General features: G+C 66.9%; 49 protein-coding genes, 1 tRNA gene, 5 pseudogenes and 1 riboswitch (2 of these 56 running past the window's edge). Of the genes and pseudogenes, 19 read left to right on the top strand and 36 right to left on the bottom strand.

Features of this window, described 5'->3' with window-relative positions; all coding sequences use genetic code 11:
- Positions 1-682: the 5' portion of an arginase gene (gene rocF, locus DL544_RS01290; protein WP_005420594.1), read on the bottom strand. It extends 239 nt beyond the left edge of the window; only the first 682 of its 921 coding nucleotides appear in the window; the start codon lies at positions 680-682; its stop codon lies beyond the left edge, outside the window.
- A gap of 275 nt (positions 683-957) precedes the next feature.
- Between rocF and DL544_RS01285 the strand changes: the two genes are divergently transcribed.
- A complete protein-coding gene (locus DL544_RS01285) occupies positions 958-1,407 on the top strand; it encodes a hypothetical protein (RefSeq protein ID WP_139726621.1) in 450 nt (149 codons plus the stop codon).
- Positions 1,408-1,462: 55 nt separating this feature from the next.
- Here the strand turns inward: DL544_RS01285 and DL544_RS21480 are convergent, their stop codons facing one another.
- Together DL544_RS21480 and DL544_RS21475 are read right to left on the bottom strand one after the other, a co-directional pair.
- Positions 1,463-1,819, bottom strand: coding sequence for a DUF3011 domain-containing protein (locus DL544_RS21480; RefSeq protein WP_255313027.1), 357 nt, complete (start codon positions 1,817-1,819; stop codon positions 1,463-1,465).
- On the bottom strand, positions 1,804-2,232 hold the full coding sequence (locus DL544_RS21475) for a hypothetical protein (RefSeq protein WP_255313026.1): 429 nt from the start codon (positions 2,230-2,232) through the stop codon (positions 1,804-1,806). Before DL544_RS21475 ends, DL544_RS21480 begins: the two co-directional genes overlap by 16 nt.
- 596 nt (positions 2,233-2,828) lie before the next feature.
- On the opposite strand from DL544_RS21475, the gene DL544_RS01275 reads away from it, so the two are divergent.
- The 3 genes from DL544_RS01275 to DL544_RS01265 all read left to right on the top strand — a co-directional run bounded on the left by DL544_RS01275 (position 2,829) and on the right by DL544_RS01265 (position 5,266).
- Positions 2,829-3,230 carry a hypothetical protein gene (locus tag DL544_RS01275; protein ID WP_139726620.1) on the top strand — a complete coding sequence of 134 codons (402 nt, stop codon included), beginning with the start codon at positions 2,829-2,831 and terminating at the stop codon, positions 3,228-3,230.
- A gap of 291 nt (positions 3,231-3,521) precedes the next feature.
- Complete coding sequence (locus DL544_RS01270; RefSeq protein ID WP_139726619.1) at positions 3,522-4,121, top strand: hypothetical protein; 600 nt, start codon at positions 3,522-3,524, stop codon at positions 4,119-4,121.
- 302 nt (positions 4,122-4,423) lie between these two features.
- Positions 4,424-5,266: an XVIPCD domain-containing protein gene (locus DL544_RS01265; RefSeq protein ID WP_139726618.1), complete on the top strand. Its 843-nt coding sequence runs from the start codon at positions 4,424-4,426 to the stop codon at positions 5,264-5,266.
- Positions 5,267-5,349: 83 nt separating this feature from the next.
- On the opposite strand, the gene DL544_RS01260 is transcribed toward DL544_RS01265, so the two are convergent.
- The 4 genes and pseudogenes from DL544_RS01260 to birA all read right to left on the bottom strand — a co-directional run bounded on the left by DL544_RS01260 (position 5,350) and on the right by birA (position 8,019).
- Positions 5,350-5,425, bottom strand: a tRNA-Thr gene (locus DL544_RS01260).
- A 40-nt stretch (positions 5,426-5,465) separates the two neighbouring features.
- Positions 5,466-6,313, bottom strand: a pseudogene (locus tag DL544_RS22285) (SPOR domain-containing protein).
- 9 nt (positions 6,314-6,322) lie between these two features.
- Positions 6,323-7,054: a type III pantothenate kinase gene (locus DL544_RS01250; protein WP_053498757.1), complete on the bottom strand. Its 732-nt coding sequence runs from the start codon at positions 7,052-7,054 to the stop codon at positions 6,323-6,325.
- Complete coding sequence (gene birA / locus DL544_RS01245) at positions 7,051-8,019, bottom strand: bifunctional biotin--[acetyl-CoA-carboxylase] ligase/biotin operon repressor BirA (RefSeq protein ID WP_065179623.1); 969 nt, start codon at positions 8,017-8,019, stop codon at positions 7,051-7,053. Before birA ends, DL544_RS01250 begins: the two co-directional genes overlap by 4 nt.
- Positions 8,020-8,163: 144 nt before the next feature.
- On the opposite strand from birA, the gene DL544_RS01240 reads away from it, so the two are divergent.
- Both DL544_RS01240 and DL544_RS01235 read left to right on the top strand, forming a co-directional pair.
- Positions 8,164-8,448 (top strand): hypothetical protein, encoded by a 285-nt coding sequence (locus DL544_RS01240; RefSeq protein ID WP_049412595.1) that lies wholly within the window; start codon positions 8,164-8,166, stop codon positions 8,446-8,448.
- A complete protein-coding gene (locus DL544_RS01235; RefSeq protein WP_176556894.1) occupies positions 8,415-9,206 on the top strand; it encodes a M90 family metallopeptidase in 792 nt (263 codons plus the stop codon). Before DL544_RS01240 ends, DL544_RS01235 begins: the two co-directional genes overlap by 34 nt.
- Before the next feature lie 85 nt (positions 9,207-9,291).
- Here the strand turns inward: DL544_RS01235 and DL544_RS01230 are convergent, their stop codons facing one another.
- From DL544_RS01230 to DL544_RS01200, 8 genes are all read right to left on the bottom strand, one after another.
- Entirely contained in the window at positions 9,292-10,716 is a 1,425-nt protein-coding gene (locus DL544_RS01230; protein ID WP_014645620.1) for an ATP-binding protein, read from the bottom strand.
- 25 nt (positions 10,717-10,741) lie between these two features.
- Entirely contained in the window at positions 10,742-11,425 is a 684-nt protein-coding gene (locus DL544_RS01225; RefSeq protein ID WP_004136763.1) for a response regulator transcription factor, read from the bottom strand.
- Between the two features lie 73 nt (positions 11,426-11,498).
- Positions 11,499-11,873 carry a hypothetical protein gene (locus DL544_RS01220; protein WP_005420623.1) on the bottom strand — a complete coding sequence of 125 codons (375 nt, stop codon included), beginning with the start codon at positions 11,871-11,873 and terminating at the stop codon, positions 11,499-11,501.
- Between the two features lie 212 nt (positions 11,874-12,085).
- A complete protein-coding gene (gene dusA / locus DL544_RS01215) occupies positions 12,086-13,117 on the bottom strand; it encodes a tRNA dihydrouridine(20/20a) synthase DusA (RefSeq protein ID WP_176556893.1) in 1,032 nt (343 codons plus the stop codon).
- A gap of 94 nt (positions 13,118-13,211) precedes the next feature.
- Complete coding sequence (locus DL544_RS21460) at positions 13,212-13,604, bottom strand: XVIPCD domain-containing protein (RefSeq protein WP_255313023.1); 393 nt, start codon at positions 13,602-13,604, stop codon at positions 13,212-13,214.
- Positions 13,511-15,601, bottom strand: coding sequence for a VgrG-related protein (locus DL544_RS01210; RefSeq protein WP_255313022.1), 2,091 nt, complete (start codon positions 15,599-15,601; stop codon positions 13,511-13,513). The genes DL544_RS21460 and DL544_RS01210 overlap by 94 nt, the downstream gene beginning before the upstream one ends.
- Positions 15,602-15,626: 25 nt before the next feature.
- A complete protein-coding gene (locus DL544_RS21455) occupies positions 15,627-16,007 on the bottom strand; it encodes a lysozyme inhibitor LprI family protein (RefSeq protein ID WP_255313021.1) in 381 nt (126 codons plus the stop codon).
- Positions 16,008-16,374: 367 nt separating this feature from the next.
- Positions 16,375-17,829: a SulP family inorganic anion transporter gene (locus tag DL544_RS01200; RefSeq protein ID WP_065178425.1), complete on the bottom strand. Its 1,455-nt coding sequence runs from the start codon at positions 17,827-17,829 to the stop codon at positions 16,375-16,377.
- A gap of 208 nt (positions 17,830-18,037) precedes the next feature.
- Between DL544_RS01200 and DL544_RS01195 the strand changes: the two are divergent.
- Both DL544_RS01195 and DL544_RS01190 read left to right on the top strand, forming a co-directional pair.
- Positions 18,038-19,017 (top strand): annotated as a pseudogene (locus tag DL544_RS01195) (cation diffusion facilitator family transporter).
- Positions 19,018-19,128: 111 nt separating this feature from the next.
- Positions 19,129-19,553 (top strand): annotated as a pseudogene (locus tag DL544_RS01190) (organic hydroperoxide resistance protein).
- A 318-nt stretch (positions 19,554-19,871) separates the two neighbouring features.
- On the opposite strand, the gene mmsB reads toward DL544_RS01190, so the two are convergent.
- Genes mmsB through DL544_RS01165 form a run of 5 tightly spaced genes read right to left on the bottom strand, consistent with a single transcriptional unit; the run spans position 19,872 to position 25,411 of the window.
- Entirely contained in the window at positions 19,872-20,762 is an 891-nt protein-coding gene (gene mmsB, locus DL544_RS01185) for a 3-hydroxyisobutyrate dehydrogenase (protein WP_005420650.1), read from the bottom strand.
- Positions 20,759-21,934, bottom strand: a complete 1,176-nt coding sequence (locus DL544_RS01180) for an enoyl-CoA hydratase/isomerase family protein (protein WP_139726616.1) — start codon at positions 21,932-21,934, stop codon at positions 20,759-20,761. The genes mmsB and DL544_RS01180 overlap by 4 nt, the downstream gene beginning before the upstream one ends.
- A complete protein-coding gene (locus tag DL544_RS01175) occupies positions 21,931-22,728 on the bottom strand; it encodes an enoyl-CoA hydratase (protein WP_139726615.1) in 798 nt (265 codons plus the stop codon). The genes DL544_RS01180 and DL544_RS01175 overlap by 4 nt, the downstream gene beginning before the upstream one ends.
- A complete protein-coding gene (locus DL544_RS01170; protein WP_065185591.1) occupies positions 22,725-23,891 on the bottom strand; it encodes an acyl-CoA dehydrogenase family protein in 1,167 nt (388 codons plus the stop codon). Before DL544_RS01170 ends, DL544_RS01175 begins: the two co-directional genes overlap by 4 nt.
- Positions 23,892-23,905: 14 nt before the next feature.
- Positions 23,906-25,411 carry a CoA-acylating methylmalonate-semialdehyde dehydrogenase gene (locus DL544_RS01165; RefSeq protein ID WP_005420657.1) on the bottom strand — a complete coding sequence of 502 codons (1,506 nt, stop codon included), beginning with the start codon at positions 25,409-25,411 and terminating at the stop codon, positions 23,906-23,908.
- 115 nt (positions 25,412-25,526) lie between these two features.
- Here DL544_RS01165 and DL544_RS01160 point away from each other — a divergent pair, with 115 nt between their 5' ends.
- A complete protein-coding gene (locus tag DL544_RS01160) occupies positions 25,527-26,894 on the top strand; it encodes a helix-turn-helix domain-containing protein (protein ID WP_065196016.1) in 1,368 nt (455 codons plus the stop codon).
- 426 nt (positions 26,895-27,320) lie between these two features.
- Here DL544_RS01160 and DL544_RS01150 read toward each other — a convergent pair whose 3' ends face one another.
- Both DL544_RS01150 and DL544_RS01145 read right to left on the bottom strand, forming a co-directional pair.
- Positions 27,321-27,758 carry a hypothetical protein gene (locus DL544_RS01150; RefSeq protein WP_065185588.1) on the bottom strand — a complete coding sequence of 146 codons (438 nt, stop codon included), beginning with the start codon at positions 27,756-27,758 and terminating at the stop codon, positions 27,321-27,323.
- A gap of 43 nt (positions 27,759-27,801) precedes the next feature.
- The gene (locus DL544_RS01145; RefSeq protein WP_176556892.1) at positions 27,802-29,649 is read right to left on the bottom strand and encodes a patatin-like phospholipase family protein; all 1,848 of its coding nucleotides are present in this window, start codon (positions 29,647-29,649) and stop codon (positions 27,802-27,804) included.
- Positions 29,650-29,888: 239 nt separating this feature from the next.
- On the opposite strand from DL544_RS01145, the gene DL544_RS01140 reads away from it, so the two are divergent.
- The 4 genes from DL544_RS01140 to pncA all read left to right on the top strand — a co-directional run bounded on the left by DL544_RS01140 (position 29,889) and on the right by pncA (position 34,217).
- Positions 29,889-30,938, top strand: coding sequence for a bifunctional nicotinamide-nucleotide adenylyltransferase/Nudix hydroxylase (locus tag DL544_RS01140; protein ID WP_065178416.1), 1,050 nt, complete (start codon positions 29,889-29,891; stop codon positions 30,936-30,938).
- Between the two features lie 64 nt (positions 30,939-31,002).
- Positions 31,003-32,412 (top strand): nicotinate phosphoribosyltransferase, encoded by a 1,410-nt coding sequence (locus tag DL544_RS01135; protein ID WP_139726613.1) that lies wholly within the window; start codon positions 31,003-31,005, stop codon positions 32,410-32,412.
- A 98-nt stretch (positions 32,413-32,510) separates the two neighbouring features.
- A riboswitch (cobalamin riboswitch) is annotated at positions 32,511-32,724 on the top strand.
- A 139-nt stretch (positions 32,725-32,863) separates the two neighbouring features.
- Positions 32,864-33,535, top strand: coding sequence for an epoxyqueuosine reductase QueH (locus DL544_RS01130; RefSeq protein WP_061480745.1), 672 nt, complete (start codon positions 32,864-32,866; stop codon positions 33,533-33,535).
- Positions 33,536-33,590: 55 nt separating this feature from the next.
- A complete protein-coding gene (gene pncA, locus DL544_RS01125; RefSeq protein ID WP_139726612.1) occupies positions 33,591-34,217 on the top strand; it encodes a bifunctional nicotinamidase/pyrazinamidase in 627 nt (208 codons plus the stop codon).
- A 286-nt stretch (positions 34,218-34,503) separates the two neighbouring features.
- On the opposite strand, the pseudogene DL544_RS01120 reads toward pncA, so the two are convergent.
- Positions 34,504-34,656: pseudogene (locus DL544_RS01120) on the bottom strand (formyltetrahydrofolate deformylase); the annotation flags it as partial.
- Positions 34,657-34,908: 252 nt separating this feature from the next.
- Positions 34,909-35,760 carry a formyltetrahydrofolate deformylase gene (purU, locus tag DL544_RS01115; protein WP_065178413.1) on the bottom strand — a complete coding sequence of 284 codons (852 nt, stop codon included), beginning with the start codon at positions 35,758-35,760 and terminating at the stop codon, positions 34,909-34,911.
- Between the two features lie 114 nt (positions 35,761-35,874).
- Here purU and DL544_RS01110 point away from each other — a divergent pair, with 114 nt between their 5' ends.
- Positions 35,875-36,786 (top strand): LysR family transcriptional regulator, encoded by a 912-nt coding sequence (locus DL544_RS01110; RefSeq protein ID WP_053499298.1) that lies wholly within the window; start codon positions 35,875-35,877, stop codon positions 36,784-36,786.
- Between the two features lie 26 nt (positions 36,787-36,812).
- Here the strand turns inward: DL544_RS01110 and DL544_RS01105 are convergent, their stop codons facing one another.
- From DL544_RS01105 to DL544_RS01085, 5 genes are all read right to left on the bottom strand, one after another.
- The gene (locus tag DL544_RS01105; protein ID WP_139726611.1) at positions 36,813-37,568 is read right to left on the bottom strand and encodes a hypothetical protein; all 756 of its coding nucleotides are present in this window, start codon (positions 37,566-37,568) and stop codon (positions 36,813-36,815) included.
- A gap of 100 nt (positions 37,569-37,668) precedes the next feature.
- Complete coding sequence (locus DL544_RS01100) at positions 37,669-38,013, bottom strand: hypothetical protein (protein WP_139726610.1); 345 nt, start codon at positions 38,011-38,013, stop codon at positions 37,669-37,671.
- A gap of 348 nt (positions 38,014-38,361) precedes the next feature.
- Entirely contained in the window at positions 38,362-39,462 is a 1,101-nt protein-coding gene (locus tag DL544_RS01095; RefSeq protein WP_081280882.1) for an NADH:flavin oxidoreductase/NADH oxidase, read from the bottom strand.
- 159 nt (positions 39,463-39,621) lie between these two features.
- Positions 39,622-40,428, bottom strand: a complete 807-nt coding sequence (locus DL544_RS01090; RefSeq protein ID WP_139726609.1) for an NAD-dependent protein deacetylase — start codon at positions 40,426-40,428, stop codon at positions 39,622-39,624.
- Positions 40,429-40,471: 43 nt separating this feature from the next.
- Complete coding sequence (locus tag DL544_RS01085) at positions 40,472-40,831, bottom strand: acyl-CoA thioesterase (protein ID WP_139726608.1); 360 nt, start codon at positions 40,829-40,831, stop codon at positions 40,472-40,474.
- A gap of 130 nt (positions 40,832-40,961) precedes the next feature.
- Here DL544_RS01085 and DL544_RS01080 point away from each other — a divergent pair, with 130 nt between their 5' ends.
- The gene (locus DL544_RS01080; RefSeq protein ID WP_139726607.1) at positions 40,962-41,597 is read left to right on the top strand and encodes a LysE family translocator; all 636 of its coding nucleotides are present in this window, start codon (positions 40,962-40,964) and stop codon (positions 41,595-41,597) included.
- A gap of 102 nt (positions 41,598-41,699) precedes the next feature.
- Here the strand turns inward: DL544_RS01080 and DL544_RS01075 are convergent, their stop codons facing one another.
- The 4 genes from DL544_RS01075 to DL544_RS01060 form a co-directional block, all read right to left on the bottom strand.
- Positions 41,700-42,719, bottom strand: a complete 1,020-nt coding sequence (locus DL544_RS01075) for a ribonucleotide-diphosphate reductase subunit beta (protein ID WP_005420683.1) — start codon at positions 42,717-42,719, stop codon at positions 41,700-41,702.
- 147 nt (positions 42,720-42,866) lie between these two features.
- Entirely contained in the window at positions 42,867-45,269 is a 2,403-nt protein-coding gene (locus tag DL544_RS01070) for a ribonucleoside-diphosphate reductase subunit alpha (protein WP_061480272.1), read from the bottom strand.
- A 636-nt stretch (positions 45,270-45,905) separates the two neighbouring features.
- Positions 45,906-47,006 carry a cell division protein ZapE gene (gene zapE / locus DL544_RS01065; RefSeq protein WP_065178408.1) on the bottom strand — a complete coding sequence of 367 codons (1,101 nt, stop codon included), beginning with the start codon at positions 47,004-47,006 and terminating at the stop codon, positions 45,906-45,908.
- Positions 47,003-47,674 carry an alpha/beta hydrolase gene (locus DL544_RS01060; RefSeq protein WP_139726606.1) on the bottom strand — a complete coding sequence of 224 codons (672 nt, stop codon included), beginning with the start codon at positions 47,672-47,674 and terminating at the stop codon, positions 47,003-47,005. The genes zapE and DL544_RS01060 overlap by 4 nt, the downstream gene beginning before the upstream one ends.
- Positions 47,675-47,717: 43 nt before the next feature.
- Here DL544_RS01060 and DL544_RS01055 point away from each other — a divergent pair, with 43 nt between their 5' ends.
- Positions 47,718-48,575 carry an EamA family transporter gene (locus DL544_RS01055; protein WP_065178406.1) on the top strand — a complete coding sequence of 286 codons (858 nt, stop codon included), beginning with the start codon at positions 47,718-47,720 and terminating at the stop codon, positions 48,573-48,575.
- A 61-nt stretch (positions 48,576-48,636) separates the two neighbouring features.
- Here DL544_RS01055 and DL544_RS01050 read toward each other — a convergent pair whose 3' ends face one another.
- The 3 genes from DL544_RS01050 to DL544_RS01040 all read right to left on the bottom strand — a co-directional run bounded on the left by DL544_RS01050 (position 48,637) and on the right by DL544_RS01040 (position 51,587).
- The gene (locus DL544_RS01050) at positions 48,637-50,082 is read right to left on the bottom strand and encodes an ExeM/NucH family extracellular endonuclease (protein ID WP_139726605.1); all 1,446 of its coding nucleotides are present in this window, start codon (positions 50,080-50,082) and stop codon (positions 48,637-48,639) included.
- Positions 50,083-50,255: 173 nt separating this feature from the next.
- Positions 50,256-50,774: a c-type cytochrome gene (locus tag DL544_RS01045; protein ID WP_065178404.1), complete on the bottom strand. Its 519-nt coding sequence runs from the start codon at positions 50,772-50,774 to the stop codon at positions 50,256-50,258.
- A 195-nt stretch (positions 50,775-50,969) separates the two neighbouring features.
- Positions 50,970-51,587 carry a TetR/AcrR family transcriptional regulator gene (locus DL544_RS01040; RefSeq protein ID WP_005420712.1) on the bottom strand — a complete coding sequence of 206 codons (618 nt, stop codon included), beginning with the start codon at positions 51,585-51,587 and terminating at the stop codon, positions 50,970-50,972.
- 157 nt (positions 51,588-51,744) lie between these two features.
- Between DL544_RS01040 and DL544_RS01035 the strand changes: the two genes are divergently transcribed.
- From DL544_RS01035 to DL544_RS01025, 3 genes and pseudogenes are all read left to right on the top strand, one after another.
- On the top strand, positions 51,745-52,908 hold the full coding sequence (locus DL544_RS01035; RefSeq protein WP_053499282.1) for an isovaleryl-CoA dehydrogenase: 1,164 nt from the start codon (positions 51,745-51,747) through the stop codon (positions 52,906-52,908).
- A 10-nt stretch (positions 52,909-52,918) separates the two neighbouring features.
- Positions 52,919-54,526, top strand: a pseudogene (locus DL544_RS01030) (carboxyl transferase domain-containing protein).
- A gap of 26 nt (positions 54,527-54,552) precedes the next feature.
- Positions 54,553-56,507, top strand: partial view of an acetyl-CoA carboxylase biotin carboxylase subunit gene (locus tag DL544_RS01025; protein WP_139726604.1) — the 5' portion only. Its footprint extends 28 nt past the window's final position; the window shows 1,955 of its 1,983 coding nt (coding positions 1-1,955); the start codon lies at positions 54,553-54,555; its stop codon lies off the right edge, out of view.

Raw genomic sequence — 56,507 nt, 5'->3', positions numbered from 1 at the left:
TGACATGCAGATGGGTGTTCTCATCAATGCCGGCCAGCGCCGCTTCCACGGCACGCTTCATGCCGTTCTCGTCGATGTAGCGCATGTCATAGACATCCACCTTGTGGGTCTTGATCAGGCGCTTCTCCTCCGGGTCCACCGAGCGGATGCCGATCTGGTGCATCTGCGCCGGGGTGATCGCCGGTGCGCTGCCGCCCAGACGGGTCAGCGCGTCCGGGCCGAGGCCGCACAGGCAGGCCACCGGCATGCCGTGGATGTTGCCCGACGGCGTGACATCGCTGGTGTTGAAGTCCGAATGCGCATCCAGCCACAGCACGCGCAGATTCTTCCCCTGCTCGCGGCACCAGCGCGCGACGGCGGTGATCGAACCGATGCCCAGGCAATGGTCGCCACCGAGCATGATCGGCATGCGCCCGGCCTGCAGCTCGGCGTAGCTGGCTTCCATCAGTGCGCGATTCCAGGCCACCACCTCATCCAGGTGGCGGTAGCCCTCCACCGGCGCGGTCCACGGGTTGCGCGGGCCATCCAGGTTGCCCACGTCGCGCACGTCCACGCCGCGCGCTTCCAGCGCCTCCGGCAGGCCCGCCACGCGCAGCGCCTCCGGCCCCAGCCGTGCGCCGCGATGGCCCGCACCGACATCGGTGGGAACGCCAATCAGGGATACGGAAATGGGATGGGCCATGGGTGCCTCCTGCGGTGCGGAAAAAGAAGCACAGTCTAGCCAGAGCTGTGTGACACCACTCGCGGCGGTGCAGCAGGGCATGGGTCAGATCGTCGCGGCCTGCCAGCCGTATCCGGTCAGGCATTCCAGCGCTGGGTCGTCAGGAATTGGACCTTCCGCGATCCACCTCACATCCCGGTCGGTTTCGCCTCTTACGCAAGGCTGTTGTTGTGTCCACGCTGCGCAGGCACCCTGAAGGTGCCGCCTCACTTCCTCAATCATGGAGCACCACGCGCATGAAACATGCACTCAATGGACTTGCGGTACTGGCAATTGCCCTGGGCGGACTGTTTCCCGCCGCTGCCAGTGCACCCTCGCAACGCATCACGCATACGGTGACCTCCGATGCGTATCCCATGCAGACGGCAGGCGCACGCCAGGTACTCGACTGGGTGGCGCAGCGGGTGAAGCCGTCGTTCGCCCCGCAGGGCTACGGCAACGTACAGGTGGAACGACAGGCAGTCTCCGTAGGCCGTGCGTCTGCACGCTCGGACGAATCGATTCCCGGCAAGCTGCCGGACCAGGGCATTCCCGGTGAGATCTACCGGGTGGAAAACCTGCTTCCCGACGGCTCCATCCAGACGTGGGAATTCACCTGGGTGGAGCCCTCATCCGGCCATGGAGGCGGCTGGGATGTCACCGGGTACTCCTACAAGAAGGGAAATGACCCGGTGAACCAGCAGTAGCGGAACGGGGGCAACGCGCACCGCGCTGCCCCCTTAGACACGCCGCCGCCGCGCCTCAACCGCCGCGGCGGCGAACCGGCGTCAGGCTCTGCACCTGACCGTTGTTGCGCATCATGCACAGGAAACGGCCATCGGGATAATCGATGATCAGTTCCTGGTAATCGCTGCCCACCGGCATCTGGGTGACCAGCGCGCCCTGAGCGCCCTTGCGCATGTTGCAGGCGCCCAACGCGGTATCGCCTGCCGGCGCCGGGGTGGTCACCGAAGACACATTGCGGAACACCGCGCGGCAGCCGCCATTGACCCACACCGAGTGCCGGGACAGGCCCCAGTTCTTGCCTTCCTCGCATCGGGTGCGGCTGAGCTGGCGCACGATTTCCACATTGCCGCGGGTATTCAGATCGCACGACACCTGCTGCTGGCCGGTGGATTCGCAGGTGACTTCGCGGGTAGCGCGGCATCCCCGGCGGCAGCGTCGCGAGGGCGAACGCTGTTTGCGGCGGGCGCAGGTGCACCACTGCTACTGACCTGGCAAATGCCATTGGCGCCGCCACGGCCGGTGTAGCTGATCTGCGGCGTGCCGTCATCGCTGCGGCTGATCGACAACGTGATACCACTGTTGGCATCGCGCGCTTCGAAGTAGCGGTCGTTGAAGCGTTTCAGCGCCGCCTCGCGGCCCTGCACGTAGACGGGGCCGCCTTCGTCGGCGTGCACATCGATACCGCCCGGGCAGCTGGCGTTGAAGAACGGCACGGCGGCCATGGCCGGGGCCACGAAAGCGGTGGACACCAGTGCGACGGTGAGCGATAGGGCATGGCGACGCATGTGCGGATCCCGAAGGGGCCCAGGGTGGGCGTGTGGCGGCAGTATGCGGTGGGGCGCTGCGGCCTGTCCGTGAGGAATATCAAGAACCCGGCGGCGCGCGTGGGGATTCAGGTCTGATAGGGTGTTCCTGGAGCCCTGCCGGGGCGGTTAAGCCAGCTTTACGTCGTGGGCCGCGATGGGCCGTGCGACAGCAATGGCACAGCCGGATGTATCGTGGTTCGCGGCACTGCGCGAACTGTCGCTTCTGGCATTGCACTGCTCGAAACAGGCCAATCGCGATAATTCATTTTTCCTTTCAGATCTCCCGATGCCATCGAAACAATCGACTGGCAGACGGGGATTTCGCCTGCGCATGATGAATCGCCACCTGCAGAGGTGGCCGGGTCTTCCAAGCCCGTTTGATTGAAGCTGTATACGCTTGCCAGCCGGCGTCGTCCTTCCAGGTGCGGCGCCGGCTGGCAATCCGTTCGCCGATCGACGGCGGGCGGTGCGTGGGGGCCCTGTGCCCGCCGGCTCATCGATCTCCGGTCTTGGAAGCCACGCATCGCCCGCCACCCTATCGTGGCGGCACCTCTGTTCCTGACGAGGATGCCCGCATGTCCAGAACCAACCACCCATACCTGACCGCCACCCTGGGCGAGGCCGCCCTGCGCCTGCCGCCCGAACTGGCGCAGCCATTGGAAGCCGCTTTCGCCGCTGCGAACGAAGCGCCTGCGTCCATCAACCTACCCAGCTGCCTGCAGCGCATCCGCGTCGGTGATGCTGCCGACGGACAACCGTGGCAGGGGCCCGCCAGCACACCCGGCCAGGCCGTGGCCGCCGCACGCCGGGATCGCGCTGCGGTGGGTTTGGTGTCGCTGTTGGAGCTGTACCACGCCGCCGAGCGCGTGCGCGTGGACGGGGAAGAGAAGGACGACATCGGCGACGGCACCCGCGAAGGGCTGATGCTGGCCTGCCGAGGGCTGGCGGAGTATGTGGCGTTGCAGATGCGTAGCTGAGGCTGCTGCGGTCGCAGTGTGTGTGTGTGCGGCATTGATCGAAGGATCTGCCCGCGCCATACAGTGAGTTGACTCACCGGGTTGGGACGAGAAAACCAGCGAATGGCGGTTTCTTCATTTTCGTTCCATCGCCTTTGCGACTGGCGCCGCGCCGACGCATCATGCTCGGCGCATGCCCATGCTGCTCTGGCATGCAAGCGCACACCCAAGGCACGGATCACGGACCCAATCCGCAGTCAAAAGATGCTGTGCTAGATTCAAGAGCGTGACAGTGGCGCGAGAGATGCTTTCATGGATGCGTGGGTCGAGAAATGCGATTCTTCATCAAAACGCGGACTTCGGCGCCGCCTCTGGATCGCAGCGCGTCGTCGCCTCGCGATCGTTATTCCGGCGCTGGTGCTGACAGCATGTTCGAGCGCCGCGACGCCGCCCCCATCAGATCATGTGAATCAAAGACAGGCCATCAAATCAGGGAGTGAAGCTGGTATGGAGCGATTCAAGAACAGCATCGAGCGATTGTCCAATGTGCGTTTTGGCGATATCGATGCGTTGAACGAACAGCTTCACACGCATCTTGGAAAACCGACCCGGCAGGGCCTGAGAGACGAGCGAACCGCAGAACGTGGAATGTTGGGCGGCCTTGAAGTTCGGAACATCTCACTGAGAAGTGCTGTCGATAATCCTGCGCAGGCGAAGCTGACCTTCGATGTCGCGCCACCGAGCGTCGCGCTCAAAGAAGTCATCTGGGAGGGAACCGCGCAATATCCACCTCGGCCTGATGCCCCTGACTCACGCCCTTACTGGACCGCGCCAGTGAACGGTGCTGAGGTTGTACTCACTCTGGCCCCTGACAATGCGACATTGACCCACGTATTGATCAGTCAGCGTTGACCCCCAGGCAGGAGCTCCAACATGGAACGTACTGAAGACTCTGTACTGCCGCAGCCGCAGGGGGGCCTCGCCCAGGACCCGAACGTCGGCCGGACTCCCCGTTAGCTGACCCCTCGCTGGCGCCGCTTCTAGCGAAATCCCCAACACTTCGGGCGGGTCTCGCACAGGCCGAGCGCGACGATCTGGAGGTTGTCTGGGGACAAGCCGGTAGGGGCACCTATCTTGTTCCCGGTGAGAAGATCGTTATTGACGAGAACGCGGTTGGACAAGGCTCCAGAATCGCGCGCTCTCTTTCACACGAGGTGGGGCACCATCTCTTCACCGAACGTCCCGATCCGACGTCCAAGCAAACCTATGTAAACACCCTGCTACGCGGAGAAGCCGCTGCGACGCTCAGTAATGTCCAGGTCCAGCGTGAACTCATTGCGGCCGGTGGACCGGACATTGGCGTGTCGGGTACGGGTAATCGACCGCAACAGTATGGAGCCATTGCCGTTGAACTCCAGGCCGGGCGGATCAATCGAAACCAGGCACTTGGACAGATCGCTGAGGTGTTCAAAACGGAGGCTCCTTCTGTTGGTCCTCATGCGACATACGAGCTTTACTATGGCGCGCACTATGATCAGCACATAGCACCCACGCAGCGTCGACGTAGGCCCGAGCCAGAATTTGACGCCGAGCGCACTTCGGCTGCGGAAAGAGACGCCGTGGTCGCCGACGACTCACTCTCAGTGCAGCGAACAGCTTCCTCAGTAGCTGAACTCGGAAACGCTGACCGCTCTCTCTACATGCAGATAAGAGCGGGTGTGGAACGCTTGGACGCCGAGAGCGGGAAGCAGTGGGATGAGTCGAGTCAGCGCATATCCGCGAGTCTGTTGGTGCTCGCGAAGGAGCAGGGGTTTTCAAGAGTTGACCACGTTGCATTGAACAACCCGACAGAGTCCCTTGCACGTGGCGAGAAAGTATTCATCGTCGAGGGGGCGATGGACGATCCTGCCCAACGCCGTGGAACCATGAATATGATGGACGCGCTTCGCGTTCCTGAAGCAGAGTCCCTTCATCGCGCTGAAGCGTTGGCCGCAAATCTTGAACAGCAGCCGGCGCAGCAGGTTCATGCGCAGGACGGGCCATCGTTTTCAAGGTGAGGCTGTCGAGAAAACAGCTCTGCCGCCCTTCGAACCACCGGGCAGGTACCTAGAGCAGCGCAAAGAGGCGCTGAATCTTGGGGTGGTGCCGCTTATCCGAATCGAACGGATGACCTACTGTTTACAAGACAGTTGCTCTACCAACTGAGCTAAAGCGGCATGGGTGGTGCACCGGCGGCAGCGCCGCGGTCAGGGGATTCTAGCGCAACCGCGTGCATTCCAGCGACCGGCTCTGCGCCGCGCCGCTGCGCTGCTGGGCCTGGGCCGGCTGCGTGCCCGCCGCCAGCTGCCCTTCCAGCCACCATTGGCCGGCGTCGTCGCTGGCGACCAGGCGCGGCTGGAAGCCGGCGGCCTGCACCGCCGCCATGCGCCGTTCGGCGCCTTCGCGGTTGCGGTACTGGCCCAGCGCCACGGCGTTGGCCTCCTCACCCTGGCTGATGATGTAGTAGTCGCTCAGGCCGGCGGCGACGATGCGTTTCACGGTGGCCTGGGCTTCGTCACGGTTGGCGGCGGCCGGCAGCATCACCCGGTAGCGGGCACTGCCGCTGGCAGCGGGCTGTTCGCGCAGGCGCACCTGGCTGAGCAGCGTGCCGGCCTTGCCCTGCGCGCTGCTGGCGGCGGCGCGGTCGGCGAACGGGCCCAGCGCGACGCAGCGCGGCGGCTCGGCGGCCGCGGGCGGGCTACGGGCTTTTCCGCTGCCGGAACGGGTGCAGGCGGTGTTACCGGCTTGGCAGCGGCAGCAACCAGCGCAGCCTCAGCCACCTGCGGCTTGGCGATCTCCGGCTTTGGCGGCGCAACGGGCGCGGGTGTCGCAGCCACCGCGGTCTTCGCCGCCGGTTCGCGCTCCATCAGCGGTGCAGTCGGGGCGGCGGCGGTGGCCTCGGCTGCGGCATTGGCATCCACGCCACCGGGCACCCAGCGCAGCTCGGCGACGCCAGCCGGTTGCGGCGCAGGCGCAGGCTTCTGCGGCGCCTCGCGCAGCAGCCACCAGCAGGCGACGCCGAGATTGAGAATGGCCAGTACGACGATCAGGGCACGGGTGAGCATGCGCGGATACTAGCGCGCGGGCTGGTGCACCGCCCAGCGGGCGAGGCCATCCAGCACCAGCGAGGGGTGGTAATCGGCAGCGGGCAGCAACGGCATCAGCGCCGGTGCGCCGCCACCGTGCACGAGCAGCGACGGTGCCACGCCCAGCAGCGTGTGCGCGTGCTGTGCGCTGCGTTCAATCAGCGCCACCGCAGCGCCATCGCAGCCGGAGGCCAGCGCGTCGGCGGTGTCGTTGGCGAACTCGCTGTAGCCGCCACCGGTCGCGGGCAGCTGCACGGCACGGGCGTGCAGTGCTTCGCGCATGGTGGTGGGCGATGCGGAGATGCGGCCACCGTGGTGCTGGCCGTCGGCATCGAGCAGATCAATCGTCAGTGCGGTGCCCACGCCGACCACCAGCACCGGGCGCTGCGCCTTGGCCGCAGCCAGCAGGGCGAGGAAGCGGTCGACGCCGAACTTTTCCGGCCTGGCATAGGCAATGCGCACGCCGGCGCATTCGGCGCTGGTGCGCACCACATGCACATGCTCGAAGCGGCGCTGCAGCTGGTCCAGCATCGCGCTGGTCAGCGACGGTGCCGCCACGCTGGCCACGAACGCGGTGCGGCCGCTGGGCAGGCTGTGCGGCGGCTGCCCGGCCATGCCTTCGGCGCCATGCGCCCAGGCCTGCACGTCACCGGCACGGTCACCCTGCAACGGCGCGAACTTGAAGCGCGAGTTGCCAAGGTCGAACAACCAATCGCTCATGCCGCCCTCACGCTGACTTCGCCGGCGTGCAGCAGGCGTTCCTGGCCATCGATGCGTACGCGCAATGCGCCGTCATCGGCCAGGCCAAGCGCAGTACCGTGCTGCCACTGCCCGTCCAGTTCCACGCGCACTTCGCGGCCGGCCAGCATGTCGAAGGCAGCGTAGCGCGGCAGGAACGGAGCGAGGCCTTCGCGATCGAATTCTTCCAGCGCCGGCAGCAGACGCGCCAGCACGGCAGCAACCACCCCATTGCGGTCCACCGGCTTGCCGGCCAACGTGTCCAGGTCCACCCACGGCTGGGTGATCTGCTCGCCGAACGACGGCGGCATGTGGGTGTTGATGCCGATGCCGATCACCGCGCGCGCCGGGCCGGCGTATTCGCCACCGCCCTCGGCAAGCAGGCCGACCAGCTTGCGCTTGCCATCGACGATCAGGTCGTTCGGCCACTTCAACTGCGCCTGGGTGTAGCCCAGGTCGTGCAGCGCTTCGGCCACGGCGATGCCGGCCACCAGGCTCAACCCGGCCAGGCGGCCCAGGCCGCCGGAGTACAGGCGCATCACCGACAGGTAGATATGCGCGGCCAACGGCGAGGCCCAGGTGCGGCCACGACGGCCGCGGCCACCGGTCTGGCGTTCGGCCAGCAGCACGCTGACCCCGCGCTGGGGCGCGCTGCACCGCAGCAATTCAGCGTTGGTGGAGTCCACCGTCCAGGCCACCTGCAGGTCGTGCAGCAGGGCCTGGGCATCGGCGGGCAGGCCGGCGCGGATCGCCACCGGGTCCAGCAGGTCGACCGGGCGGGTCAGGCCATAGCCCTCGCCAGCACGGCCCTTGATGTCCACACCTGCGGCCCTAAGCCCTTGAATACGCTTCCAAACAGCCGCCCGGGTCTGGCCCAGCTCTCGGGCCAGGGCGTCGCCGGACAGGCGACCGGCAGCGAGTTTGGCCAGCAATTGGCGATCGTCCACGGCAGCTTCCACGAAGTCAGGAAGGAATTATGCGGGAAAGCCGCCAGCGACGCCTGCCACGCTGGGTTCCGCCGGGGCTTCCAACGGGGCGCCGGGTTCGGGCTAGAATCGGGAACTCACCCTCCCTTAACGTGGATGTCGTCAATGCGCCGTTATGCCCATTGCCTGATCCTGCTGATGATGCCCTTCGCGGCGTCTGCAACGGCAGCGCTGGACGACAGCCGGGGCGCCTGCGTGTCCTCCAACGGTGATGCCGCCTCGCAGCGCGCGCCGACCGCGACCGCCTCGGCTGCGACCACCAAGCCGGCACCGGTACGCCCTGCGGCCGGCAGTGCCACCAGCACCGGGGGCGGCGGCAGCGACGACGACGTGCTGCAGCGCATCCGTGCGCCGAAGTGGCACAGCTACCTGCCGGGAATGTTCCGCTGATCAAGTCGTTGCTGCAGTGGCTGCGGCCCTCGCCGCGGCCGATCGACGATGCGCTTTGGGAAGACGCCTGCCGCCGTGCGGCCTGGCTGCACGGCCTGGACGATGAACGCCGCGCGCGACTGCGCGTGCTGGCCACGCGCTTCCTGCATGAGAAGACCATTACTCCGATCGGTGAGCTGCAGTTGCAGGCCGGCGACGGCGTGCTGCTGGCCGCGCTGTGCTGCCTGCCGCTGCTGGAGTTCGGCGCGGTGGGGCTGGAGGGCTGGTCGCAACTGATCGTCTACCCGGATGCGTTCCGCGTGCACCGCAGCCACATGGATGCGGCCGGCGTGCTGCACGAGTGGGATGACGAGCTGATCGGCGAGTCGTGGGACAGCGGTCCGTTGATCCTGTCCTGGGCCGATGTGCAGGCCGACCTGGCCGCACCGCACGACGGCTACTGCGTGGCGGTGCATGAGATGGTGCACAAGCTCGATGCGCTGGATGGTGCAATGGACGGCACACCGCCGCTGCCGCGGCAATGGCAGCTTGAGTGGGCAGCCACGTTCCAGCGCGCCTACGACGCCTTCTGCGCGCAGGTGGACGCCGGCGAAGAGACCCTGATCGATCCGTATGCGGCCGAGGCGCCGGAGGAGTTCTTCGCGGTGGCCAGCGAGTACCACTTCTCGGCACCGGATCTGCTGCAGCAGGCGTTGCCGGAGGTGGCCGCGCAGCTGCGGCGGTTCTATGGCGAGCCGCCGAAGATCGAAATGCCGTAGTGCCGGCCGCTGGCCGGCAACCTCATGATCTTCGATGGCATTGCTTGGTTGCCGGCCAGCGGCCGGCACTACCGATCAACGAGGTTTACGGCCCCGGCGGCAAGCGCACTTCGAAGCGGGCGCCACCCAGTTCGGCTGAACGGCCCACGGTCAGTTCGCCGCGGTAGTCCTTGATCAGGTCCTGCACGATCGACAGGCCGATGCCGTGGCCCTGCACGCGCTCGTCGCCACGCACGCCACGCTGCAGCACCTTGCCGATGTCGTCCGGGGCGATGCCCGGGCCATCATCGTCCACCGCCAGCAGCAGGCCGGCACGGCGTGCGTTCGGCGCCGGCAGCGGCTGCGCGGTCAGCAGCACGCGGCGGTTGGCCCACTTGAAGGCGTTCTCCAGCAAGTTACCGAGCAGTTCCTGCAGGTCCCCCGGTTCGCCGTGGAAGCGCGCGGCCGGGTCGATATCGAATTCGCACAGCACGCCCTTGGAGGCGTAGACCTTTTCCAGGCCACGCACGATTTCCTCGGCGTTGGACTCGATCGGCAGCGGCGCGGAGAACAGCTTGTGGCCCGACGAGGCCGCGCGTGCCAACTGGTACGAAACCAGGTTGTTCATGCGCTGCAGCTGCACGTCCAGTTCTTCGCGCAGCGCACCGTCGCCGGCACCGCTGTCCATCTGCGTGCGCAGTACCGCGATTGGCGTTTTCAGGCTGTGCGCCAGATCGGCAAGGGTATTGCGCTGGCGCTCGAGGTTCTCGCGCTCGCTTTCGATGAAGGCGTTGATGCTGTCGGTCAGCGGTTCCAGCTCGCGCGGGTGGCGCTCGCTCATGCGCTCGGTCTCGCCGCGCTGCACCTTGGTCAGCTCGGTGATCACCCGGCGCAGCGGGCGCAGGCTCCACTGCAGGATGACGGTCTGCAGCAGCAGCAGGATCAGGCCGATGCCGCCCAGGTAGAACCAGACGCGGCCACGGAACACGCGCAGCTGCGCACCCAGCGCGCGCGAGTCTTCCATCACGTAGATGGTGTACGGGAATTCGGTGGCGGGGTCGGCGTCGGCGCCCCACACCAGGCCCAGGCCATAGCGGTACACCGAGCCCTGGCTGCCATCGATCTGGATCATCGGCAGCGGACCTTCGAACACTTCCTGGCGCGGCGCCAGCAGGCCGCCACCGACGGTGGGCAGCATCGGGCCTTCGGCGGACATCGAATTGCCCTTGCCGTGCGGCATCACCACCTGCAGGTACAGGCCACTGCCCGGTACGTCGAAGCGCGAATCCGGCGGCTGCTCGCGGATGTACAGCGAGCGGTCGCGGGTGAAGTCGATGCCGGCCGCGTAGGAGGTGGCGTAGTTCTTCAGGCGCTCACGCAGGTTCGCCTTCGCCGTATCGGCGAAGGCGGCGTCGAGCGCGTAACCGGCCAGCGCCAGGAACGCGACCAGGCCCACGGACGCGGCGAGCATCTGGCGCGCCTGCAGTGAGCGCGGCCGCCAGCGTCGGAAGAACCACAGACGGCCGGACATCGTGTTATCGCCAGGGTGAGCCGGCTCAGCCCTCGTTGCGCGGGATCGCGAAACGGTAGCCGCGACCGCGCACGGTCTCGATCGGCTTCAGTTCTCCATCCGGGTCCAGCTTCTTGCGCAGGCGGCCGATGAAGACCTCCAGCACGTTGGAGTCGCGGTCGAAGTCCTGCTGGTAGATGTGTTCGGTGAGGTCGGCCTTGGAGACCAGTTCACCGGCATGCATCATCAGGTACTCCAGCACCTTGTACTCGTAGCTGGTCAGGTCGACATTGCTGCCGGCCACGCTGACCGTCTGGGCAGCAAGGTCCAGGGCGACCGGGCCGCATTCCAGGGTCGGCTTGCTCCAGCCGGCGGCGCGGCGCAGCAGCGCGTTGACGCGGGCCAGCAGCTCTTCGACGTGGAACGGCTTGACCAGGTAATCGTCGGCGCCCTGCTTCAGGCCCTCGACCTTGTCCTGCCAGCTCGAACGCGCGGTCAGGATCAGTACCGGGAACTTCTTGCCTTCGTCACGCAGGGCCTTGATCAGCTCCATGCCCGACATCTTGGGCAGGCCGAGGTCGATGATGCCGACATCGAACGGAACTTCGCGCCCCATGTAGAGGCCTTCCTCGCCGTCCTGCGCAGCATCGACGGCAAAGCCTTCGCGCTTGAGCCGGGCTGCCAGGGTCTCACGCAGCGGGGCTTCGTCTTCGACCAGAAGGATACGCATGAACTCTCCCTAGTGTCCTGGGTGTGGCCCGGAGGCCTGTGGGGTACGGGTTGATACCGACGACTATCCCTGTTCAGGGGTTATCGCCGCGTAGTGATGACATATCCGACCGCGGCGTGCGCGGCTGTGAACGCGACGGGGCGGGGTCGTCCATGTAGCGGACCCGGCCCCGGTCGTCCATGTACTTCACCCGGTTGATATCACGACCATCGAACGGCACGCGCTCGGCGCCGAGGATGTGGCCGCCGGTGCTGCGCTGCACGCGGCGCACGGCATCGGACAGCGAACGCTCGTCGCCACGGTTGCCGCGCTCTCCCCGATCCATCATTTCCGCCCGTGCCTGCTCGCCGCGCGGCGGCTGTTGCGCCAGCGCCGACGACAGCGGCGCAGCCGACAGCACCACGCAGGTGGCCAGGGCAATGCGGCAATGGAAGGGAGCGGAAGACATCGATGCGATCCTAGCCGAGCACGGCGATTCGTTCAAAAGTCGTAAATCCGGGAGCCGGGTGCGGGACCCGGCCTTTACAATTCCTTTGCAAATTCTTGGTTTGGGGCAGTGAATCCGGTCTGAACTTTTCCGGCCGCAGCCCTGCGATGTTCAGCTAGGTGAACATTCGGGACGAATCGCCGTCCCTTGTCAAGTCAGGAATGTGACTGCGGTCACGCTGCGGCACGATCGGCATCGCGCTCGGTGACCGACAGCGCCTGCTCGACCAGGCTCCAGTCGGCGCCCGGGCGGTGCGCGCCCTCGCTCAGCACCTGGCGGAACGCGCGGCCACCGGGCTGGCCGTGGAACAGGCCGAGCAGGTGGCGGGTGATGTGCTTCAGTGCCAGACCTTCGCCCAGGCGCGCTTCCACGTAGGGACGCAGCGTGCGCAGCAGGTCACCGCGCGCCTGCAACGGCGCGCCGGTCTGCAGCGCCTCCAGCTGATGCAGCAGGTAGGGGTCGTGGTAGGCCGCGCGGCCCAGCATCACGCCATCGACGTGCGCGGCCTGCGCCTGCACCGCCTCGATGCTGGCCAGGCCGCCATTGAGCACCACCGGCAGCGCCGGGCGCTCCTGCTTCAGGCGGTAGGCCCAGTCGTACTTCAGTGGCGGAACCTCGCGGTTCTCCTTCGGCGACAGGCCCTTCAGCCACGCGTTGCGCGCATGCACCACCACCATTGCGGCACCGGCGGCGACCTGGCGGTCGACGAAGGCGGCGAACACGTCATAGTCGTTGTCCTCGTCCACGCCCAGGCGGCACTTCACCGTCACCGGGATCCCGATCGCGTCGACCATCGCCGCCACGCAGTCGGCTACCAGCGCCGGCTCGCGCATCAGGCAGGCGCCAAAACGCCCGGCCTGCACGCGGTCGGACGGACAGCCGCAGTTGAGGTTGACCTCGTCGTAGCCCCACTCCGCGGCGATGCGCGCGGCCTGCGCCAGCAGCGCCGGGTCGCTGCCGCCCAGCTGCAGCGCCAGCGGCTGTTCGCTGCGGTCGAAGCCGAGCAGGCGCTCGCGGTCGCCGTGGATGACCGCGTTGGTGTGCACCATTTCCGTGTACAGGCGCGCACCCGGCGCCAGCACGCGGTGGAACACGCGGCAATGGCGGTCGGTCCAGTCCATCATGGGGGCAACGGACAGGCGCAGGGAATCAGCGTAACGGGCGGTGGCGGACGTCATCGGGGTGTTGATCGCGGAGACTGGCATTGCCAGTGAGATCAATAGTTTACACCGGACGGCTGAACGGCGGCGGGTGGCGCCGGGACTGGCCGCTCGACCGGCCCCGGGGTCGCCGCGTGGCTTACAACCCGCGGTTGCGCACCTGTTCCTGCTGCTGCTCCTGCGCACGCTGGTTGAACTGGCTGTCCAGCGCTTCGCTTTGCCGGCTGCTGGCCTCGACCGAGTGCGATACCGCCTGCTGGCGGTCGACGAAGGTCCGCTGCGCCGCCGGGTCGCCCAGCTCGCCCTGCACCGCAAACAGACCGGTGCCGTCGGGGCGGGCCACGACGTGGTCGATCTGGCGCATCCCGGACACCTTGCTTTCGTACGCCAGCTGGCCGGCCGCCCGCTCAACCTCCTGCGGGTTGGCGAACAGTGGCTTCAGGCCGGCCTGGGCACGCTGCTGCTCCAGCGCCTGCAGCTTGCCCAGCGCCTGGCCGAAGCGCGCGTTGTCGGCGTGCCCGGGGTCGCGCATGCTGGCCGGCTCTGCGGGCTCGGCCCGGGCCGGTGCCGCCGGCGGGGTACCGGCCTTGACCGCGTTGGGGCATCGACCTGCGCCAGGGTCTTGCGGCCTGCCTTGCCATCGTCGTCCAGGCCGTTGTTGGCCTGGAACTGCTTGACCGCCGCAAAGGTGTCCTTGCCATACACACCATCGGCGTGCAGCGGCTTGCCATTGGCCCCGGCATAGCCCAGCGCCGCCAGCTTGCCCTGCAAGGCCTTGACCTCATCGCCGCGCTCGCCCTGCTTCAGCACGCCATCGGCCATCGGCGCCTGCTGTGCACTGCGTGCGGCCTGCGCGGCCTCGGGGCCCTGCGCGTGGACCTTGCCGCCCAGGGTGATGCGGTCATTGAGCATGTCACCCAGGAACCTGCGGTACTGGTCCGGCTCGAGCTCGATATGTGCGTGCACGGCACCCGGGGTGCCGGCATCGGACTGGCGGATCAACGGCGCGCCGTACTCGACGAAATCACCAGTCTTGTAGGGGGTGCTTCCACGTGCACCATGCAGCACCTGCCCGACCAGTTCACGCTGCGGATGCCCGGCCGGATGGCTCCAGATGCTGATGGAGTTCCACTTGTCGTTGTTGACCTGCACGTAGCCCGCGACCGGATTGGGAATCATCACTTCCCGGTCGCCGCGCGAAGTACTCAGGATCAGATCCTTGTGCACCAGCGGAATGCCGTTGCGATCACCACGGGTCCGCACCGTTTCCAGCTCGCCCTCGACCATTGCCGACGGGCGGTCAGCCTTGGCGGCATTGCCGGTGCGCACGGCCTCGGCGTTGGTGTTGGGGTGATGGATCTTCAGTTCGCGGTAGGCATCCTCGCCACTGGTGCCATGACGCAGTGTGCGGTTGCTGCTGCCGTTGCCAAAGGGTTCGACCACGACGATGCGCTGGCCACCGGGTGCGGCAGCGGCATCGGGTTCGCGCGCAGTCGCGGGTGCGGGTGCCGCAGCAGGCGTGGCCGGTGCCACAGGCTGCGCCGGCGTGTGCTCGCGTACCACCGTATCCAGAGCCTGCAGGGTCTGCCGGCCGGCCTTGCCATCAACGGTCAGCCCATGCGCCTGCTGGAACTCGCGCACTGCATGCTCGGTGTTGGCACCGTAGTGGCTATCGGCTGTCAGAGGTTGCCCGTTGCGGCCGGTATGGCCGGCCTGGATCAACTTGGCCTGCAGGGCCTGGACCTCGGTACCGTGCTCGCCGGGTGCCAGCACGCCGTCGGCCATCGCCGATGCGGCCGCGCGCTGCCCGCGCCGGCCCGGCTCAGGTTCACCGAACGCTTGCTGGTAATCCTTGCCCCGGTAAGCCTCGGGGTTTTGGTTGACCTGGTCGTAGCGCGCCAGCCCGACCAGCGCGTTCTTCTCGGTGAGCGCACGATCACGCAGCGAATCCCACAGGGTGGGCGAGCTCTGGAAGTGCGACTGCACGTTGGCGTGCTTGTAGTCCTGCACCGCGCGGACAATCTGCTCGTCACTCAGCTCAGCCAGCTTGAAGTCTTCGCTGTAGGCTTGCTGGAGACCCTTCTGGAACACCGAACGTGTCATGCCGCGGTACTGCACCGAGGTGCTCCACAGCGCGTCCTGCACGGCCGGACCACGGCCGGAAAGATCAATGCCTACATCCTTCAGGCGGCCCATCTGCACGTCGTAGTACTGGTGCTGGATGAAGTCGTGCTGGTCCCTGGCAAACCCTGCCGGATCGGCCGCCGCCACTTCCTTCCAGCGTTCGGTGAAGGCCGGGGTTCCTGCCTGCAGGCCGTTGAAGCGGTTGCCATAGCGCGAGGCGGCGACGTATTCGTCCACGCCGCCAACGTTGGTGGCGTACTGGTAACTGCCATACGACACGCCACCATGGTCGCCCCTGCCGGTGGAAACGTGGCCGGGGCCACGACCTCCGGTTTCGAAATGCGCCGACGTCTGGCCGCGATGCCAGCTGTCCATTGCCTGCTTTGCCTGGGTCACAACATCCATCTTCCTGCACTCCTTTGCGGGGGATTTACTTTGAGGTCAGTGCCTGCAGCACATCGGCACGGTTGGCGGTGCGATTGATCCGGCAGGACTGCGCGTCCAGCATCTGCCCCTGCCCGTCTTCGGCAGGGTTCCAGCTGCAGTAGCGATTGGTATCGGACATGTAGGCAGCCTGCTCGTCCATCAGCCTGTCCTTGTCCTTGCCATCGGGGCCGTCAACGATCTTCATGAAAGCCTGCTCGAGCCGCTGCTCCTGCCAAGCAAGCTCGTCATCACCACACGCCTGCAGTGCCGATGTCTCGCCGCCGCTGGATCTCACGCATGCAGCATACTGCGGCCGCAACGTCGCCTTGTTGTAGGAATCATCCGGGCGCTGCGGCGGCATGTCCTGGTCATCGGCATCGGCCACCGTCGTGGCAGGTGCGGCACGTGCAGGCTCTGCAGTGGCGGGCGGCGATGCAGTGGCCGGTGCGGCGGCCGCGGGGCAGCTGCCGTATCCGCCTCCGGGCTCTTGGCCTGGCATGCCGCCAGGCTGAGGCCAAAGGCCAGCGCAAGGGCGATGGCCCCAGCCTTGCCGAACGTTTCACGGGGGGCCGCTGGAAGGTGGTTTATTCCCTGCATTGCTTGCATCTCCTTGGCATCCAGGCGCGTGGCCCGTCAACGCGGGGCCGTCCATCGGCCCCATCAGGAAACGCATGCTACGCGAGCGCCGGTTTCAGATGCCTGACCGGATTCAGAATGCGTGCACCTCGTCGCAGAAGCAGGATGCGTAAGCCTCAATGCCCGCCCGCGCGCCCGCCCACCTGTTCGATCAGCGTCTGGCTAGCCACATTGAGGCTTACCACCACCACCTCCGCCCCATGCGCGGCCAGCTTTTCCTGCGCACGTTCCAGCGCGGCCACTGCGGTCAGGTCCCACAGGTGGGCGTCACGCAGGTCGATCTGCACCTTCGGCGCGACGTGCTGGTAGTCAAACGCCGCGCCCAGCTGGCCGGCAGACGCAAAGAACACCTGCCCGCGTACGCGGTAGACCTGCGTGTCTCCGGCATCCTCGCGCTGCACCTCCAGCATGCGGCCGACCTTGCGGGCGAAGAACAGCGCCGACAGCAGCACGCCACTGAGCACGCCCTTGGCCAGGTCGTGGGTGGCCACGGTGACCACCACGGTCAGCAACATCACGGCCGAGGAACTGCGCGGATGCGTGCGCAGGTCGCGCAGCGAGCGCCAGCTGAAAGTGCCGATGCTGACCATGATCATCACCGCCACCAGCGCAGCCATCGGGATCTGCCGCACCAGGTCGCTGCCGTACACCACCAGCACCAGCAGCAGCACGCCGGCCACCAGGCAGGACAGGCGGCCGCGGCCACCAGACGTCACGTTGATGACCGACTGGCCGATCATCGCGCAGCCGGCCATTCCGCCGAGGAACCCGGTGACCGTGTTGGCCACGCCCTGGCCGACGCATTCGCGGTTGCGCTCGCTGGGCGTCTCGGTGATGTCCTCGACGATCTGCAGGGTCATCATCGATTCGAGCAAGCCGACCACGGCCAGCGTGGCCGACACCGGCAGCAGGATGCGCAGCGTTTCCCAGCTGAGCGGTACATCGGGGATGAGGAACTGCGGCAGGCTGTCCGGCAGCTGGCCCATGTCACCAACACTGCGCACGTCCACGCCAAAGCCGATCACTACGGCGGTGAGCACGACGATTGCCACCAGCGGCGAAGGCACAGCGCGGGTGAGGCGCGGCAGCAGGTAGATGATCGCCAGTGCGGCGGCACACAGCACGTAGACGGTGGGACCGCGGCCGATCAGTTCCGGCATCTGCGCCAGGAAGATCAGGATCGCCAGCGCGTTGACGAAGCCGGTGATGACCGAGCGCGAGACGAATCGCATCAGCGACCCAAGCTTGAACACACCGGCCAGCACCTGCAGCAGGCCGGCCAGGATGCTGGCGGCGAACAGGTACTGCAGGCCATGGTCCTTGACCAGGTCGACCATCACCAGCGCCATTGCACCGGTGGCGGCGGAGATCATGCCCGGCCGGCCGCCAGCGATGGCGGTGACCACCGCGATGGAAAACGCGGCGTACAGGCCGACCTTGGGGTCGACGCCGGCGATGAGCGAGAAGGCGATGGCCTCGGGAATCAGGGCCAGGGCGACGACCATGCCGGACAGCAGATCACCACGGATGTTGCCGAGCCATTGCTGGCGCAGGGGGTAGGACGTTTGCATGGAAAAACTCCGCGCGCACGCGGGCGTGGCCGCATGGCGCTGCAGTGGAAAGACGCGGGTTCCTGAGCCGGGCGGGCCGGCTGCCGAGATGCGGCAAGGGTCAGGGTGGCGTGATCACTGCAGGCGGGAATCGGTACGTGGGAGGGACGCAGTCTACGGCACAGGGCTGCCAAGGGACAGCGTCGACAGTCCGCAACGGCAGCGGAGCATGGCTCCGCTCTACAATCGCGCCATGGCCACCGACCACGCACAGTTCTTCGATCCCGCCACCGAACAAGGCGTGCTGCGCCTGTCCATCGCAGGCTCACTGCTGCTGGCCGCGGCAGCGGTAGTGTTCGGCCTGCTGGCCAATTCCTCGCTGATCATCTTCGACGGCATCTACGGCCTGATCGATGTGGTGATGACCTGGCTGTCACTGCTGGTCGCGCGGCTGATCGCACTGTCCACCAGCACCGACGCGCTGCAGTCGCGGCTCAACCAGCGCTTCACCATGGGCTTCTGGCACCTGGAGCCGATCGTGCTGGGGTGAGCGGCACGCTGATGATCGGCGCTGCGCTGTATGCGCTGGTCAATGCGGTCGACGCGCTGATGTCCGGCGGCCGCCACATCGCGCTCGGTCCGGCCATCGCCTTCGCCGGGTTGTCGATCGTCGGCGAAGGTGCGCTGGCCTGGTTCGTGCTGCGCGCCAACCGCCGCATCGGCTCGGAGTTCATCGCACTGGATGCGAAAAACTGGGTGATCGCGGCCAGCATGTCGGCCTGCTACCTGCTGGCCTTCCTCGGCGGCGTGCTGGTGCAGGGCACCTCCTGGGCCTGGGTCGGGCCGTACATCGACCCGGCCATCCTCGCCTTCGTCTGCGTGCTGGTGATGATCGCCCCGCTCGGCACCGTGCGCCGGGCGCTGGCCGGCATCCTGCTGGTCACCCCGCCGGAACTGCAGGCGCATGTGGATGCGGTGGCACGCGCGATCGTGGCCAGGCACGGCTTCGTTGAGCACCGCAGCTACGTCGCGCAGGTGGGGCGTGGCGAGCAGATCGAGCTGTTCTTTGTGGTGCCGGAAGACGACCCGCCGCGGCCCTTGGTGGAATGGGACCGGCTGCGCGACGAGATCGGCGAAGCGCTGGGCGAGGCCTCGCCGGACCGCTGGCTGACCATCATGTTCACCACCGACCGCGAGTGGACGATCTAGGCCGGCAGGACGATTGATCAAGTTTTTCGTACGCGTTGCAACCCAACGTACGCGGAAAGCGGGCAAAGTAGGCTCCAACGCAACACCCACCCACTGACCAGGAGCATCCCGATGTCCATCGAAAAGGTTCTGTACACCGCCCAGGCCACCTCTACCGGCGGCCGCGAAGGCCGTTCCGTCTCCTCCGACAACGTGCTGGACATCCAGCTGTCGACCCGCGCGAGCTGGGCGGCGCCGGCGGCCCGGGCACCAACCCGGAACAACTGTTCGCCGCCGGCTACTCGGCCTGCTTCCTGGGCGCGTTGAAGTTCGTGGCCGGCCAGGCCAAGGTCGCGTTGCCGGCCGACACCACCGTCACCGGCAAGGTCGGCATCGGTCAGATCCCGACCGGTTTCGGCATCGAGGCCGAGCTGACCATCAACGTGCCGGGCGTGCCGCGCGAGCAGGTCGAAGAGCTTGTGCAGAAGGCGCACATCGTGTGCCCGTACTCGAATGCCACCCGCGGCAACATCGACGTGACGCTGATCGTTGCCTGATGCAGCGCCGGGGTCGGATCCCTTTGCCAACAGCAAAGGGCTCTGACCCCATCCCAGGCCCGGCACGGCTATATGGGGTCAGAGCCCTTTCGCGTTGCGAAAGGGATCCGACCCCAGTGATCAGCCCCCCCAAAAAAATGGGCGGATGCCGGTCGAAACCGAGCATCCGCCCATCCCACCTCGGGTGGGCCCCGGCACGTGGCCGGGGACGCATTCGCTACGGCGCGCATCCATCCTTCTGGAGGAGAGCCCCCTTGTTGTTCAAGGGGGTGCGCCAACGGCGCGGGGATAAGGTGGAATGCGCGGACCAGCGACCGGTTACCGGTCGCTGGTGATGAGCTGCACGACGCTGGAGAAATCCAGCTTGCCGCGGCCGGCCTGGTGGTTCATCGAGTACAGGTTGCGGGCCACTTCGCCCAGCGGGATCGAGGCGCCGACACTCATCGCCGCTTCCACCGCCAGGCCCATGTCCTTCAGCATCAGATCGCTGCCGAAACCGCCGCTGTAGCCGCGCGAGGCCGGCGCATTTTCCAGCACGCCCGGCCACGGGTTGCACACTTCGGTGGCCCAGCTGCGGCCGGTGCTGACCGCCATCATCTGCGACAGCACCTTCGGGTCCAGCCCGTGCGCAACACCCAGCGCGATGGCTTCACCGGTCACCGCCATGATCACGCCCAGCGCCATGTTGTTGCACAGCTTGGCGACCTGGCCGGCACCGCTGGCGCCGACATGGAAGATGTTCTTGCCCATCGCCTGCAGCACCGGGCGAGCGCGTTCCAGCGCGTCCTCTTCGCCACCGACGATGAAGGTCAGGGTGCCGGCCTGGGCGCCCGCGGTACCGCCGGAGACCGGCGCGTCGATCATCTGCAGGCCACGCGCGGCGGCCGCTTCGGAAACCTTGCGGGCACTGGCCGGTGCGATCGTGCTGCAGTCGATGACCAGTGCACCCGCTGGGATGGCGGCGAGGATGCCGTCATCGCCCAGGTACACCCCTTCGACGTGGCGGCTGGCCGGCAGCATCGAGATCACGACTTCCGCATCGGCCAGGGTGTCGCGTGCCGACGACGCCGCGCTGGCACCGGCATCGACGGCGGCCTGCACCGCAGCCGGGACCAGATCGAACACGCGCACGGTGTGGCCGTTCTTGACCAGATTGGCGGCCATCGGGCCACCCATGTTGCCCAACCCGATGAATGCAATGCGGCTCATGCAAGGCTCCTTTCAACAAGGGGAGTGCCCAGGTCGGCCAGCGGATGCGCGGCAGCGGCCCAGGGGGAAGCAAAGAAGGTGTCGGCCCACGCGCCGGTGGCCTCGGCCAGGGTGGCCGGGTTCCACTGCGGATTGCGGTCCTTGTCGATCAGCAGTGCGCGGATGCCTTCGGCGAAATCGCCGTGGGCGGCGCAGTGCAGCGCGGTGATGTACTCCAGCCGGTAGACGCTGGCCAGGTCCTGGCCGGCGCTGCGGCGCTGCAGCTCGAACGCCAGACGTGCCGAGCCGGGCGCGCCGGCGGCAAGCGTCTTCTGTGCCGCCTGCAGCCAGGCATCGTCGGTCTGCAGCGCGCTGATGCGTTTGATGATCGCGGGCAGGTCATCGCCTTCGCACAACGCATCGACCTGCGCCGCGTTGGCCAGCAGCGGACCGGCCGCAGCATCACTGGCATGCGACTGCAGCAGATGGGTCAGGCGTTCGTGGTTGTGTGCGGAATCACTGGACCAGGCCACCTGCAGCAGCGCATCGAACACCGCGCTGCGGCGTTCTTCAGCCACGTGCACATCGGCCAGGCCGGCATAGATGGCATCGCCCGGATTGAGCAACGCGCCGGTCAGGGCTAGGAACAGGCCGCCCTTGCCCGGCACGCGCGGCAGCAGCCAGCTGCCACCGACATCCGGGAACAGGCCAACGGTGATTTCCGGGAAGGCCAGCTTGGAGCGCTCGCTGACCACGCGGTGGCTGGCGCCGGACATCAGGCCGATACCACCGCCCATCACGATGCCGTGGCCCCAGCACAGGATCGGCTTGGTATAGGTGTGGATGAGGTAATCGACGCGGTACTCGACGTCGAAGAACTCGGCGGCGTAGTCGTTCTCGCAGATGTCGCTGCGGCCGTCCTCACGGAAGGCGACCATGGCCTTGTACAGGCTGTGCAGGTCGCCGCCAGCGCAGAACGCCTTTTCGCCAGCACCCTGCAGCACCACCATGGCGATGCCGTCGTCGTCGGCCCAAGCGTTCAACTGCTCCAGCAGCAGGTGTGCCATCGGCAGCGAGAAGCCATTGAGCGTGCGCGGCGCGTTGAGCGTGGCGAGGCCGATGCGCACGCCGTTACCGGCCACGCGCTCCTCGAACAGCACAGGTGCGTCGTCGGCAGCGGTGTCGGCGCTCATGCGTTCTTCCACTGCGCGGCGCGCTTTTCCAGGAAGGCAGTCACGCCCTCGACCTGGTCGGCGGTGTCGAACAGGTCGACGAAGGCTTCGCGCTCGGCCACCAGCGCCGAGGCGTGGGTGCCGGTGCGGGTGGACTGCACCAGGGTCTTGCAGGCGGCGATGCTGGTCGGGCTCTGCTTGCCGGCCTTTTTCGCCCATTCCAGCGCCAGTGCCTTGGCTTCGCCCTTGCCGACCTTTTCTTCGGCCAGCCCGATGCGCAGCGCGGTCTCGGCGTTGATGCGCTCACCCAGCAGGATCATGCGCTTGGCCCAGCCTTCGCCAACCAGGCGCGGCAGGTTCTGGGTGCCACCGGCGCACGGCAGCAGGCCGACGGTGGCCTCCGGCAGCGCCACCTGGGCGTGCTCTTCGATGATGCGCAGGTCGCAGGCCAGTGCGCATTCCAGGCCTCCGCCCATCGCGTAGCCGTTGATCGCGGCGATCGACACGCCACGGAAACCGGACAACGCCTCGAAGGCTTCGCCGAAACGGCGCGCGGCTTCGCGCGCTGCGGCCTTGTCGCCGGAAGCGAACTGGTTGAGGTCGGCACCGGCGGAGAAGAACTTCTCGCCGTCACCGGTGATCACCAGTGCGTAGACGTCACGGTCTGCGTTGAGCGCGCCGACCAGGTCGCGCAGCGCCGACAGGCTGTGCACGGTCCAGGTGTGCGCCGGCGGGTTGTTCAGGGTGACCACGGCGGTGTGGCCGTCGGCCTCGACCTTCAGGCCCACGTGCTCCTGGGTACGCCAATCCTTCATCGCAGTTCCTCTTCGGTGTTGAGCAGGTGACGGGCAACGATCACCCGCATGATCTCGTTGGTGCCTTCCAGGATCTGGTGCACGCGGCAGTCACGCAGCAGGCGCTCGATCGGGTACTCGCGGATGTAGCCGTAGCCACCGTGGATCTGCAGCGCTTCATTGCAGACGTTGAAGCCGGCATCGGTGGCGAAGCGCTTGGCCATCGCGCACCATACGTTGGCATCGCTGGCCCCGGCATCGAGCTTGCGTGCGGCGGTGTGCACCATCTGCCGCGCGGCCACCAGCTGGGTGACCATGTCGGCCAGCTTGAACTGCAGCGCCTGGAACTCGGCCAGCGCCTTGCCGAACTGGCGGCGCTCGCCCATGTAGCGGCGCGCGGCATCCAGCGCGCCCTGCGCGGCACCCAGCGAGCAGGCGGCAATGTTGATGCGGCCACCATCAAGCCCCTTCATCGCCAGCTTGAAGCCGCCGCCTTCCTCTCCCAGAAGGTGGCTGACCGGCACGCGGACGTTTTCGAAGGTGATGCCACGGGTGGGCTGGCTGTTCCAGCCCATCTTCTCTTCCTTGCGGCCGAAGCTGATGCCCGGCAGGTCCGACGGCACTGCAATGGCGCTGACGCCGCCGGCACCGGCACCGCCGGTACGTGCCATCACCACCAGCAGTTCGGTGGCACCGGCGCCGGAGATGAAGGCCTTCGAGCCGTTCAGCACGTAATGATCGCCGTCGCGCACGGCGGTGGTCTTCAGCGAGGCCGCATCGGAGCCGGCACCCGGTTCGGTCAGGCAGTACGAGGCCAGCCTGTTGCCCGAGGACAGGTCAGTGCCCCACGCATCGCGCAGTGCTGGCTGGCCCCACGTGGACACCATCCACGAGGCCATGTTGTGGATGCTGATGTAGGCCGCAGTCGACGGATCGACGTTGGCGAGCTCCTCGATGACGACGGCGGCGTCCAGCCGGCTCAGGCCGCTGCCGCCCACTTCCGGGTCCATGTACAGACCGCAGAAGCCCAGTTCACCGGCCTTGGCGATCGCCTCGCGCGGAAAGATGCCCTCCGCATCCCATCGCGCGGCGTGTGGCGCCAGTTCGGCCTGTGCGAAGTCGCGCGCCGCCTCGCGGTACGCCTGCTGCGCTTCTTCCAGTTCCGTCGTCATCGAGTGGCTCATGGCTGCTCCTGCCGTTACTTCAGGCTGATCGTGGTGTTGACGCCGTGGCTCAGCGTCTCGTCATCGAACCAGCGCGCGGTGACCGTCTTGGTCTGGGTGTAGAACAGCACCACCTGCTTGCCATACGGGCCCAGGTCACCCAGCTTGGAGGCGCGCGAACCGGTGAACGAGAACAGCGGCACCGGCACCGGGATCGGCACGTTGATGCCGACCTGGCCGACGTCGATGTCTTCCTGGAACTTGCGCGCGGCCGCGCCGGACTGGGTGAACAGTGCGGTGCCGTTGCCGTTCGGGTTGCTGTTGACCATCGCGATGGCGTCTTCCAGCGTTTCTGCTTCGAGGATGACCAGCACCGGCCCGAAGATTTCTTCCTGGTAGATGCGCATGTCGGTGGTGACACCGGCAAAGATGGTCGGGCCGACGAAGTTGCCCTTCTCGAAGCCATCGACCTGCGGGTTGCGGCCGTCGAGTACCAGCTTGGCGCCCTGCTCCACGCCCGAGGCGATCAGGCCTTCCACGCGCTCGCGGGCGCTGCAGGAAATGACCGGGCCGACGTCGGTGCCGGACACGGTGCCGGCGCTGACCTTCAACGTCTTGGCCTTTTCGACCAGGTCCTGCACCCAGTTGCGCGCCTCACCGACGAGCACCAGGGTGGAGGCGGCCATGCAGCGCTGGCCCGCGGCACCAAAGGCGGCACCGACCATCGCGTTGAGGGTCTGTTCCTTGTTGGCGTCCGGCAGCACCACGGCGTGGTTCTTGGCGCCCATCATGCACTGCACGCGCTTGCCGGCCAGCGAGGCGCGGTTGTAGACGTGGGTGCCGACGCGGGTGGAACCGACGAACGACACGGCCTTGATGTCCGGGTGGTCGCAGATCGCGTTGACCACTTCTTCGCCACCGTGGACGACGTTCAGCACGCCCTTCGGAATGCCGGCTTCCAGGGCAAGCTCGACCAGGCGCATGGTCACCATCGGGTCCTGCTCGGACGGCTTGAGGATGAAGGTGTTGCCCGTTGCAATCGCCATCGGGAACATCCACAGCGGGATCATCGCCGGGAAGTTGAACGGTGTGATGCCGGCGCACACGCCCAGCGGCTGCATGATCGTGTAGGTGTCCACGCCATTGGCCACGTTGTTGGCCAGCTCGCCCAGCTGCAGGTTGCCGATGGCGGCGGCGTGCTCGACCACTTCCAGGCCGCGGAACACATCGCCTTCGGCGTCGGGCAGAGTCTTGCCCTGTTCGGCGGTGAGGATGTGGGCCAGCTCGCTCATGTTCTCGCGGATCAGCTGCTGGTACTTCAGGAAGATGCGCGCGCGGGTGCCGATCGGGGTCTTGCGCCAGGTCTTGAAGGCTTCCTTGGCGGCGGCGACGGCGGCGTCCACTTCGCCGGTGGTGGCGAAGGGCACCTTGGCCAGCACGTCCTGGGTGGCCGGATTGATCACGTCCTGCCAGTGGGAGGTGGCCGATTCAACGAACTGGCCATCGATCAGCATGCGGATACGGGGCGCTGCAACAGTCATGACGACAATCCCACAGGGTGCGAAAGATGCTTGGCATTATTCACAGCACCCAGCTCGATTTCTGGGCTGAATCCGCTTAATCTGGCCAACACGCCCCACGATTCCTGTTAATTCTGTGAATCCCTCAGCTCCCCAGCGGCAACTCGGCCTGCGCCTGCGGCGGTTGCGCGAACAGCGCGGCTACAGCCAGGTTGACCTGGCGCGGGCGCTAGGGCTGTCGGCCAGCTACCTGAACCAGATCGAGCGCAACAAGCGCCCACTGACCCCGGCCGTGCAGAAGAAGCTGGGCCAGGTACTCGGCGATGTTTCCGCACTGTTCGACGAAGATGAGCCGGCCGCGCTGCAGGAAGCGCTGGGCGAGACCCTGCGCGACCTGGGCCTGGCCGAAGTCAGCGCCACCGAACTGCGCACCCTGGCGGGCAACCTGCCGCAGGTCAGCCGTGCGCTGCTGGACCTGCACCGCCGCCACCTGGCACTGCGCGAGCATGCCGCCGCGCTGGAATTCCAGCTGGGCGAGCCCGGCGCCGGCAGCACCCTGCCGGCCGGCGACCAGGTACGCGAGTTCTTCAACCGCATGCACAACCATATTCCCGAGCTGGACGAACTGGCCGAGCGCCTGTTCGCCGAGTGGGGGCTATCGCCTGGGCATGTGGCGCCGCGCTTGCGCCAGCTGCTGGCCGACCGCCACGGCGTGCTGGTGGAAGTGGCCGCACTGCAGGCCGGGCGCGAGAAGCGCCATTACGATGCCGGCACGCGCCGGTTGTGGCTGCCGGACTACCTGGAGCCAGGCCAGCAGGCGTTCCAGATGGCCGCCGAACTGGCCCTGCACGGCTACCTGCCGCAGATCGACGCGGTGGTGGCGCGTGCGGGCTTCACCGATGACGCGCGCATCGCGCAGGCGCGGGTGGGTCTTTCGAACTACTTCGCCGGCGCGCTGGTCATGCCCTACATGCGCTTCCTGCGTGCGGCCGAGGCCAGCAGCTACGACATCGAACTGCTGGCGCACCAGTTCGGCGTCGGCTTCGAGGCGGTCTGCCACCGGCTGAGCACGCTGGCACGGCGCAGTGCGCCCGGCCTGCCGTTCTTCTTCATCCGCGTGGACCGCGCGGGCAACGTATCCAAGCGCCATTCGGCCACCGACTTCCACTTCTCGCAGGTGGGCGGCTCGTGCCCGCTATGGATCGTCTACGAGGCGTTCAACCAGCCAGGCCGCATCCTTACCCAGACCGCGCGCATGCCCGATGGCCGCCGCCATTTCTGGCTGGCGCGGCAGGTCAGCAGTGGCCCGGTGGGCCATGGCCAGCCCCGCAAGACCTTCGCGGTGGCGCTGGGCTGCGATCTGCAGCATGCCGAACGCATGGTGTATTCGCTGGGGCTGGATGTGCAGAGCCCAGGGAACTCGGTTTCGATCGGACCGGGTTGCCGGGTGTGCCCACGCGAGGACTGCATGCAGCGTGCGTTCGCGCAGTTGCCGGGCAGGTAGGGGGTTTTGCAGGGCTGCGCCCCGCACCTGCGGTAGTGCCGGCCGCTGGCCGGCAACCTCAAAGGCAAAAGCGGGCATTCCGTGGGTTGGCGGGGTGGGTCCGGTTGCAGGGGACGCTGCAAGTACCCCTCCGGGGCCCGGCCCAGCCGCTGGCGGCTGTGCGTTCGGGCGCTTGCGAAGCAGTGCTTCGCAAGCAAAGCGTCCTCACCCATGTAAGCTCGGTCGCCGCTTGCTCGTGTGCGCTGTCCTGCGCACACGGCAAGAGCGGGGTTGGGCGTCCTGCCCAACCCGCCCGAGGCACGCCTCGGGCCCATGCGGCTCACGCCCCTGCCACCGGACCCACCCCATCCGGATGAATTCTCATTTTGGAATGCATCCACGCGTGGCGTGGCTCTACTGGTAGGTGCCAACCCTGGTTGGCGCGTTTTAGTCCCAGAACACGGTCAGTACGCGGTGGCCTTCCGAGGGCACAGGTGCGTCGATGTGTTGGCCGTACGGCCAGCCTTCGCCCACACCGTCGCATTCCAGACCCTGCAGCCAGCCTTCCACGGTCTCGACGTCGGCACTGGTCAGCACATGCACGTTCTCCGCAGCAGGCCATTCGCTGTCGTCTTCCAATGCACTGCCCCAGTCCTGGTGCAGGCCGACGTACACGCCTTCCACTTCAGGCTTCGCTGCAATCACGGCCAGGCGCGCGTACAGCTCGGCAATCGGCGGGCGGCCGAAACCCCATTGGTTGGGCGCGATGCATTCTTCGAAATCATTGCCTTCGAAGTACGCAGCCAGTGGCACCACCGGCAGGTGTTCCGGGTCGCGAGTATCGAGGCGTTCAAGCAGATCCAGCAGTTCCTGGCGGGCAGACATCCACAGCTCCTTGCGACATGAAGCACGATTGTATCGATCGCGCTCAGTAGATCGGCGTCACCTTCATCTGCGGCAGCGGGCGCGGTGCGCCGTCGGTCAGGTCCGGGCCAAGGTCTTCCCACGTGCGGCCCTGCTCGACCATCTGCGCCCACAGCTGCTGCGAGCCGCGACGTTTGTCTTCCGAGCCGAGCTTGTACGACGGCGGTGCCGGCTCGCCACGGGCAACCATCGAGTACGCCGCGCGATAGGCCAGCACCTGCTGCGCCGGGTCGTCGGTACGCGCCACTTCCAACGTGTAGCGCTGATAGGCCGAGGCCAGGTTGCGCCAGCGGATCCAGTAGTGGTTCCCGAACGAGAACGAACAGAAGCGCGCGCCCGCCAGGCTGCCCTTGTCGGCGATGCGGGTCAGCACCTCCTGCGGCATGTCCAGGTTCATGCCGCCTTCGTCGCCCTGCAGGCTGACGTGCACGATACGGTCGCGGTAACCCGGCGCGCGTGCCTGCAGCAGGTCACGCCAGTTCTGCATGGTCGCCACGACTGCGAACAGGAAGCGCCCCAGCTCGGCTGCGGCGAGCGGCGTGGAAATGGACTGGTAATGCCGTTGCCAACCGTGGCGGTTTTCGGTGGGCAGGAACACGGCACGTTCCAGCGCCTGTCGGCCATCACTGCCACGTCCCACGTCCTCGGCATGCTGCGGGTAGACCAGGTTGATGGCGAAGGTCGGCCAGCGCGGTAGCGCGGCATCAAACAGATGGATCGGGAAGTTGCTGCTGATGCCACCATCGGAGAACCAGCAGATGCGGAACGCGGTAATCACCGGGCCGCAGGTCTGCCCGGCGCTGGTCAGCCCTTCCATGCTGTCGGCCACGTTGTGTTCCTGATCGGCGGCAGGTGCAGTGGGTTCGCAGCGGCGTTCGCGGCGCGAGGGCTCATGCAGCGGCACCGCGCTGATCAGCAACGGGAAGCTCAGGCTCATGCGCGTGGCCACCAGCACCGGCAGCTTCGGACCCTGCGGCAGGTGGTAGTACCGGCGCCCTTCCACCTCCAGCGGCGGGCCGGCCTGCGTCACCAGCCACTGCACCACGCTGGCGGGGAACAACTGCTCGAACTCCTCGCGCAGGAACCAGAACTGCGCGCCGCCCAGCGGCAGTGTGCGTGGTTCGTTGTGCGATACGCAGGTGGTGATCATCTGCAGGCTGATCGCATGCGGGCTGTCCGGCTCGCCGGCATAGCGCGGCGCGTCATGCAGGTCGGCAAAGGTCAGCGGTGCATCCAGCGGCTTGCCGGACAACTGCTGCAGGCATTCATGCAGCCAATCGGTCAATGCCGGTTTACGTGCATCGCGACCGAGGCCACTGCACAGGCCCAGCAGGTTGCGCCGGGCCACGCGCGCCACGCGCAGCGCGGCTCCGGCCACGCCTGCACCGTAGGCGCACAGCAGCGACGGCAGCAGCGTCGCGGCCACGCCGCTCCAACCACCGCCCCACCCGCCCAAACCGAGCAGCAGCGCCAGCGACACCAGCACTTCCAGCGGCGCGATCTCGAATACCGCCACCGCCAGGCACAGCAGTTTGTGCGGCAAGCTGGCATTGCCGGTCAGCACCACCAGCAGCCGATAGGCCGCACGCGCGCCCCGCGCCGGTTGGAACAGGCTGTAGATGAACCCCCGCCGCGACAACTGCGCCGACACCGCCGACAGCCCGCCATAACCGGCATCACCGGGCAGGTGCTCGCCGGCCTGCTGGCGCCGATCACCGTATGCCGCCGCAGCCGCCACCGCCGCAGCGATGGCGCCGGCAGAGGTGCCGCCGATGCTCTTGAACCGATACTCGCGTGCCAGCGCCAGTACCGCGTTGGGGTACACGATGCCGCTGGTGATGCCGCCTTTCATGACCAGATCGCAGTACTTGTCCGCCACCGTCTTGCCCCCGAGCCTACCGTCCGCCGCGTGGATGCCAGTATGGCGCAGCGGCTTCTCAGGGCCTGAGAACACCACCGCAGTCCGGGCAGGAATCTGCGGCGTTCAGCAGATGGCAGGCCTGCAGGCTTGACCGGCTACACCATCGGCGTAGCATCTGCAGCAAGCCAAGGGACAGACCCGCGGCTGCCACAACGACATGAGGGATTCTCATGGAATTCGACTATCTCGTCTTCATCGGGCGATTCGAGCCCTTCCACAACGGCCACGCCGCCGTTGCCCGCCTGGCCCTGAGCCGGGCCCGCAAGCTGATCTTCCTGGTCGGCTCTGCCGATACCCCCCGCAGCCTCCGCAATCCCTGGACCGTGGCCGAACGCGCCGTGATGATCCAGGCCGCCCTCGATGGCCACACCGACCGCCTGCTGATCCGCCCGCTGCGTGACCACCTGTACAACGAAGCACAGTGGATCGCCAACGTGCAGCGCCAGGTGGCCGACGCCCTGCGCAACGACGGTGCCGCCGCCGATGCAAAGGTGGGCCTGATCGGCATGGACAAGGATGCCTCCAGCTACTACCTGCGGGAGTTCCCGCAATGGCCGCTGGTGGACGTGCAGCACACCGCCACCCTGTCGGCCACCGAGCTGCGGCGCTACCTGTTCGAAGCCGGCGACGTCGACTTCCACGGCGCGCTGCTGATGCTGCGTGGCAATGTGCCGGCGCCGGTGTACGACATGCTCGAAGCGTTCCGCAAAAGCGCGCCTGCGTATGCCCAGCTGGTGGCCGAGTACCGCTTCATCGAACAGTACAAGGCCGCCTGGAAGGATGCGCCCTACGCGCCCACCTTCGTCACCACCGATGCGGTGGTGGTGCATTCGGGCCACGTGCTGCTGGTACGGCGCCGTTCGGAGCCCGGCAAGGGCCTGTGGGCGCTGCCCGGCGGTTTCGTTGGCCAGGAGCAGAGCCTGCTGGACAGTTGCCTGCGCGAACTGCGCGAGGAAACCCGCCTTAAGATTCCGCTGCCGGTGCTGAAGGGTTCGCTGAAGGGCCAGCAGGTATTCGACCACCCCGACCGCAGCCAGCGCGGCCGCACCATCACCCACGGTTTCCACTTCGAATTCCCGGCCGGTGACCTGCCGCCGGTGCGCGGTGGCGACGACGCCGACAAGGCGCGCTGGATACCGGTGAGTGAAGCGTTGGACATGGGCCCGCAATTGTTCGAAGACCACCTGCACATCCTGGAGTATTTCCTCGGCCGCGGCTGACCGGCCCGGTTTTCCCACTGGCGGATAGACCGCTGGTGTCACTCGACGCGAAGGAGCTTCCGTCATGCACTACCTCGATAACCTTCTCCTCAACACCGACAGCTACAAGGCCAGCCATTGGCTGCAGTACCCGCCGGGTACCGATGCCACGTTCTTCTACGTGGAATCACGTGGCGGCCTGCACGATCGCACGGTGTTCTTCGGCCTGCAGGCGATCCTCAAGGACGCCCTGGCACGGCCGGTCACCCACGCCGACATCGACGACGCAGCTGCGGTATTCGCCGCCCATGGCGAGCCGTTCAACGAAGCCGGCTGGCGCGATATCGTCGATCGGCTCGGCGGCCACCTGCCGGTGCGCATCCGTGCCGTGCCCGAGGGTAGCGTGGTACCCACCCACCAGGCACTGATGACCGTCGAGTCGACCGACCCGGCTGCATTCTGGGTGCCGTCGTACCTGGAAACGCTGCTGCTGCGCGTGTGGTACCCGGTCACCGTGGCCACCATCAGCTGGCATGCACGGCAGACCATTGCTGCGTTCCTGCAGCAGACCAGCGACGATCCGCAGGGGCAGCTGCCGTTCAAGCTGCACGACTTCGGCGCCCGCGGTGTATCGAGCCTGGAATCGGCCGCGCTGGGCGGTGCCGCACACCTGGTCAACTTCCTCGGCACCGACACCGTCTCGGCCCTGTGCCTGGCCCGCGCGCACTATCACGCGCCGATGGCCGGTTATTCGATTCCCGCCGCCGAGCACAGCACCATCACCAGCTGGGGCCGCGAGCGCGAAGTGGACGCCTACCGCAACATGCTGCGCCAGTTCGGCAAGCCGGGCGCGATCGTGGCAGTGGTGTCGGACAGCTATGACATCTACCGCGCGATCAGTGAGCACTGGGGCACGACGCTGCGTGATGAAGTGATCGCTTCGGGCGCCACCCTGGTCATCCGCCCCGACTCGGGTGACCCTGTGGACGTGGTGGCCGAAAGCCTGCGCCGGCTGGATGAAGCGTTCGGCCACACCCTCAACGGCAAGGGCTACCGCGTGCTCAACCACGTTCGGGTGATCCAGGGTGATGGCATCAATCCGGATACGATCCGCGCCATCCTGCAGCGCATCACCGACGACGGCTATTCGGCCGACAACGTGGCCTTCGGCATGGGCGGCGCCCTGCTGCAACGACTGGACCGCGACACCCAGAAGTTCGCGCTGAAGTGCTCGGCAGCACGGGTCGAGGGTGCGTGGATCGACGTCTACAAGGACCCGGTCACCGATGCCGGCAAGGCCAGCAAGCGTGGCCGCATGCGCCTGCTGCGGCGCCTGGATGACGGCAGCCTGCACACGGTGGCGTTGCCTCCCAGCGGTGACGAGGCGCTGCCGACCGGCTTCGAGGATGCGATGGTGACCGTGTGGGAGAACGGGCGCCTGCTGCACGACCAGCGCTTGGATGAGATCCGCGCGCGGGCTGCGGCGGGGCGTTGAGGCGCATCCCGACCGGGGTCGGATCCCGTTGCAGCGCAAAGGGCTCCGACCCCGGTGCCCCTTGACCCACGCCGGCAACGCGTCCACCGTGGGCACGCCGAAGGTATCCCTGCCGTGGCTGGATGGCGGCAGGAAGTTAAACGGGAATCCGGTGAAGGCGCTTCGTGCGCCCATTCCGGAGCTGCCCCGCAGCGGTGAATGGAAACGAATCCTGCCAACAGCACTGGGCTCGCGCCTGGGAAGCGGCAGGGAGTAGGTGGGCTGCGGCCCGTGTCCATCAGCCCGAATACCGGCCCCGGCCGGGGGACACGACCGTCCCCTGATTCGACCTGGACTCTCCGCGGGGAGGGCGCCGGGGCCATCGCCCGCCTGCACGTACAGGCGGCGTGGCCGCGCGCGTCCTGTTCACGGTAACCGGCCAGACCGCTCCCACGCCCTGACGCACGCCACGATGACCGAGTTCCAACGCCCCACCCTGACCCTGCCCGCCGATGGCAAGCGCCTGCTGCTGCATTCGTGCTGCGCGCCGTGCTCGGGCGAAGTGATGGAGGCGATCACCGCTTCCGGGATCGACTACGCGATCTTCTTCTACAACCCCAACATCCATCCGGTGAAGGAGTACGAGCTGCGCAAGCAGGAGAACATCCGCTTCGCCGAGCAGCACGGCATTCCGTTCATCGACTGCGACTACGACACCGACAACTGGTTCAGCCGTGCGCGTGGCATGGAGAACGAGCCCGAGCGCGGCATCCGCTGCACGATGTGCTTCGACATGCGTTTCGAACGCACCGCGCTGTACGCGCACGAGCACGGCTACGACACCATCAGTTCGTCGCTGGGCATCTCGCGCTGGAAGAACATGGCGCAGATCAACGACTGCGGCATCCGCGCGGCGTCGCGCTATGAAGGCCTGCAGTACTGGGACTACAACTGGCGCAAGGGCGGCGGTGCCAGCCGCATGATCGAGATCAGCAAGCGCGAGCAGTTCTACCAGCAGGAGTACTGCGGCTGCGTGTACTCGCTGCGCGATGCCAACCGCCACCGCCGCGAGAACGGCCGCGAGCGGATCAGGATCGGCCTGCTGTACTACGGGCAGGACGCTGAGGCGCCGCAGGGCGATTGACGTGCAGGCATGGGGCGGCCACGCTGGTCGCTCCTTCTGATGTAGTGGATCTGCCATGATTGCCCTGCCCGCCGATGTCGCCCTGCTGGTGATCGACCTGCAGCCGGACTTCATGCCCGGCGGTGCGCTGGCCTGCGACCAGGGCGATGCGCTGGTGGCACCGATTGCCGACCTGCTGGCACAGCGTCGCTACCGCACCGTGGTGGCGACCCAGGACTGGCACCCGGCCGACCACGCCTCGTTCGCCAGCCAGCACCCCGGCAAGCGACCGTTCGAGACCATCCTGCTGCACGCGCAGCCACAGACCCTGTGGCCCGACCATTGCGTGCAGGGCAGCGCGGGTGCCGACCTGCACCCGGGCGTGGACTGGACCGTGGCCGACCTGATCCTGCGCAAGGGCACCCGCCCACAGGTGGATTCGTACAGCGCCTTCCGCGAGAACCACGGCCCCGATGGCGAGCGCCCGGCCACCGGCCTGGCCGGCTGGCTGCATGAGCGCCGCATCCGCGAAGTGCATGTGTGCGGCCTGGCCCGCGACTACTGCGTGCTGTGGAGCGCGCAGGACGCGGTGAAATCCGGCTTCCGGGTGAAGTTCCTGTGGGAGCTGACCCGGCCGGTGACCGAGGCCAACGACGCGGTGGTGCGCGAAGCGCTGGGCAAGGCGGGGATTGCGATCGTCTGAGGCGTGACCGCCGGGCATGGCCCGGCGCTACCGCGCACGTCGCTTATGCCGCTTGCGCGCTCCTGCCCACAACAACACAATCGATTCATCCAGCCCCCTAACTACGCCCCCTATAGATCGCGGGACGGCCGAACCGGGGGCTTTTCATTGGATGAAATCAGGATTCGGTAGTGCCGGCCGCTGGCCGGCAACCTCGGGATCTCTGCAGTTGCCGGCCAGCGGCCGGCACTACCGGATAGCACCCGTGGTAGCGCCGGGCCATGCCCGGCGGACGCGGGATGGGCGATTACCGGAACACCACCGTGCGATTCCCATTGAGCAGGATGCGGTGCTCCACATGGCGGCGAACCGCGCGTGCCAGCACCAGCGATTCGGTGTCGCTGCCCAGCCGCACCAGCTCGCGCGGCGCCATGGCGTGGTCAACGCGGGCCACGTCCTGCACGTCGCTTATGCCGCTTGCGCGCTCCTGCCCACAACAACACAATCGATTCATCCAGCCCCCTAACTACGCCCCCCTACAGATCGCGGGACGGCCGAACCAGGGGCTTTTCATTGGATGAAATCAGGATTCGGTAGTGCCGGCCGCTGGCCGGCAACCTCGGGATCTCTGCAGTTGCCGGCCAGCAGCCGGCACTACCGGATAGCACCCGTGGTAGCGCCGGGCCATGCCCGGCGGACGCGGGATGGGCGATTACCGGAACACCACCGTGCGGTGCCCGTTGAGCAGGATGCGGTGCTCCACATGGCGGCGCACCGCGCGCGCCAGCACCAGCGATTCGGTATCGCTGCCCAGCCGCACCAGCTCGCGCGGCGCCATCGCGTGGTCCACGCGGGCCACGTCCTGTTCGATGATCGGGCCTTCGTCCAGATCCTCGGTGACGTAATGCGCGGTGGCGCCGATGATCTTGACCCCGCGCGCGTGCGCCTGATGATACGGCTGAGCGCCCTTGAAGCTGGGCAGGAAGCTGTGATGGATGTTGATCGCACGGCCGGCCAGCACGCGGCACAGCGTGGGTGACAGGATCTGCATGTAGCGCGCCAGCACCACCAGGTCGATGCGCTCACGCTCGACCAGGTCGATGATCTGCTGCTCCTGCACCGCACGCGTATCGGCGGTCACCGGCAGGTGGTGGAACGGTACCTGGTAAGACGCGGCCAATGGCGCAAAGTCGGCGTGGTTGGACGCCACTGCCGCGATATCGACCTTCAGCTGGCCGCTGTGGGCACGGAACAGCAGGTCGTTGAGGCAGTGCCCCTGCTTGCTGACCAGCACCAGCAGGCGTGCCCGGCGGCGCCCATCATGCAGCTGCCAGTCCATGCCGAAGCCTTCGGCAAGTTTGGCCATCGCGGCATGCACGGTCTCCAGCAGCAGGCTGGCATCGCGGTCGAAATGCACGCGCAGGAAGAAGCGGCCACTTTCCTCGTCGCCGAACTGCTGGGCGTCGAGGATGTTGCAGCCGTGGTCGAACAGCAGGCCGGACACTCGGTAGACGATACCGGTACGGTCGGGGCAGGACAGGGTGAGGATGGAATCGGGGCGCATCTCCACAGTGTAGGGCAGCTTCCTTCCCAGCAGCCGGATGATCACCGATGCAACCGAACCGCTTGGTTCAGTCCCAAGCGATACTTGGCAATCACCGTGGCAAGCTGGTCGGTCATGAACCTGTTGCAACTGATCCGCAGCTTCACCCGCACCGCAGAGACCGGCAGCATTGCCGCCGCGGCCCGCATCCTTGGCATCAGCGCCACCGCAGTCGGCCAGAACATCAACCGACTGGAAGCGCATCTGGGCGTACGGCTGCTGAACCGGAGTACGCGCCAGCTGGCCCTCAGCGAGGCCGGCGCGCTGTACCTGGCGCAGGTGCGCCACATCGAGGGCGACCTGGCGCGCGCGCAGGCGATGGTGACTGCCGGTGATATCGAACCGGCCGGTCCCCTGCGCATCGCCAGCAGCAGCGCCTTCGGCCGCCACGTGCTGGCACCGTTGCTGCCGTCACTGCAGCAGCGCTACCCGCAACTGCAGCTGGAGCTGCGCCTGACCGACCGCGCCGTGCAGCATGGTCCAGAGGCGGTGGATGCCAGCATCCGCATCGGCGCGCAGCTGGAGGACGGTGTGGTCGCACGGCAGCTGGCGCGCGTGCCATTCGTGTTCTGCGCCTCACCAACCTACCTGAAGACCCATGGCACGCCGCAGGAACCCTCGGACCTGGGCAGCCATCGCGGGCTGCTGCACCGCTTCCCCACCGATGGCCGGCCGCTGCGCTGGGGCCTGCTGAAGGACGGCCAGCGCGTGGACGCCGCGCTGCCGCCGAGCATGGTCTGCGATGACATCGATGCGCTGGCGTCGCTGGCGGCGGCCGGTGCCGGCCTCACACGATTGGCTGCCTTCGTGGCCGAGCCCTACCTGCGCGACGGCCGCCTGCAGGCGGTGTTCGGCGCCGACACGGCGTGGCGCCCGGAGCCGATGGAGGTCTATTTCTGCGTCAGCGACCGCCGCGACTTCACCGCCAAGATCCGCGCGCTGTTCGAGCATCTGCAGGCCGGCATGGCGCCGGCCTGGCGGGTGTGACGGGGAGGAGCGGAGGGCCTTCGCGGTCAGAAACTCTCCTTCAGGCGCATCAGGTGAGCACTGGCCTCTGCCCATCCTGTCAGGGTGCGCAGGCGCAGGCCATTCCTGAAGACATGGAATACCGGAGTTTCATGGACATCCAGTTCTTTCCAGCCCTCGGGCCCCGCTTGGAGCAACATGGGATGAGAGGGATTGCTTCTGTTCCACTCACTGACACCCGGCTGCGGCCACGCAGGAGACCGACGCACGACAAAGCGCACGCTGGATCGAATCCATGTCCATTCTGGTTCGTTCATGATCACGTGCATCGCGCTTCGCGAGGGAGCGCATGCCGGACTGACATAGACGACCACCTCCATTCCCTCCCTGTACGTCCAGCGCCGCCATTCCAGCTTCCCACCCGAAAGAGGGTGGAGAACGCCCTGCTGGTCGGGTGCGTTCCGCTCTATCTCGGGAAGTTCATCTACACGCAATGACGCCCTCTCACGCAGCTCATTGGCCTCAGCAAAATGTCGAACCTGCACCAGGACCGCGTGCATTTTCCGGTGCGTTGTCTCTGTGGCAATACCTCTCCGCCCCAGTTCTGCATGAATGCATCGCACTTTGCCAAGCCATTTCTCGTCTCCAACGTACATTGAGATGTAGAAGCTGGCGCGGAACGCGGCCTCAAGTTCCAGATCGCTCAAACTGCCGCAACCATCCCCTGAAGATCTGGAAGACTCCCATGACGAATAGGCATCCACCAGCTTCTCGACTCGGTCTGAAGCGCCAGCGGCCAACATCTCCCGGTCCATTTCACGCAGTTGAGCGTCTACTGGAGTTGCTGCCCACGTACTTGTGGGCAGCAGCAAACACCAAAGCAGCATGCGACCAATCATGCGATCAGCAACTCGACATGCAGATGCTGCTCATGGAGGTTGAACAGGTCGCACGCCCTGAACAGGCGTAGCCCGGATAATCTTCGAATACCGGGTTTGGATTGGCCGACCGCACGACCACATGATCCGCTTCCGACTCCTTCCGCAATCCCGGGATGTGCACAATTGCGCGCTGTGCCCCGAAGAGTGACAGGAGCCGATAGGCTTCACCTGCACTCAGTTCAGAGACGATGGGCTCGTAGCTGAAGCTGGCCAGTCCGCGATCTCCAAACACCAGCGAATCGACAAACTGCTTGCGCGCAAGGGGTGAAAGCAACATCAGTGGGGATTCGGGAGAGAGCTCGATCATGTGAAGATCAAGCCGCCCCGCGAGTTCACAGGGGCGTGCATGAGCGAAACATTCTCCGCCCCGGTGACACTCGCGGCGTCATCACCTGCGACGGCAGGCATTGATAGGGGCAGTGAGAAAGCCGAGAGCAGAACCATCAGCATCATGGGTTTCATTGCGTTTCTCCATTGGCTGCACACCCATGTGTGCAGCTCAACGTTGCAATGTCCGCACCCAGCGCAATGAGGTGTCATTCACATAAAGTAGTATCCGCAATCATTCCTAGTTCGTTGCGACAGGCTATGCCGCAACTCGCCGTCACGCAGATCCCCTGCATCCTGAAGCGTCACAATGCGCTCGCAGACTGCGTCAGCGCGCCTTGAACACGCCGCGCGCATCGCGCGGCTCGCAGCGCAGGTACTGCGGCGCCGGCTCCACGCTGTCGCGCAATGCGGCAGCAGCGTGCCACGGCCAGCGCGGGTCGTAGAGGATGCCGCGTGCCAGCGCTACCGCATCGGCGTGGCGATGGCGCAGGATCGATTCGGCTTGCTCGGGCTCGGTGATCATGCCCACCGCGATCACCGGCATGCGTACCTTGGTCTTGATCGCCGCGGCGAACGGCACCTGGTAACCGGGACCGACGGTGATCTTCTGGCGTTCGTCCAGGCCACCGCTGGAGACATGCAGGAAATTGCAGCCGCGCGCGTCCAGCACCTGGGCCAGCGCTTCACTCTGCACCAGGTCCCAGCCGCCATCGACCCAGTCGCTGGCGGAAATGCGTACGCCCACGGCGATCTTGTCCGATACCGCCGCACGCACAGCGTCGAACACCTCCACCAGCAGGCGCAGGCGGTTCGGCAGCGAGCCGCCATAGCCATCGGTGCGGTGGTTGCTCAGCGGCGACAGGAACTGGTGCAGCAGGTAGCCGTGCGCGGCATGCAGCTCGATCAGCTCGAAGCCCAGGCGCTCGGCGCGCACCGCACTGGCGGCGAAAGCGGCGATGAGCTCGGCGATGCCGGCCTCGTCCAGTTCCTGCGGTGCCGGATCGGCGGCATGGAACGGCAGCGGCGACGGCGCCACCGTGGCCCAGCCACGCGCATCATCGCCCGGCAGCTGGCCGCCGCCGTCCCACGGGCGCTTCACCGAGGCCTTGCGACCGGCGTGGCCGAGCTGGATGCCCAGCGGCATCGGCGACCAGCGGCGGACGCTGGCCAGCACCTGCGCCAGCGCGGCCTCGGTGCCGTCGTCCCACAAGCCCAGGTCGGCCCAGCTGATGCGGCCGCGCGGCTCGACCGCAGTGGCTTCCAGGATCAGCAGGCCGGCGCCGGACTGCGCCAGGTTGCCCAGGTGCATGGCGTGCCAGTCGCTGGCGCGACCGTCTTCGGCGGAGTACTGGCACATCGGCGCGATGACGATGCGGTTGGACAGGGTGAGGGGGCCGAATGAAATCGGCGAGAACAGCTGGCTCAAGACGGTGATGAACGACGTAGGGGGTGCGTATTGCACCGCTGCGCGGCTCGCGGATCAACCATCTGGATGGATCGCTGTTTCGTGTGACCTGCAGCAGCCGAGCGCGCGCCCGGCTCTACAGAAGCCCTCGCCCCTGGTAGAGCCGAGCCCGTGCTCGGCTCAGCGCGCAGCCCACGTGGCCAGCGCTTCAGCGCAGTCCCGCTCATCCTTGAACAACAGCAGGTCGTCGGCTCGGGTGCGGCCTCGGTTCAGCGCCGCTACCGGCAACCCTGCCTTCGCGGCCGCCTGCACGAAGCGGAAGCCGGAATAGACCATCAGTGACGAGCCCACCACCAGCACGGCGTCGGCCTGCTGCAGGTGATCGTGCACCGCCGCCACCCGCTCACGCGGCACGTTCTCGCCGAAGAACACCACATCCGGCTTCAGCAGGCCGCCGCAGTAAGGGCAATCGGGCACCACGAACGTGGAGAAATCGGTCTCCAGATCGGCATCGCCATCGGGCGCGATACCGGCCTCCAGCGCATCCCAGCCAGGATTGGCGTCCAGCAGCCGCTGCTGGAAATCCTCGCGGCCACTGCGGCCCTCACAGCCCATGCAGCGCACCCGGTCCAGGCGGCCATGCAGGTCGATCACCTTGTGGCTGCCGGCACGCTGGTGCAGGCCGTCCACGTTCTGGGTCAGCAGCAGCTGCAGCTTGCCGCTGTTTTCCAGTGCGGCCAGGGCCTGGTGGGTACCGTTGGGCCGGGCCAGGCCGAAGCGCGGCCAGCCCAGCAGGCTGCGCGCCCAGTAGCGCTGGCGGGTACCCGCTTCGCCCATGAACGCCTGGTAGGTCACCGGCGGCGTGCGTTTCCACTGGCCGTCGGTATCGCGGTAATCGGGGATGCCCGAGGCGGTGCTGCAACCGGCGCCGGTCAGCACGAACAGGCGCTGGGCGCGGTCGATGAAGTCGGTCAGCGGCGAGGTCATGGCTGCCAGATGGGGGCGCCGCAGCGCCCGTGCAAGCGCCGGCTCAGGCGGCCGGCAGCGGCGGCACCGCGATCGGGTGGCCGTCCTCGTCCAGCGCGATCATCACGAAGTGGCCGCGGGTACACAGCTTGCGCTCACCGCTGTGCAGGTCCTCGGCGACCAGTTCCACCTCGACCTTCATCGAGCTGCGCCCGACTTCGACGATGCGGCCGATGGTTTCCACCATCTGGCCGATGCGGATCGGCAGCTTGAAGTCGACCTGGTCGCTGCGCGCGGTCACCACGGTGCGGCGCGAATAGCGGGCGGCGGCCAGGAAGGCGGCCTTGTCCATCCACGCCAATGCCTGGCCACCGAACAGGGTGCCGAGGTGATTGGTGTGGTTGGGGAAGACGATTTCGGCCATGCGCACTTCGGTGGGCGGCACGGTCTCGGGGATCGGGTCATGGGGAGCTTCGGTGTGGGGTCCGTCAATTTTAAGCCAGGCCCCGTGCAGGCGACGCTACACTGCGCCACGCCCACTGCCAGGACCGCCCATGCCCGCACTTTCCGACCTGCTGGCCTTTGCGCTGGTTTCGCTGGCCATGGTGCTCACGCCCGGGCCGAACATGATCTACGTCATCTCGCGCTCGATCTGCCAAGGGCCGCTCGCCGGGCTGATCTCGCTGGGCGGGGTGGCGCTGGGCTTCGTGTTCTACATGCTGTGCGCGGCACTGGGCATCACCGCCCTGCTGATGACCGTGCCGTTCGCCTATGAGGCGCTGCGCATCGGTGGCGCGCTGTACCTGCTCTACCTGGCGTGGCAGGCGCTGAAGCCCGGCGGCCGTTCGCCGTTCGCGGTGCGCGAGCTGCCGCAGGACAGCCCGCGCAGACTGTTCACGATGGGCTTGCTGACCAATCTGCTGAACCCGAAAGTGGCGGTGATGTACCTGTCGCTGCTGCCGCAGTTCCTGCATCCGGACAGCGAAGGCAGTGTGCTGATGCAGTCGATCGTGTTGGGCTGCACCCAGATCCTGGTCAGCGTCAGCGTGAACGGCCTGATCGCGCTGACCGCCGGCAGCATCGCCGGCTTCCTGGCCGCGCGCCCCACCTGGCAGAGGGTGCAGCGCTGGCTGATGGGCACGGTGCTGGCCGGGTTGGCGGTGCGCATGGCGGTGGAAGGGCGGCGCTGATCGTAGAGTCGAGCCATGCTCGACTCTACAAAAGCCAGGCGCGCAACAAAAAACCCCGGCATTGGCCGGGGTCTTTCGTTGCGACAGGCCTGACCGGTTCGATCAGAAGTTCATGTCGAAGGCGACTTCGCCCTGCACGCCGACCTGGTAGGCCGAGACGCGGCGTTCGAAGAAGTTGGTCAGTTCCTGCACGTCCTGCAGTTCCATGAACGGCAGCGGGTTGCGCACGTTGTACTTCTTTTCCATGCCCAGCTTGGCAAAGTGCTGGTCGGCGCAGTGCTGCAGGTACTGGCGCATGTCGCGGGTGGAAATGCCAGCCACGCCACCGGACAGCACGTCCTCGGCGAACTGCACTTCGCATTCGATGGCTTCGGCCAGCATGTCGTAGACTTGCTGCTTCATTTCATCGTCGAACAGGTCCGGCTCTTCCTCACGCACCACGCGCACCGACTCGAAGGCGAACTCCATGTGCGCGCTTTCGTCGCGGAACACCCAGTTGGTGCCCGAGGCCAGGCCTGGCAGCAGGCCGCGCGAACGGAAGTAGTACACGTAGGCGAACGCAGCGAAGAAGAACAGGCCTTCGATGCAGGCAGCGAAGCAGATCTGGTTGAGCAGGAACTGGCGGCGCTGTTCGCGGGTCTCGATGCGGGTCAGGTCCTGGATCGAGTCGATCCACTTGAAGCAGAAATCGGCCTTCTTCTTGATCGAGTCGATGTTCTCCACCGCCGAGAACGCCTTGGCGCGCTCTTCCGGGTCCGGCAGGTAGTTGTCGAGCAGGGTCAGGTAGAACTGCACGTGCAGCGCTTCTTCATACAACTGGCGCGACAGGTACATGCGCGCTTCCGGCGCATTGAGGTGCTGGTACAGGTTCAGCACCAGGTTGTTGGACACGATCGAGTCGCCGGTGGCGAAGAACGCGACCAGGCGGTGGATCAGGTGGCGCTCGCCCGGCGACATCTTGCTGTGCAGGTCGGTGATGTCGATCTGGAAGTTGATCTCTTCCACCGTCCAGGTGTTCTTGATCGCATTCCGGTACATGTCATAGAACTGCGGGTAGCGCATCGGGCGCAGGGTCAGTTCAAAACCGGGATCGAGCAGCATCTGCTTGGGCTTGTCGGCCATGGGTGTTTCCTTGAATTCTCGGGTCAAAACGCCGGGCATGGCCCGGCGCTACCTTGGTGTTTCCGTGCTGCAGCCGAGCATGGCTCGGCTCTACAGGTGCGAGGTGTTCGAGTGCCGACCAACGGTCGGCACCCACCGCGCGGCGTGTTACTGGCAGGCCTCGCAGGCTTCCGGGTTTTCCAGCGAGCAGGCGATGGCTTCGTCCGGGCTGAACACCTTGGCCGGTGCGGCGGCACTCACCGTCGTCTTGGCGATCTTGGTGGCCGGGCGCGAACGCAGGTAGTAGGTGGTCTTGATGCCCTGCTTCCAGGCGTACATGTACATGGAGGACATCGCGCCGATGTTCGGGCTTTCCATGAACAGGTTGAGCGAGGCCGACTGGTCGATGAAGGCGCCACGCTCGGCGGCCATGTCGATCAGCGAACGCATCGGCAGTTCCCACGCGGTGCGGTAGACCTCGCGCAGCGTTTCCGGGATCTGCGCCACGCCGGCGATCGAGCCTTCGGCCAGCTTGATGGCATCGCGCATTTCCGGCGTCCACAGCCCCAGCTTCTTCAGCTCGTTGACCAGGTAGCGGTTGACCTGCAGGAAGTCACCGGACAGGGTCTCGCGCTTGAACAGGTTGGACACCTGCGGCTCGACGCACTCGTAGCAGCCGGCGATCGAGGCGATGGTCGCGGTCGGCGCGATCGCGATCATCAGCGAGTTGCGCAGGCCGTGTTCCTTGATGCGCTCACGCAGGGCGTCCCAGCGCGCAGTGTCTTCCGGCACCACGTTCCAGGCGTCGAACTGCAGTTCGCCGCTGGCGGCACGGGTGTCGTTGAACGACGGGTGCTTGCCGCGTTCCTGGGCCAGCTCGCAGGAGGTTTCCAGCGCGTGGAAGTAGATCGCTTCGGCGATCTTCTTCGACAGCGCGCGGGCTTCGGCGCTGTCGAACGGCAGGCGCTTGCGGAAGAACACATCCTGCAGGCCCATGCAGCCCAGGCCGACCGGACGCCAGCGCAGGTTGGCGCGGCGGGCGGTTTCGATCGGGTAGAAGTTCAGGTCGATGACGCGGTCGAGCTGGCGCACGGCCAGGCGCACGGTCTCGGCCAGCTTCTCGAAGTCGAACTCGTTGTGCTCGTCGAAGTGATTGCCCAGGTTGATCGAACCCAGGTTGCACACTGCGGTTTCATCGTTGGAAGTGACTTCCAGGATTTCGGTGCACAGGTTGGACAGGTGGATCACGTTGCCCGGACGCAGGGTCTGGTTGCTGGCGCGGTTGCACTTGTCCTTGAAGGTCATCCAGCCGTTGCCGGTCTCGGCCAGCGTACGCATCATGCGGGCGTACAGCTTGCGCGCGGAGATGGTGCGGTTGGCCTTGCCCTGGGCTTCGGCCTGCAGGTAGGCAGCCTCGAAGGCTTCGCCAAACAGGTCGGTGAACTCCGGCACGACGCGCGGATCGAACAGCGACCATTCCTGGTCGGCCTCGACGCGCTTCATGAACAGGTCCGGCACCCAGTTGGCCAGGTTCAGGTTGTGCGCACGGCGGGCTTCGTCACCGGTGTTGTCACGCAGTTCGAGGAAGTCCTCGATGTCGGCGTGCCAGGTTTCCAGGTACACGCAGGCTGCGCCCTTGCGCTTGCCGCCCTGGTTCACCGCGGCCACGGACGAATCCATGGTCTTCAGCCACGGCACGATGCCGTTGGAGTGGCCGTTGGTCGACTTGATCAGCGAACCGCGCGAACGCACGCGGGTGTAGCTGACGCCGATGCCGCCGGAGAACTTCGACAGCTGGGCGATGTCGCCGTACTTGGCATAGATCGACTCCAGCGAGTCCTGCGGCGAGTCCAGCAGGAAGCACGAGGACAGCTGCTCGTGGGTGGTGCCGGAGTTGAACAGGGTCGGGCTGGACGGCAGGTAGTCCAGGTTGCCCATGCGCTTGTACAGCGCCAGGGTCTCGGACACGTCCTCGCTCAGCGCGCTGGCGATGCGCAGGAAGAACTGCTGCGGGGTCTCGATCACCTTGCGGGTGTGCGGATGGCGCAGCAGGTAACGGTCGTACAGGGTACGCAGGCCGAAGTAATCGAAGTTCAGATCCAGCGAGATGTCGATGGCGTCGTTGAGCTTGCGCGCATTGGTCTGCACGAAGTTCAGCAGGCGGTCGTTGATCAGGCCGACTTCATGGCCACGGCTGACCGACTGCGAGAAGGCGTAGATTTCCTGGCCCGAGACTTCCTTGGCGATGTAGTTGGCCAGCAGGCGCGCAGCGAGGCGGCCGTACTCGGGCTCTTCGCCAATCAGCAGGGCGGCGGTGCGGATGGACAGTTCGTCCAGCTCGCGGGTGGTGGCGCCGTTGTACAGGCCGGAAATGGTGCGGGTGGCCACGCGCATCGGATCGACGGCGTGCAGGCCTTCGGAGGAACGCTGCACCGCGCGCACGATCTTGTTCAGGTCCACCAGCTCGGTGGTCCCGTTGCGCTTGGTCACACTCATCGCGTTGGCCGTCGGCGGCGACGTCAACAGGAATTCGCTTTCCTTCTCGATGGTGGCGCTGGATTCGGTGCTCACGGCGTATGTCCTCTTGGCGTGATTGGGGGTGCTCGATGCATCGGGGTGACGCAGCCCGGGACATGACGGCCCAGGATGGCAGGACGGCGTCGCAGGGGATGAGACCCTGCGCCTGCCACTGCCGTTGACGATCGCGGATGGGTGCTGCTGCCAACCCCCAGACCTGGGGTTGCTGCGACCGACGGCCACAAGATAGTGGGGGTAGTGGGGTCCGTCAACGCCAAATGTAGTGAAATTCGGCAATCCCTTGCGCCGCAAGGATCGTGCCGACGGCGCCCGGATCAGACGCTTCAGACCTGCCGGAACGGGCTGCGCAGTCAAGCCCGAAAGGCGTCACTGCGGTGGCACAACGCACCGCGGAAACGGAACAATGACAGCTTCACATGACAGTGATGAAACTGGCTAGGGACAACCCTGTGGATAGAGCGTGGGCAGCCGGTGGGAATCCGGTGGATGCCGGGATCACCCGCCGGGCAGCGACGCGAGGCTGAACATGTCGGCCGGGCCGGAGGAGCGGCCGCAGGGAAACGCCGTTGCGCCCTATCCCCCGATCATTGCCGGCCAGCGGCCGGCACTACCGGAATCCCAGGGTGGTCGTGCCGGCCGCTGGCCGGCATTGCATTCGCGCGGCACCCCTCACGCCCGGTGCGGGGTGCCCAGGTACTCGGCGCTCTGCATCTCGATCAGGCGCGAAGCGGTGCGCTCGAACGCGCCCTGCAGGCGCTGGCCGGTGTACAGCTCGACCGGCGAGGTGCTGGCGGTGCAGACCAGGTTGACGTGGCGGTCGTACAACTCGTCGATCAGGTTGACGAAGCGGCGCGCGGCATCCTCGTTCAGGCGATCGAAGGCCGGAATGCCGCCCAGCAGTACCGTGTTGAACTCGTGCGCGATCTCGATGTAGTCCGAGGGCCCGCGCGGGCCCTCGCACAGCGCGGCGAAATCGAACCAGGCGATGCTCTTGCCGCGGCCGCGGACCGGAATCTTGCGGCCCTCGATCTCGATGTTGCCGGGCCTGGCCGGTTGGCCGCCGCTCAGTTCGCTCCAGCGCGTGGCCAGCCAGTCGTCGCTGTCTGCGGCCAACGGTGCGCGGTACACCGGCGAGCGGGTCAGCGCGCGCATCCGGTAGTCCTCGGTGCCTTCTGCGTACAGCTCCACGCAGAAGCGCTGCAACAGGCCGATGGCCGGCAGGAAGCTCTCGCGCTGCAGGCCGTTGAGGTACAGGTTCTCCACTGCGGTGTTGGAGGTGGTGACCAGGGTCACGCCCTCGGCGAACAGGCGCTCCAGCAGCCGCGCAAGCAGCATCGCATCACCGATGTCGGTGACGAAGAACTCGTCCAGCACCAGCACGCGCAGGTTGCTGCGCCACTCCTGGGCGATCTTCGCCAGCGGGTCGCTCTGCCCCTGGTGCTCGCGCAGACGCTCGTGGACGCTGCGCATGAAGCGATGGAAATGCGTGCGGTACTTCTGCTTGATCGGCAGCCCGTCGTAGAACAGGTCGACCAGGAAGGTCTTGCCGCGGCCGACGCCGCCCCAGAAGTACAGGCCCTTGACCGGCTCGGGCTTCTTCCAGAACGAGGACAGGCGGTCCAGCCAGCCGTCCTCGGCACTGTCCAGCAGTCCCAGGTGGATGCGGTCCAGCTCGGCCAGCGCTGCATGCTGGGCCGGGTCGTCCTGCCAGTCACCACGGGCGACCCCTTCCGCGTACCGCTGCGACGGGGTCAACTCGGTTGCACTCATGCCGCCGCGCCCAGCCAATGCTTCACGCCGTGGGTCAGCGCGCCGCGCAGGTCGATCAGCTTGCGGTGGAAGAAGTGGCTGGTCTCGGGCATGCGCACCAGCTCATGCGGGAAGTCCAGCGTGTCCAGCCACTGGTAGACGGCCTGCGGGTCGACGATCTCGTCCTGCTCGCCCTGGATCACCAGCCAGCGGGCCGGCGGTGCGATACCGTCGAAATCCCAGCGACCAGCCGGCGGCGCGATCGAGATCAGCGCTTCCGGCTGCAGCGCGGCAGCCGCCTTCAGCGAAACGAACGAACCGAAGCTGAAACCGGCCAGCCATAGGCGGTCGTCCGGGCGCTGGCTGCGTACCCAGGCGGCGACGGCCTTCAGGTCATCCTGCTCGCCCACGCCGGCATCGAAGGTACCGGCCGAAGCGCCGACGCTGCGGAAGTTGAAGCGCACCGTGGCGATGCCCAGCTCGCGCAGGGTGGTGGCGGTCATGGTGACCACCTTGTTGTGCAGGGTGCCGCCTTCGGTGGACAGCGGATGGCAGACAATGGCCACGATCGGCTGCACCGGCACATCGGCCTTGGGCAGGTCGACGACCACTTCCAGCGGGCCGGCCGGGCCATCCAGTTGGAGACAGGCGGTTTCGCCGGGGGCGACGGGGAACGAGGGCTTGTGCATGGCACCATGATACCGTCCGCCGCCCCTGCCCTGTGCCCGCCCCATGCTCTACCTGTCTTTGGCCGTGATCTGCAGCGTGCTGGTCTCGGTGTTGTTGAAGGTGGCCGGACGCCGCCAACTGGATGTTGCGCAGATGGTCACCTGGAACTATCTGGTGGCGGCAACGCTCACCGCGGTGGTGCTGCAGCCGCCGCTGGATGCGCTGCGCGCGCCGCATGCGCCGTGGCTGTCATTGCTGGCGCTGGCGGTGGTGCTGCCCTCGATCTTCCTGGTGCTGGGCCGCGCAGTGGCGGTGGCCGGCATCGTGCGCAGCGATGTGGCGCAGCGCCTGTCGCTGCTGCTGTCACTGGCTGCCGCCTTCCTGTTCTTCGGCCAGAGCGCGACGCCGTGGAAGCTGGTCGGCCTGGCGCTGGGCCTGGTCGCCATGGTGGCGATCAGCCTGCGCCCGCGCGGCCCGGCGGTGGCGTCCTCGCCCGGCGGCTGGGGCTGGCTGCTGGGCGTATGGGGCGGGTTTGCGGTGGTGGACGTGCTGCTCAAGCAGGTGGCGCTGTCGGGCACGCCGTCGATGGCGGCGGTGCTGGCCAGCTTCAGCGTGGCCTTCGTGCTGATGCTGGCCCTGCAGCTGTGGCGGCATGTCAGTGGCCGCAGCCAGCTGGCCTGGCGCAACCTCGGCGCGGGTGCGCTGCTGGGCCTGCTCAATGGCAGCAACATCCTGTTCTATGTGCATGCGCACCAGTCGATGCCGGACAACCCGGCCACCGTGTTCGCCGGCATGAACATCGGCGTGGTGGTGCTGGGTGCACTGGTGGGCGTGTTCGTCTTCGGCGAGGCCACCACGAAGTGGAACCGTGCCGGTTTGGCGCTGGCGGTGCTGGCGATCGGCTTGATCGCCTGGGGGTGAGCATGTGCATCGGGGTCAGATCCCATTCCCACGGAATGGGCTCCGACCCCGGCGTTGAGGGTTATTTGTCGAAACCCAGCAGCAGCGGGTCGTGGTCGGAGCTGCGCCACGGGCCCTGCACGTTGCGGCCCTGGTAACCGCTGGCGTCCTGCTCGTCGGCGTTGCTGTGCCATTCGGCGGCACCGCGCAGGCGCTTGGCCATGCCCGGGCTGAGCAACGCGTGGTCAAGGCGGCCGGTGTAGCCGTTGTAGACGTAGCTGTAGGGATGCTCGACCTTGACGACCTTGAACGCGTCCTGCCAGCCCAGGTCGTGCAGGGTGCGGATCGGGTCTTCCATCGCGTAGGCGTTGAAATCGCCGAGCAGTACCGCGTCCTTTGTACCGGTACCGGTCGGATCCGTCTGCAGCCAGGCATGCAGCTGCTGCGCCGAGGTCACGCGGGTGGCGTTCCAGCAACCCTGGTTGTCGTTGCGGTCGGCGTCGGCGCCGCTTGCATCGCGGCAGCCCTTCGACTTGAAGTGATTGGCCACCACCACGAACGGCGCGCCCTGCTTGCCCTGGAAGGCCTGCGCCAGCGGCACGCGGCTGTGCTCGACGAACGGGCCGCCGGTCAACGTGGCCGGCGTGCCGACCGGCTGCAGGCGTGAGCTGCGGTAGATGATGCCGACCCGGATCGGGTTGTCGCCGGGGCCGTTGCCGGCATCGACGAAGCGCCAGTCGCCCTGCGCGCCGCGGTCACGGTTGAGCGCATCGACCAGTTCGGCGATGGCCGACTGCGGTCCGTAGCCGTCGTTCTCCAGCTCCATCAGCGCGGCGACGTCGGCGCCCAGCGCGTTGACCGTGGCGACCAGCTTGGCCACCTGCGCTTTGTGCTCGTCCAGCGTGCGGGCGCCGCGCAGGGTCGGGAAGCCGCCGCCCTGGCCATCACCGTTGAAGAAGTTCTCCAGGTTGAAGGCGGCCACGTGCAGGCTACCCGGCACGGTCGGCACTGCGGGGCGCTTGAGTTCCGGCAGTTTCAGCGCACCCTCGACCTGCAGGCGCGGACGGCCCTGCGCGTCCACGCGCACGATGCCCTCCACATTGCGCAGCTGCATGCCAGTGCGCAGCACCGGGTTGCCCGGCAGGTAGGCCACGCTGGCCGGATCGCGGGCATCGCTGCCATCGTCCAGCACCAGGCGACGACGCTGGTTGTCGGACATCACCTGCTCATAGCCGGCCGTACCCGGCGCGGCCACTTCGGTCGGCTGCCAGAGGCGGCCATCGAAGGCCACGGTGAGCTGGCCGAAGCGCTCCAGGCCATCGGTGCCGGCCAGGGTGAGCGGTGCGGCGATGCGCACGCGCTGTCCATCCAGCGCGTGCCAGTCGGCTGGCGCGGCGGTCAGCACCACGCTGGCGCTGCTGCGCGCAGCGGGCGGCGTCGCGACCGGCGTGGCCTGCGGCTGGGCCTGGGCGATGGCGCCGGCCGGCAGCAGCAGGGACAGGGCAAGGGCGAGGGAGCAGCGGCGCATCGACGGGCGATTCCTGGGACGAGGGCGCACAGACTAACCCTGAAATGCGAAACCCCGCCTGCGAGCGGGGTTTTGACCTTGGTGGGCAAAGCCTGGGTCGTGCCGGCCGCTGGCCGGCAACCTCATGACCTTCGTGCGATGTGTGGTTGCCGGCCAGCGGCCGGCACTACCGCTTACTTCAGATTGGCCAGCATCCAGTCCACGGTGGCGTGGATCTGTTCTTCGGTCAGGGCCGGGTTGCCGCCCCTGGGGGGCATGATGCCGCCGTCGGGGCCGGTATAGCCCTCGATGGCGTGCTTGTAGAGCGTGTCCTTGCCCTGCGCGATGCGCTTGTCCCAGTGCGAATGGTCCAGCGTCGGTGCCATGCCCACGCCGGTGGTGTGGCAGGCGGTGCACAGGTTGTCGAAGATCACCTTGCCATCCTTGGTGCCGCCGTAGGCCACCTGCGACGCGGCCTTGGCCAGCGCGGCGGCCTTGGCGGCGGCCTGCGCGGCAGCGCCGGTACTGCCGGCATAGACCGCGCCGGTGGGCGAGATGCGCTGTTCGGTGCGCTTGGCCGCGGTCGGCGACACCTCGGGCGGAATCCGGGTGTGGATGTAGGCGGCAAGGAGGATGAGGCCGAGGGTGATGGTCGCCAGCAGCGCGATCACCATGGAGAAGCGTTTCAGGAACTCCAGATCGTAATTCCGCACTCTTCGTTACCCCTGGCTGATAGTCGTTGGACCACGGCTGAGCGACTGCGTGATGGGCCGAGTATAGAACGCACTTTGCGTGCGACAACAGGCGTCACTGCTGATGCGGCGCAGCATGCCGGGGCTGGGGTCAGATCCCTTTTGCGCCGCAAAAGGGATCTGACCCCAGCAACAGAAGCCGGCCAGCGGCCGGCGCTACCGGATTGCCGGGGCGCCGATCGCGCGCAGGCAGAAGCTGCAGATCGCATCCACCAGCGCGTCTTCGTCGCGGTGCGCTTCGCGGCTGGGCGCGGTCGGGCCGACCATCGCTTCGGTGAAGGCACCGACCAGGCACGCGGCGGCCACATGCGCGTCCTGCACCGGCAGCTCGCCGGCCGCTACGCCCTCCTCCACCAGTCGCAGGAACACGTCGCCGAAGGCGCGACGGCCGCGCATGCGCTCGGCTTCCACGTCCGGGTCGACCGGTTCAACAATGAAGGCGTGCGCCAGCCCCGGCCCGGCCAGGGCACGGCGGACGAAGGCGGTGATCGCCAGCCGCAGCCGCTCGCTGGCCGCCTCCGGGCCACTGGCGATGCGCTCCATGATCGCGACCTCGTGGGCGACGGCGGCATTGAGGACTTCCACGAACAGCTCTGCCTTGGACGGGAAGTGGCGATAGATCAGGCCGGTGGACACCCCGGCCTGGGTCGCCACGGCCGTCACCGGAGCATTGCGCCAGCCGCCCGTGGCGACCAGCTCGCGGGTTGCCAGCAGGATCCGTTCACGGGCGCCCGCCAGGCGTTCTTCCATCAATGCAGAGCGTTTATAAGCCATGTTCTGATTCTAGTTTCAATTTTTGAATTCGTATTCACTTCTTACCCGAACCCGCTACGCTGGGGCCATCGCCCGTGTGGGTGGCGGTCCTGCAGACCGCCCCCCACTCCCCCGCCGGGTGCGTCCATTCCTGCCATCCCGCCGTGGAGCCACCACAATGCATGTGCCATCCCTGAACTTCGATCTTGGCGAAGACATCGACCTGCTGCGCCAGAGCGTGGCCCATTTTGCCGCCGCCGAGGTCGCTCCGCTGGCCGCCGAGGCCGATGCCAGCAACCAGTTCCCGCTGGCGCTGTGGCCGAAGCTGGGCGAACAGGGGCTGCTGGGCCTCACCGTGGAAGAAGCATACGGCGGCACCGGCATGGGTTACCTGGCCCACGTGGTGGCGATGGAAGAGATCTCGCGCGCGTCCGGCGGCATCGGCCTGTCCTATGGCGCGCATTCCAATCTGTGCGTGAACCAGCTGCGCAAGAACGGCAACGAGGAACAGAAGCAGCGCTTCCTGCCCGACCTGTGCAGCGGCGCCAAGGTGGGCGCGCTGGCGATGAGCGAACCGGGCGCCGGTTCGGACGTGGTGTCGATGAAGCTGCGTGCGGACAAGCGCGGCGACCGCTACGTGCTCAACGGCAACAAGATGTGGATCACCAACGGCCCGGATGCCGATGTGCTGGTGGTCTACGCCAAGACCGACATGGAGGCCGGCGCCAAGGGCATCACCGCGTTCCTGGTCGAGAAGGGCATGAAGGGCTTTTCCACCGCGCAGAAGCTGGACAAGCTGGGCATGCGTTCTTCGCCCACCTGCGAGCTGGTGTTCCAGGATTGCGAGATTCCTGAAGAGAACGTGCTGGGCCAGGTTGGCGGTGGCGTGCGCGTGCTGATGTCCGGCCTGGACTACGAGCGCGTGGTGCTGTCCGGTGGCCCGCTGGGCCTGATGGCTGCGGCGATGGACGTGGTGATGCCGTACGTGCACGAGCGCCACCAGTTCGGCGAGCCGATCGGCAGCTTCCAGCTGATCCAGGCCAAGATCGCCGACATGTACGTGGGCCTGGGTGCCTGCCGCGCGTATGTCTATGCCGTGGCACGTGCCTGCGACCAGGGCCGCACCACCCGCCAGGACGCCGCCGGTGCCATCCTGTACGCCGCCGAGAAGGCCACCTGGCTGACCGGCCAGGCGATCCAGATCCTCGGCGGCAACGGCTACATCAACGAATACCCGACCGGCCGCTTGTGGCGCGATGCCAAGCTGTATGAGATCGGCGCCGGCACCTCGGAGATCCGCCGCATGCTGATCGGCCGCGAACTGTTCCAGCGCACCCTGTAAGGCCACTGCGATGACCGTATTGAGCACCCAGCTGCAACCGGGCAGCGAAACGTTTGAAAGCAACCGCGCGGCCATGCAGGCCGTGGTCGACGACCTGCATGCCACCCTCGCCCGCACCGCGCTGGGTGGCAGCGAAGCCGCACGCGCCAAGCACACCGCGCGCGGCAAGCTGCTGGTGCGTGACCGCATCGACGCGCTGCTCGACCCCGGCAGCGCCTTCCTGGAAATCGCGCCGCTGGCCGCGCACGGCATGTACGAAGACGCCGTGCCGGCCGCTGGCGTAGTGGCCGGCATCGGCCGCGTCAGTGGCGTGGAATGCGTGATCGTGGCCAACGATGCCACGGTCAAGGGCGGCACCTACTACCGATGACGGTGAAGAAGCACCTGCGCGCGCAGGAGATCGCCGAGCAGAACCACCTGCCGTGCATCTACCTGGTCGATTCCGGTGGTGCGTTCCTGCCACTGCAGGACGAAGTCTTTCCGACCGTGACCATTTCGGCCGCATCTTCTACAACCAGGCCAATCTGTCGGCGCAGGGCATTCCGCAGATCGCCTGCGTGATGGGCAGCTGCACCGCTGGTGGTGCCTATGTGCCAGCGATGAGCGACGAGACTGTGATCGTGCGCGAGCAGGGCACGATCTTCCTCGGCGGCCCGCCGCTGGTGAAGGCGGCCACCGGCGAAGTGGTGACGGCCGAGGAACTGGGTGGTGCCGATGTGCACACGCGCATCTCCGGCGTGGCTGACCACATGGCCGACAACGACCTGCAGGCACTGGCACGGGTGCGCGCGATCATCGCCCAGCTCAACTGGCGCAAGCCGGAACCGGCCATGGCGGTGCAGGCGCCCGAGGAACCGCTGCTGCCGGCACACGAACTGTACGGGTGATCCCGGCCGATACGCGCAAGCCCTACGACGTACGCGAATTGATCGCGCGGCTGGTCGATGGCTCACGCTTCGACGAATTCAAGCCGCGCTACGGCGCAACGCTGGTCACCGGCTTCGCCCATCTGAACGGCTACCCGATCGGCATCATCGCCAACAACGGCATCCTGTTCTCCGAGTCGGCACTGAAGGGCGCGCACTTCATCGAGCTGTGCACCCAGCGCAATATCCCGCTGGTGTTCCTGCAGAACATCACCGGCTTCATGGTCGGCCGCAAGTACGAACAGGGTGGTATCGCCAAGGACGGCGCCAAGCTGGTGATGGCCGTGGCCTGCGCCAGGGTACCCAAGTTCACCGTGGTGATCGGCGGTTCGTTCGGCGCCGGCAACTACGGCATGTGCGGCCGCGCGTACTCGCCGAACTTCCTGTGGATGTGGCCGAACGCGCGCATCGGCGTGATGGGTGGCGAACAGGCCGCCAGCGTGCTGGCCACGGTCAAGCGCGATGGCATCGAGGCCAAGGGCGGCCAGTGGCCGGCGGAGGAGGAAGACGCGTTCAAGGCACCGATCCGCGAGCAGTTCGAGCAGCAGGGCCACCCGTACTACGCCAGCGCGCGCCTGTGGGACGACGGCGTGATCGATCCGGCCGACACCCGCCGGGTGCTGGCGCTGGCGCTGTCGGCCAGCCTCAACGCCGCCCCGCAGCAGACGCGCTTCGGCGTGTTCCGCATGTAACCCGTGCCATGACCGAGCCTGTTGCCATGTTCACCAAAGTCCTGATCGCCAACCGCGGCGAAATCGCCTGCCGCGTCATCGCCACCTGCCGCCGCCTCGGCATCGCCACCGTGGCGGTGTATTCCGATGCCGACCGCAACGCGCGCCATGTGCGCCTGGCCGACGAAGCCATCCACATCGGCCCGGCTGCCGCGCGCGAGAGCTACCTGCGCGGCGATGCCCTGCTCGAGGCCGCACGCCTGACCGGCGCGCAGGCGATCCACCCCGGCTACGGCTTCCTGTCCGAGAATGCCGACTTCGCCGATGCCTGCGCTGCCGCCGGCATCACCTTCATCGGGCCACCGGCCAGCGCCATCCGCGCGATGGGCGACAAGAGCGCGGCCAAGGCCCTGATGGCCAAGGCCGGTGTGCCACTCACCCCGGGTTACCACGGCGACCAGCAGGCGCCGGATTTCCTGCGCGCGCAGGCCGATGCCATCGGCTACCCGGTACTGATCAAGGCCAGCGCCGGTGGCGGTGGCAAGGGCATGCGCAAGGTCGAACGCAGCGAAGATTTCGTCGATGCACTGGCCAGCTGCCAGCGCGAGGCGGCCTCGGCATTCGGCAACGACCAAGTGCTGGTCGAGAAGTACGTCGAGCGCCCGCGCCATATCGAGATCCAGGTGTTCGGCGACAGCCACGGTGATGCGGTCTACCTGTTCGAGCGCGACTGCTCGGTGCAGCGCCGCCACCAGAAGGTGCTGGAAGAAGCGCCCGCCCCGGGCATGAGCCCCGAACGTCGTGCTGCGATGGGCAAGGCCGCGGTCGATGCCGCGCGCGCGGTGGGCTACGTCGGCGCCGGAACGGTGGAGTTCATCGCCGGCCCTGACGGCGATTTCTACTTCATGGAAATGAACACCCGCCTGCAGGTCGAGCATCCGGTCACCGAGTACATCACCGGCACCGACCTGGTGGAGTGGCAGCTGCGCGTAGCCTCGGGCCAGCCACTGCCGCTGCGCCAGGAGCAGCTGGCGATCCACGGCCACGCCATCGAGGCGCGGCTGTATGCCGAAGACGCCGACCGTGGTTTCCTGCCGTCCACCGGCCTCCTGCGCCGCCTGCGCCTGCCGTCGCCGTCGACTCATGTGCGCGTGGATACCGGTGTCGAGGAAGGCGACAGCATCACGCCGTACTACGATCCCATGATTGCCAAGCTGATCGTCTGGGACGTGGACCGCGACGCCGCGCTGCGCCGCATGAGCCAGGCCCTGGCCGACTGCCAGGTGGTGGGCGTGACCACCAATGCCGGCTTCCTGCGCCGCCTGGTGAACACCGATTCGTTTACCCATGCCAAGCTGGATACCGCGCTGATCGAGCGCGAGCAGGCCGCATTGGGCCGGGTGGGTGACAGCGATGATGCGCTGTGGCTGCTGGCGGCGGTGGCCGCCGTGGCCACTACTGCAGGTGCAGCCAGCGACGCGCGCGACCCGCATTCGCCGTGGCAGGCGCAGGATGGCTGGCGCCTTGGCGCGCCCGCGCCGCGCGTGCTTCCGCTGCAGCAGGGTGAACGCCGGCACACGCTGAAGGTGTGGGCGCAGACCGATGGCTGGCGCGTGCAGTGCGATGACGCGGCACCCGTGCAGGTGATCGGCACCGCCGATGTGCGGGGGCTGGCGGTGCAGCTGGGCGGGCGCCGCTGGACACTGCAGCTGCTGCGCGACGGTGACCAGCTGTACCTGTTCGGCACCGACGGCCAGCACCGTTTCACCCTGCATGATCCGGTGAGCGAATCGGACCACGCCGTGGCCGATGCCGGCAGCCTGCTGGCACCGATGCCCGGGAAGATCGTGGCCACGCTGGTCGCCGCCGGTACCGAGGTCAAGCGCGGCACGCCGCTGGTGGTGCTGGAAGCGATGAAGATGGAGCACACCCTGCAGGCGCCGGCCGACGGCACGGTGAAGGGCTACCGCGCCAAGGCCGGTGACCAGGTCAACGACGGCGC

It is taken from the genome of Stenotrophomonas sp. pho (genome assembly GCF_006228405.1).
In the GTDB taxonomy this organism is placed as follows: domain Bacteria; phylum Pseudomonadota; class Gammaproteobacteria; order Xanthomonadales; family Xanthomonadaceae; genus Stenotrophomonas; species Stenotrophomonas sepilia.
This window is presented reverse-complemented; position numbering and strand designations above follow the sequence as displayed.

Excerpts from the sequence above, each read along its gene's own strand:
- DL544_RS01285 (WP_139726621.1), top strand. The coding sequence starts at position 958 with ATGAAACATGCACTCAATGGACTTGCGGTACTGGCAATTGCCCTGGGC.
- DL544_RS21475 (WP_255313026.1), bottom strand. The coding sequence starts at position 2,232 with ATGCGTCGCCATGCCCTATCGCTCACCGTCGCACTGGTGTCCACCGCT.
- DL544_RS01275 (WP_139726620.1), top strand. The coding sequence starts at position 2,829 with ATGTCCAGAACCAACCACCCATACCTGACCGCCACCCTGGGCGAGGCC.
- DL544_RS01270 (WP_139726619.1), top strand. The coding sequence starts at position 3,522 with ATGGATGCGTGGGTCGAGAAATGCGATTCTTCATCAAAACGCGGACTT.
- DL544_RS01250 (WP_053498757.1), bottom strand. The coding sequence starts at position 7,054 with ATGAGCGATTGGTTGTTCGACCTTGGCAACTCGCGCTTCAAGTTCGCG.
- DL544_RS01240 (WP_049412595.1), top strand. The coding sequence starts at position 8,164 with ATGCGCCGTTATGCCCATTGCCTGATCCTGCTGATGATGCCCTTCGCG.
- DL544_RS01230 (WP_014645620.1), bottom strand. The coding sequence starts at position 10,716 with ATGTCCGGCCGTCTGTGGTTCTTCCGACGCTGGCGGCCGCGCTCACTG.
- DL544_RS01225 (WP_004136763.1), bottom strand. The coding sequence starts at position 11,425 with ATGCGTATCCTTCTGGTCGAAGACGAAGCCCCGCTGCGTGAGACCCTG.
- DL544_RS01220 (WP_005420623.1), bottom strand. The coding sequence starts at position 11,873 with ATGTCTTCCGCTCCCTTCCATTGCCGCATTGCCCTGGCCACCTGCGTG.
- dusA (WP_176556893.1), bottom strand. The coding sequence starts at position 13,117 with ATGCCAGTCTCCGCGATCAACACCCCGATGACGTCCGCCACCGCCCGT.
- DL544_RS21460 (WP_255313023.1), bottom strand. The coding sequence starts at position 13,604 with ATGCGCGACCCCGGGCACGCCGACAACGCGCGCTTCGGCCAGGCGCTG.
- DL544_RS01210 (WP_255313022.1), bottom strand. The coding sequence starts at position 15,601 with ATGGATGTTGTGACCCAGGCAAAGCAGGCAATGGACAGCTGGCATCGC.
- DL544_RS01200 (WP_065178425.1), bottom strand. The coding sequence starts at position 17,829 with ATGCAAACGTCCTACCCCCTGCGCCAGCAATGGCTCGGCAACATCCGT.
- mmsB (WP_005420650.1), bottom strand. The coding sequence starts at position 20,762 with ATGAGCCGCATTGCATTCATCGGGTTGGGCAACATGGGTGGCCCGATG.
- DL544_RS01180 (WP_139726616.1), bottom strand. The coding sequence starts at position 21,934 with ATGAGCGCCGACACCGCTGCCGACGACGCACCTGTGCTGTTCGAGGAG.
- DL544_RS01175 (WP_139726615.1), bottom strand. The coding sequence starts at position 22,728 with ATGAAGGATTGGCGTACCCAGGAGCACGTGGGCCTGAAGGTCGAGGCC.
- DL544_RS01170 (WP_065185591.1), bottom strand. The coding sequence starts at position 23,891 with ATGAGCCACTCGATGACGACGGAACTGGAAGAAGCGCAGCAGGCGTAC.
- DL544_RS01165 (WP_005420657.1), bottom strand. The coding sequence starts at position 25,411 with ATGACTGTTGCAGCGCCCCGTATCCGCATGCTGATCGATGGCCAGTTC.
- DL544_RS01150 (WP_065185588.1), bottom strand. The coding sequence starts at position 27,758 with ATGTCTGCCCGCCAGGAACTGCTGGATCTGCTTGAACGCCTCGATACT.
- DL544_RS01145 (WP_176556892.1), bottom strand. The coding sequence starts at position 29,649 with ATGAAAGGCGGCATCACCAGCGGCATCGTGTACCCCAACGCGGTACTG.
- DL544_RS01140 (WP_065178416.1), top strand. The coding sequence starts at position 29,889 with ATGGAATTCGACTATCTCGTCTTCATCGGGCGATTCGAGCCCTTCCAC.
- DL544_RS01135 (WP_139726613.1), top strand. The coding sequence starts at position 31,003 with ATGCACTACCTCGATAACCTTCTCCTCAACACCGACAGCTACAAGGCC.
- DL544_RS01130 (WP_061480745.1), top strand. The coding sequence starts at position 32,864 with ATGACCGAGTTCCAACGCCCCACCCTGACCCTGCCCGCCGATGGCAAG.
- pncA (WP_139726612.1), top strand. The coding sequence starts at position 33,591 with ATGATTGCCCTGCCCGCCGATGTCGCCCTGCTGGTGATCGACCTGCAG.
- purU (WP_065178413.1), bottom strand. The coding sequence starts at position 35,760 with ATGCGCCCCGATTCCATCCTCACCCTGTCCTGCCCCGACCGTACCGGT.
- DL544_RS01110 (WP_053499298.1), top strand. The coding sequence starts at position 35,875 with ATGAACCTGTTGCAACTGATCCGCAGCTTCACCCGCACCGCAGAGACC.
- DL544_RS01105 (WP_139726611.1), bottom strand. The coding sequence starts at position 37,568 with ATGTTGGCCGCTGGCGCTTCAGACCGAGTCGAGAAGCTGGTGGATGCC.
- DL544_RS01100 (WP_139726610.1), bottom strand. The coding sequence starts at position 38,013 with ATGATCGAGCTCTCTCCCGAATCCCCACTGATGTTGCTTTCACCCCTT.
- DL544_RS01090 (WP_139726609.1), bottom strand. The coding sequence starts at position 40,428 with ATGACCTCGCCGCTGACCGACTTCATCGACCGCGCCCAGCGCCTGTTC.
- DL544_RS01085 (WP_139726608.1), bottom strand. The coding sequence starts at position 40,831 with ATGGCCGAAATCGTCTTCCCCAACCACACCAATCACCTCGGCACCCTG.
- DL544_RS01080 (WP_139726607.1), top strand. The coding sequence starts at position 40,962 with ATGCCCGCACTTTCCGACCTGCTGGCCTTTGCGCTGGTTTCGCTGGCC.
- DL544_RS01075 (WP_005420683.1), bottom strand. The coding sequence starts at position 42,719 with ATGGCCGACAAGCCCAAGCAGATGCTGCTCGATCCCGGTTTTGAACTG.
- zapE (WP_065178408.1), bottom strand. The coding sequence starts at position 47,006 with ATGAGTGCAACCGAGTTGACCCCGTCGCAGCGGTACGCGGAAGGGGTC.
- DL544_RS01060 (WP_139726606.1), bottom strand. The coding sequence starts at position 47,674 with ATGCACAAGCCCTCGTTCCCCGTCGCCCCCGGCGAAACCGCCTGTCTC.
- DL544_RS01055 (WP_065178406.1), top strand. The coding sequence starts at position 47,718 with ATGCTCTACCTGTCTTTGGCCGTGATCTGCAGCGTGCTGGTCTCGGTG.
- DL544_RS01050 (WP_139726605.1), bottom strand. The coding sequence starts at position 50,082 with ATGCGCCGCTGCTCCCTCGCCCTTGCCCTGTCCCTGCTGCTGCCGGCC.
- DL544_RS01040 (WP_005420712.1), bottom strand. The coding sequence starts at position 51,587 with ATGGCTTATAAACGCTCTGCATTGATGGAAGAACGCCTGGCGGGCGCC.
- DL544_RS01035 (WP_053499282.1), top strand. The coding sequence starts at position 51,745 with ATGCATGTGCCATCCCTGAACTTCGATCTTGGCGAAGACATCGACCTG.